We start from the raw sequence: 57,502 nt of genomic DNA, 5'->3' as shown, positions 1-57,502 counted from the left end.
GCGTCGTGTGCAGCTCGCCGGCGATGGCCGGCAAGGCCGTGTTGGCAATCGCCGTATCGAGCGAGGCCATGCCCACACCGATGGCCAGCGCCAGCATGGCCCATACACGGGCGCCGGGCGGCAAGCCGTCCTCGCCCACCATCACGGCTTGCGTTTGCTGCCGCCTAGACTGCTGCATACACTACCTGTTCATCTTGCTGATCCGGACAATACACTAACATGTATGTAAGAAACCTGCAGGAGAGGCCAGCTTACTTCTGGCAGTCGATGACCTTGAAGTCTTTCGAATAGCAGATGCGCAACTCGCCCGAGTGCTTTTCATAGCCGAGCCAACGGCCCTTCAGTTGCGGGTTATGCTGCTTCATCCACTGGAACAGCTCGTTCTTTGGCATGGTGGAATCCGGCAACTTCAAGGCCTGGAACAGTTCGCGTTCCTTTTCGAAATATTCCTTGGCCGTATCGAAATCGCAGGCACCATGCTTTTCCCATTCACCCTGCAGCAAGGCTTCGCCCGGCTGCATGCACATGTAGGGCAGGATGTCGGACGGCGCCAGCTTCGGCAGATTGCCCTTGCAATAGCGCGGGTGCAGTTCCGTCTTGCGCGGCGGCGTCACGGAAATGTCGTCGCAGGTGGCCGGATTGGCCGACTGCGCCCACAAGCCATGTACGATCCAGCCGAACTGGTTGCTCTCGGCGCACTGGAAGGCAGCCTTTTTCGACACTGCGCCACGGCGGCGCTGGCTGTCGCAAAAGCCTGGCGACCACGACAGCGCCAGCATGAAGTAATCGGTGGGCACGTTCGTGCTTTGCTTGTAGCACGTGTTTTTCTCGTCCGACGGCTTGACGTCGTAATCGTAGTAGCTGACGTTGCGGGGAATGGCGCACGTGGCGTCGGCCGCGTGGACGGCGCCGGCAGACAGGCTGAGGAACACGGCGGCCAGCGCGGGCAAGACAGAGCGGATTTTCATCGAGCTTCCTTCAAGATATAAAAACGCCGGCAACTGAGTGCCGGCGCGGTATGGAAATTACACCATCAACTTAGCAAACTTTATGCATCCAGCCGTGCGTATCAGCCGCCGTGCCATGCTGCAAGCCCAGCAGGGCTTCGCGCAGGGCCAGGGTAACGGCGCCATTTTCATTGTTGTTGATGGTCATTTCAAAGCCATTGGCCTTGGCCACGCCCACGGGCGTGATGACGGCGGCCGTACCGCAGGCGAACACTTCGGTCATGCGGCCCGAGGCGATGTCGTCGCGCCATTGCTGGACGGACAATTTACGCTCTTCCGTCACATAGCCGAGGTCTTTCGCCATTTCCAGCAGGCTGCGGCGGGTGATGCCTGGCAGCAAGGTGCCCGTCAGCTCCGGCGTCACGACGGTGACTTTCTCGCCATCCTTATACACGAAGAAGAGGTTCATGCCGCCCATTTCTTCGATGAATTCGCGGTGCACGGCGTCCAGCCACACAACCTGGTCGCAGCCCTTCTCTTGCGCTTGCGACTGGGCCATCAGGCTGGCCGCGTAGTTGCCCGCGCATTTGGCTTCACCGGTGCCGCCCGGCGCGGCGCGCACGAAGTCTTCGCTGATCCACACGGTGACGGGTTTCACGCCTTTCGGGAAGTAGGCGCCGGCTGGCGAGGCGAACAGCACGAACAGGTATTCTTCCGATGGACGCACGCCCAGGTACGGGTCGGTGGCGATCATCAGCGGACGCATGTACAGGCTCTCGCCCGTATTCTTCGGCACCCAGTTGCGGTCTTGCGAAATGAGCGCGTCGCCCGCTTCCAGGAACAGTTCGACAGGGATAGCCGGCATGGCCAGGCGCGCGGCGCTGCGGTTGAAGCGCTCGGCATTCTGTTCCGGACGGAAGGTCTTGATGCTGCCGTCCGGCTGGGCAAACGCTTTATAGCCTTCGAAGATGGCCTGGCCGTAATGCAGGGACGACGCGGACGGGTCCAGCGTCAAAGGGCCGTAGGCTTTCAGTTCGCCCTGCTGCCACTTGCCGTCGCGGTAAGGAATCACCACCATGTGGTCGGTGAAGATGCGGCCGAAGGCGGGATTGACCATGCGCGCGGCGCGCTCGGCGTCGGACAAGGGGTGGGCGGATGGGGTGACGACGAGATTCGGTGTGGAAGTGGTCATGGCAGCAATGGGAACTAGTGAACAGTATCCCTATTGTAGCGCCTATAGCGCCCAATCAGGCAAACGAGGATGGCCCCCGCCACGCGAAAACAGGGTGCCATCATTTGCGAATGATTCTCGTTTGCGTTAATATGTCAGCCTTCCTTCTTCCCCGCCATGTCTGACACCCTGCATGGCGGCGCCATCGAAAGCCGCCATGACCACCTCCTCCCTGCCACAACCCCAGCTGCGCGCCAGCGCCGACGAGGCGCCGGAGACCCGCCAACAGCAGCGCCAGCCTGCCGCCGCCCCGCAACCGCGGCGCTGGCACTGGAGCTGGAAGCAGGTGTGGTTTCAATTGCACTGGTTTATCGGCATCACGGCCGGCACGGTGCTGGTGATCATAGGCCTGAGCGGCGCAACCCTGGCCTTCAAGGATGAATTGCTCGATGTCATAAATCCCGGCGTGCGCCATGTGGCAGTGGAAACGCGCGCGCCGCTGACGCCTGGCCAGCTGGGCACCATTGCCGCTGCCGAACACGGCCAGCGCGTCGCCTCGATCACCATGTATGCGGAGGCGGGCGCGGCGCCACGCCTGTTCTTCGCGCCGAAGAATGGCCAGCGGCGCGGCGAATCCATTTATGTCCACCCGTACACGGGAGCGACCCGGCCGGCACTGACGGGGGCGGGCTTTTTCGAGTGGACGGAATCGCTGCACCGCTGGCTGCTGCTGCCCCGCGATCCGGGCCGGCAAGTAGCGGGCGCGCTGGCCCTGTGCCTGCTGGGCCTGGCATTATCGGGCCTGTATCTGCGCTGGCCTCGCCGTCCGCTGGACTGGCGCACCTGGCTGACCTTCGACCCTGCCCTGAAAGGCCGCTCCTTCCTGTGGAACCTGCACGCCGTGGCCGGCACCTGGTGCCTGGTCGTCTACGTGGCGCTGACCCTGACGGGCATTTACTGGAGCTACGACGTGGTGCGCGACAATATCGACGCCTGGGCCGGCAAGCCGCCAAGGATGGCACAGGCGCAGGCGCCCGGCAAGAAAGGCCAGTCCAAGGAGAAGAAGGAAATACCGGCCGTCGACATCGGCCCGGCCTGGAGCAGCTTCCAGCAGCACGCCCCCGGCTGGACCCTGGCCAGCGTGCGCCTGCCGACACGCGCCGGCGAAGCGGTGCAATTCACGTGGCTGGCCAGCGATGCGCCGCATGAGCGGGCGCGCAGCCGCATGAGCATCCTGCCGGCCGACGGCACGGTGACGGAAAACGAACCGTACAGCCAGCAGGCCCTGGGTTCGCGCCTCGTCAACATCATTTATCCGCTGCACATGGGCACGTATTTTGGCTTGCCGGGCCGCATCATCGTCACCTTGGCCAGCCTGGGCCTGCCCCTGTTCGCCATCACGGGCTGGATGCTGTACCTGGGCCGCCGCAAGGCAAAACAGGCCGTGCGGGCGCAGCGCGCCATGCTGGGCGCCGGTGCGGCGGACCAGGCGAACACGGGATTGCCCACCCTCGTGGCCTACGCCAGCCAGTCGGGCCAGGCCGAGCGCCTGGCCCTGGAAAGCGCGCGCGCCCTGCAGCAGGCGGGCGTGGCCGTCGACGTGCAATCGCTGGACCAGTTTGATCCCGCGCAATTGCGCCAGTACGAACGGGCCCTGATCGTCGCCAGCACCTTTGGCGAAGGAGAGGCGCCGGATGGCACGCGCCGCTTCGTGCGCCTGCTACAAGCCACCTCCGGCACGCCGCTGGCGGGCCTGGAATTCGGCATGCTGGCCCTGGGCGACCGCCATTACAGCGCCTTCTGCGGCTTCGGCCATGCGCTGGCGCAACAATTGCAGGCGCTGGGCGCCACGCCCCTGTTCCCGCTGATCGAAGTGGACAAGCACGACCCCGCCGCCCTGGCCAGCTGGTCCACAGCGCTGGCCCGCTGCAGCGGCAGCGCCATCGATGCCATCGGCATGCAGGAAGAAGCATCATATGCCGAGTGGCGCCTGGCGCGCCGCGTGCTGCTCAACCCGGGCAGCCTGGGCAGCGAACTGCATGAAATCACCTTGACGGGCCCCGCCGATGCCATCTGGGAAGCGGGCGCGCTGGCGGAAATCATCCCATGCAATGCGGACGGCAGCGATGGCGAGGCAGGCAGTGCCCATCACGCGCCGCGCAGCTATTCGCTCGCTTCGCTGCCATCCGATGGCGAACTGCAATTGCTCGTGCGTCAAGAGCGCCATGCGGGCGATGACAACCAGGGCTATGGCGTCTGTTCCGGCTGGCTCACGCGCTTCGCCCCGCTGGACACCCCCATCCGCCTGCGCCTGCAAGCCAATCCCGCCTTCGCGCCCGCCCTGGTCGACGTGCCCTGCATTTACATCGGCAACGGTTCCGGCCTGGCCGGCTTGCGTGCGCATTTGCGCGCGCGCCAGCGGGCGGGACTGGCCCGCAACTGGCTGCTGTTCGGCGAGCGCCAGCAAGCTTTTGACAGTATCTGCGGCGCAGAGTTGCAAGGCTGGCTGGACGCTGGCCACCTGGCGCGCCTGGACCGTGTCTTTTCGCGCGATGGTGAAACACGGCAATACGTGCAGGACCGTCTGCGCGCCAGCGCCGGCGAACTGCGCGACTGGCTGGCGCAAGGGGCCATCGTCTACGTGTGCGGCAGCCTGCAAGGCATGGCGACAGGAATCGATGCTGTACTGCAAGAAGTACTGGGCCAGGAGGGACTCGATGCCCTGCTGGCGGCCGGACGCTACCGTCGCGACGTGTATTGATCTACATCAGCCCGCCCCCGGCGCCGCCCGGCTATGTGGGCAGGCGCACAGTCAGCGCCTGCCATCGGACTACAGTAGCGGCATGGCGGCATGGAGACATATCCGCGCCGCCCCACCCACAGTCTGCGAGGCTAACCATGAAAAACCCCTGGATGAGCATGTACCTGAGCGCCGCCAACCGCATCGCCAACACGGCGCGCGGCCATGCCACGGCCGCCGTCAAGCGCGAAGCGGCGAAAAATACGCGGCAATTGACGCAAGTGTGGTTCGATTCCTTCCTGCCCCCGGCAGGCAAGCCACGGCGCGGGCGCAAGGCGAAATAGCCCCTGGCAGCAGACGAACTGGTGCAGTGCATCACAGCAATAAGTTGAAGTTACGACCAGGTGGGCTAAACTGCAAGCATGGAATAAAGATATGCGTACGCGATTGAAGTGACCGGCAGGCGCCGCAACCCCGCGCCGCCACCGGCTCATCAGGAGACGACCATGTTGACGCTCAAAGTGCTGGCCTGCCTTGCCCTGTCGGCCTTGATGCTCGTGCCCCTCGTGCTGAGGGATACGATGCAAACGTCCGCCGGGCAGCAATTGCAGGTGCCGAATGTCGATGCGCAAGGCATGTGGGCCCACTGGCCTAAACAATAAGACGCGCGGCTGAGAAAACGTCGCTGACTGCGTTGCCGTGCCTCGTCGTACATTCGTACTGCCTTCGGCGCGGCGCCTTGCCAGCGGCGTTTTTCAGCGGCGCTCGGTAGTGGATTGCATCGTTAAAACCGCTTTGTTTTGCGGGTGGGGATTTGTTCTCTCCTCCCATTTATTTTTGCCTTGATTTGCTCCCCCTCTTCGCCGTACTTTTGATCCAGATCATGGATTTCCACCTTTGCTGCGCCCAAACTGGAACAGTCCGCTTCGCACCGTGACGGACTTAACCTGGAGCATCGGCATGGGTAAATCGCATTGGAAGGATGAGATGGCGCTGGGGGTTCCCGTCATCGACGAGGCGCATGAGGCGCTGTTTCAGGAGCTGGCGCGGCTGCAGCAGTTGGGCGACCAGCATTTCAGCGTGGCGTTTCGCGAACTGATCGCGGCCGTCGAACGCGACTTCCGCGAGGAAGAGGATTTGATGGAGCAGATCGCCTTTCCTTCGCTGGCCAACCACCGCGAACAGCATGCGCGCGTGCTCAGCGGCTTGCACCATGCCTGGGCCGCCGTCGATGAAGGCGACCTGGAACAGGGCCGCCATGCGCTGTCGCTGTTGCCGCAATGGCTGATCTTCCACCAGGCTACGATGGACCTGGCCCTGGCGGCGGCGCTGGAAATGGTGCAGCGCCAGCCAAACTGACCTCTACAGCAGCAGCACCGTCGCTTGCTCGGGCATGACGACGCGGTAGTGTCCCGGGTATTTGTCTTCGCCGTCGAAAATCTTGCAATACACGGGTTGGTTGATGTCGTTCACAGCCGACTCGTTCATGGGCAAGGTGGCGATCAGTTGCTCGCCATCCATCAACTGCAAGGCGCTGCCCCGCTCGGCCGCGCAAAACGCCAGCGATTGCACATCGCTGGCGAACGGCCGCTTGTACCATGGCGTGATGGCCCGCACGGCGCGCCTGGCGTCCTGCAAGACTTGCCCCACGCGCGTGACGTTCCAGGCATCGCGCGCCACAGACGGCTGGAGGACGATATTCGCCGTCAGCTCCCCCCTGCCCTTGTTCACCAGGAAAGTGCCGTCCTGCGCGGCGATGTCATCGTTGAGCGGCACGACAAACACCCCGCCGCTGGAGACCTTGATCGGCACAGGCGCGCCATTGCCTTGCAAGGCCACACGCACGTCGTCGATGGTGGCGCTCAGCTTGGCAGGAATCAGGCGCAGGGCCATGACCACGCTGCCGCTCGACACTTGCCACACTTTCCTGGCCGTCAGATAACTTTCGCGGTAAGCCGTGAAACGGATGCGCGGCGCCTTGGCGTCGCTGCTGGCCGTGATCGTCACCATTTGCGGTGGCAAGGCTTCGTCTGCGCTCGCCGCTGGCGCCGGTGCCGATACCGGTGCCGCGGCGGGTATGACAGGCGTGGCAGGCGCAAGGGGTGGCGATACGGCGGCGGGCACGCTGGCGCTCTGCAGCGGCGCGGGAACAGCCGGCGGCGCGTGTTCCTGGGCCTGGCCCAGCGACACGACACACAACCATCCGGCACAAGCGATCCATGTACGCATGCATTTCTTTCAATGAGGAAAATATTTTATCAGCGCCTGCATTATCGCAGAAGGCCCGCCGATGCGCCGCCCCGGGTCTGCCTACACTCCTGTCTGCACTCTTTTGGTGCGCACGCTTGATTATTTGGCAAATATCGCCTATATTGATAATGATTCTTATTCACGAAAGTGACGGGAATCGCGCGCCCTTCTTTTCCACTGCCCGACCGCGCCGGGCCTTGCGGTGGAACTGCTATCCAAGCCAGACCACGGGCCAGCATCACGCCATCCCCCAGCTACTGCGCACCTCGCCAGACGAGATAGGAAAACACACGACTACAATATTCCAGGAAAATGATGCAATCGACTACCGTATTTTCTTCTTCGCACCAGCCCGCCTTGCGCCCCCTCCCCCGCCTGCTGCACATCGCCCTGCTGAGCCTTGCCGCCGGCGTGGTCCTGCCGGCACAGGCTGCCGACGCCGCTGCGGCCGACGTCACCATGCCAGCCGTCACCGTGCTGGGCCAGTCGACGGCTACCACGGAAGGCACGCAGTCGTACACGGCGGGCGAAGCGCGCAGCGCCACGCGCATGGACCTGTCCTTGCGCGAAACGCCGCAATCGGTCAGCGTCATCACGCGCCAGCTGCTTGACGACCTGGGCGCCGTGCGCCTGGACCAGGCGCTGGCACAGACGACGGGCATCCAGGTGGGCCAGAACGATACGGAGCGCACGACCTTTTATGCGCGCGGCTTCGGCATCGACAATATCCAGATCGACGGCATGGCGCGCGGCGGCAATGCGCCATTGCAAGACACGATCCTGTACGACCGCATCGAGGTCGTGCGCGGCGCCACCGGCCTGATGGGCGGCACGGGCGACCCGTCGGCCACCATCAACATGGTACGCAAGCGGCCGACGAAGGAATTCCAGGCCAGCGCCGGCCTGATCATGGGCCGCTGGGATGACCAGCGCGTCGAGGCCGACCTCTCCACGCCGCTGAACGCGGAGGGCAGCGTGCGCGCGCGCACAGCCCTGGCCTGGCAAAAACGCGATTCCTACCTGGACATGTATCACGAGCGCAAGACGGTCGGCATGGTCATCGTCGAGGCGGACGTGCGCCCCGGCACCCTGCTGACGGCCGGTGTCGATTTCCAGGACAACAAGCCCACGGGCGCCACCTGGGGCGCCGTGCCGTACTGGAACGCAGATGGCAGCCTGGCCAATTTGCCGCGCAACACCAGTTTCACGACGCCATGGAGCACCTGGGCCAACAAGCAGCACACGCTGTTCACATCGCTGGACCAGCGCCTGCCCGGCAACTGGAATGTGCACCTGGGCTATGCGCGCACGGAAAGCACGAACCGCACCACCGTCGCCTATGCGGGCGCGGGCCATCCCGACCCGGCTACCGGTGAAGGCATGCGCCTGTGGACGGGCGCCTGGGGCGCAGGCAAGAAGAACAGCGACAATTTCGACGTGTACGCCAGCGGTCCCTTCACCTTGCTGGGACGCAAGCACACGGCCATCGTCGGCTGGAACGGCGGCAACCAGCGCTCGCGCTCGCTGGGCGGCGAAGCGGAAATCAATTACCCGGACTTCATCCCCGATTACCGCAGCTGGACGGGCAACATTCCCCGTCCCGTGTTCCACCCGGACGGCTCGCACACGGAAACCGTGACGCGCCTGGCGGGCGGCTATGTGGCCACGCGTTTGAGCCTGGCCGACCCGCTGCACCTGATCATCGGCGCGCGCAGCAGCACGTACCGCACGGATACGCGCAACTACGATACGCGAGGCGTGCACACGGACAACAGCGACTTCGTGGAAACGCGCAATGAAGTCACGCCGTATGTGGGCGCCGTGTTCGACATCAACAAGCAATTTTCGGCCTACGCCAGCTTCACGCAGCTGTTCAACCCGCAATCGAGCAAGGACCGCAACAACCAGTTCCTGGCGCCGGAAACGGGCGACAATGCGGAACTGGGCATCAAGGGCGAATTCTATGAAGGCAAGCTGAATGCATCGGCCGCCCTGTTCCACACGAAGAAAAAGAACCTGGCGGAACTCGACCGCACGGTGCCGCCCGGCTTCTTGCTGCCCGACGGCGGCCAGGCCATGGTGGCCAATGGCGCCGGCGTGACGGCCAAGGGCGTGGAATTCGACGTCTCAGGCCAGATCACGCCCGCCTGGGAAGCGAGCGGCGGCTATACCTACCTGCACGCGGCCGAGGCCGATGGCCGACGCGCCGCCACCACGCAGCCGCGCCATTTGCTGCGCCTGGCCACCAGCTACCGCTTCGACGGCAGCCTGGCTGGCCTGAAAGCGGGCGCCAGCATGACGGCGCAAAGCGCCACCTACAGTGAATCGTGGTACGGCCGCCCGCCATCGGGCACGATCACGGATATCCCGCAGGCCGGCTATGCACTGGTCAACGCCATGGCCAGCTATACGCTCAGCAAGCATGCCAGCGTGCAGCTGAACGTGAATAACTTGCTCGATAAAAAGTACTACCGCAACGTGGGCTTCTTCGACGGCGTATTCTGGGGCGAACCGCGCAACATCAGCCTGGCCGTGCGCACGGCGTTTTAAGCGGGCTGCAGTGCTTCAACCTGCCGGCGCGCTGCGCCAGTGCGCGGGCGCCGGCAAGGTAAAGCCATCGAGCAAGGGGCCGCCGACCGGCGCCAGCACGGCGGCGGCAACCTGCCCGAACGCATGCTGGCCGGCCGGCAAGTCGGCCGCCACCAGGCGCAGCGCGCCATCGAGTTGCCCGGCGATATAGGCGTCGAACGCCAGCAGGCGGCGAAACAGGTGCTTGCCCTCGCCGCTCCACTGGCCCGCCGCGCGCAAGTGCAGGTCGGCCAGCGCCGGATACAGCTGGCAGGCAACGGTCAGCGCCTCGCCCGGGTGACGGCTGTCGACCAGGTCTTCCAGCGAGGTGGTGATGGCGTAGCGGCGCCGCTGCAAATTGTCCACATCGAGCACGGGCGGCCCGGCGGCGGCGATGGCTTGCGCCAGCGCCAGCAGCTGCGCGTGCTGCGGTCCGGGCGCGGCGATGTTCTCGCCTTCCAGCACCATCCTCGCCAGCGGCACCGTACCGCCCGGCGCATCGATTTCCTTGCAAAAATACGTGAACGTGGCCACGTCATGCGCGAACAGTTCCACCGTGCGCCCTTCGGCCACGATGGTCGAGCGCCAGGCGCAGTCGAGGTGGTCGAACAGCAGCAGCAAGTCGATATCGGAACTGGGCGTCTGCCGGCCCGTGGCGAACGAGCCGCCGATGATGGCCGCCACGGCCGTGGGATATTGCTGCCGCACCAGCCGCGCGGCAATCGCGCGGATATCGTCATAGGTAGGGATCGTCGTCAAAGCACATTCTCCGGGCCGAAAAAGGTTATCCTACACGCGATCGTGCAGACGACATGCACGCTGCCGCCATCCTGCTAAACTGGCGCCATCTGATCAAGGAACAAACATGGAATACGACTGCATCGTGGTGCCCTCGCCCGTGGGCGAGCTGACCCTGGTGGCGCGCGGCGCGGCCCTGACCGCCATCCTGTGGGAAAACGACAAGCCCAACCGCGTGCGTCTGGGCGCGATGCGCGTCGATGACAGTTGCCCCGTGCTGCAGGAAACGGCGCGCCAGCTGGCGGAATATTTCGCCGGCACGCGCCAGCAATTCGACGTGCCGCTCGATTTTGCCGGCACGCCTTTCCAGCAGGAAGTGTGGCGTGCGCTGCTGACGATACCGTACGGCCAGACGCGCAGCTATGGCGAGATCGCGCGCCAGATCGGCCGTCCCGCCGCCGTGCGCGCCGTGGGCGCCGCCAACGGCAAGAATCCCATTTCCATCATCGCCCCCTGCCACCGCGTCATCGGCGCCACGGGCGAGTTGACGGGTTTTGCGGGCGGCCTGCATGCCAAGGAAACCTTGCTGGCCCTGGAAGGCATCGCCCTGTCCAGCGACCGCGAAGCGCTGAAAACGGGCCACGCCCGCCGCCGCGCCGTGCCCATCGATACGGCGCAAGGCTGTTTGTTTTAAGCTGCAGCATCGCTCCCCTTGTGGGATACTCACGCACCCCGCTCAAGCAAACACATCATATGCCCTACCTTGTCATCCTGTTCTTTGTTGTTCTGTATTTGCTGGCCACTTTCTTTTTCCACATTCCCGCCCTGGTCGCCCTCGTGTATGGCGTGCTGAGCCTGAGCTGTTTCGTTGCCTATGCGATCGACAAGTCCGCCGCAAAACAGGGACGCTGGCGCACGCCGGAACGCACCCTGTTGCTGCTGGGACTGCTTTGCGGCTGGCCGGGTGCCGTACTGGCGCAGCAATGGCTGCGCCACAAGTCCAGCAAGCGTTCATTCCGCATCGCGTTCTGGATCACGGTCGCCATCAACATCGGCGCTTTCGTGTATTTCAGCATGCATTACGCGGCGCCCGATATCGGCACCGAGGTGGCGCCGATCGAACTGTAAAACTGCCCGGCTTCTCGCTCGTAGAACACCGTTGTCGAGAAGCAGTTCCACCCGCTAAGATGTAACAGTTATTGCAGCGCATTGTTCATGAAAAGATCGCCTGTCAGAATATCAACATATACGATATTCAACCCCATTCATCTACACGGGAAAGCCCTTTTCAAGCATGCCTACCTTGCAATTCCACAATTCCTTCTTGTCACGCCTTGCTGTGGCGATTTGTTTCGCCATCAGTCTGGCCGGCTGCACCAGCTATCGCTTTATTCCCCCGGACTCCGACGCGGGCCGTCAATGCGTGACGAGCTGCGGGACCAATCAACAAATATGCATCGCAGGCAAAGAGCAAGTTGCGGCGGCCCAGGTACAGGCTTGTGAGATGAGGAATGTCAGTACCGTCTCCATTTGCCTGGCAGTTGCGAAAACAGATGCTGACCGGGAACTGTGCTCGAAGAAACGGCAATATTGTTCCTCCAACGCGGCTGGAACGTGGCAATGCGAGGCAGATTACAGAGCGTGCTATACGCAATGCGGTGGCAGAATCGAGGAGAGTAAATAAAGTATCGAAAGGCTGATGCCGCCGCACAAGACGCCGCCGTGGCTACCGCGCATCACGAGGCGTGGCGGGTTTGATTCAATATTATTACTCGCCCAGCAAGCGCAGCGATTCCAGCCAGTCCGCCTTCCATTCGCGCAGCAATGGTTGCGTGGCGAAGGCCTTCTTCAGGTGCGCCATCGGCACGCGGTGCACATCGTGCAAGCCGAACGCCAACGTCACCGGATGCCACAGGTGGCTGTTCTTGCCGCCGCGCGAATTCTTGCGCACGCGCGCGCCATCGTCGCCAAAGATGCCCACGCCGCTGGCCAACCCCTTGTCCAGGTCGATCTTGCCCACGCCGGCAAAGGCAATCAAAATCTGCTCGCGTCCCAGGCCCTTCAAGGCGCTGGGCAAGACCACCGGCGCCGCTTTGTCAGCTTCGGCCGGGTCCGGCTGTGGGTGCTGGAGTTCCTTGAGCAAACGCAACAGATCGCGCTCCTGGAAGTGCAAGCCATCGACCGGCACGCGCAGTCCCGGCGCCTTCAGCTCGATGGCGATGTTGCCCGAGTCGCGCGTAAAGCGCAGCCACACGTCATCGGCGCCCGAGGCCAGGTGCTCCTTGTCGCCGATGAACACGACAGGCGCCGCATAGCGCGTCACGCCGTCATGGAACAGCTCGGCCCATGCTTCGCTGTAATCGAGCCAGACGTACGGCAAGCCGCCCTGCTCCAGCAAACGCGCCAGGTTCCAAGGCGTGCCCGTCTGTTCAGCCAGCCAGGCACAGGCATCAAAGGCGGTGGCGCGGTACGGCAAGGAAAGGGAGGTCATGGCGGTTCCGTCGATAAAAGTGGAGCGCAGTGTAGCAGACGCCGCCATCATCCCTGTCGGCAGGCGCAGCGGGCGCGCCTTTTTTGCGCGATGTGCTAGGCTGGAAGCATCAGCACGCGCCACGGCCCCCCGGCCGACTGGCGCACCACCACAAGGGGATCATCATGCATTCGAGCACCAACGCCGCCACCGCACCCGCCCCGCCACCGGAGCGCGATTCGCCCACGCCGGCCAATGAAAGCCATGCGGAGGAAGCGCTCGATGAAGCGCTGAAGGAAAGCTTTCCGGCCAGCGACCCGATCGCCATTGCCACCCCAAAACCGGCCGGCAAGACGCCCTCCTGAAGGCATCCCCCCCATCAGCCACCCTTGCGGTGGCTTTTTTTTGCCGAAACTGAATCTGGCCGCCCCACCCGCGCGTACATGGCTATGCCATGACGAATGAAGTTGCCACGCGGGAAGGAAAAGCCATGCAGCATTACAGCAAAAAGACGGATCCCATGGATCAGCGCCTGTATCTGGCCCAGCGCATCGACCGGGCCGGTGCACGCCTGCAACGCTTGCACGACGCGGCCGAACGGGAACGCTGCGCGCAATGGATCACGGCCTGGGCCGTGGCGGCGGGCGCCGATGCGCCGCGCGGCATGAAGTTGCGCATCCGCGGCGAATTCATTTTGCTGTGATAAAAGTAAAAGCCCCGCCCGATGCATGCGCACGGGGCGGGGCCAGTCAAGCCGACACCTTCCTATTTCGGCGTGTCGCGGTACTGCTCGGGCGTCGTGTCGCCATCGGCAATTTCATACCACATCGCGTTGAGCACGGCGAAAGTCGCCGCCAGCGGAAGTCCCAGTATCCAGGCAAAATACCACATAGTTATATCCTTTCGTTGATTCTTAGTAAGCGTGACCGCTCTCGTCTTCAATTGCTTTTCCATCAACCTTACCCCACAGCACTTTATATACCCACGTCGTGTACGCCACGATGAGGGGAATGAAGACGGCCGTGACGACCAGCATGATGAACAGGGTCATGTGGCTGGACGAGGAATCCCACACCGTCAGGCTGGCACGCGGGTCGATCGACGATGGCAGGATGAACGGGAACATGGCCGCGCCCACGCCAAGGATGATGCCGGCGATGCCGGCCGCGCTGGCCAGCAAGGCCGGCACTTCGCGGCGCGCACGCTGGAAGGCAAACGCCAGCAGCGGGCAAAGCAGGCCCAGCGCAGGGGCGATCCAGGTCCACGGATGGGCGGCAAAATTGAGGAACCAGGCGCCCACGTGGACTTCCGCCGTTTTCAGCAGCGGATTCGACGGACCGTCGACCACCACCGTGCTGCTGATGCGGTAGCCATCGACCCACAGCCACAGGGCCACGCCGGCCAGCGCATACAGCACCACTGTCGCGATCGCCGCCACGCTGCCGTAGCGGCGCGCCCGTTCGGCCACGGCGCCGTCCGTTTTCAGCTGCAGCCAGGTGGCGCCGTGCATCACCAGCATGGCGACCGAGACGAGGCCGCACAGCAGGGCGAACGGGTTGAGCAGCGCAAAGAAGCTGCCGTCATAGAAGATGTGCATGTCTGGCGAGAAACGGAACGGCACGCCTTGCAGCACATTGCCGATCGCCACGCCGCAGATCAGGGCCGGCACGAAACCGCCCACGAACAGGGCCGCATCCCAACGGGCGCGCCAGCGCGGATCTTCGCGCTTGCTGCGGAATTTGAAGGCCACGGGACGCACGATCAACGCCACGAGGATGACGAACATGGCCAGATAAAAGCCCGAGAACGAGACGGCGTACAGTTGCGGCCAGGCGGCAAAGATGGCGCCGCCGCCGAGGATCAGCCACACCTGGTTGCCCTCCCACACGGGACCGATACTGTTGATGACGACCCTGCGTTCCAGGTCCGTCTTGCCGACGAAGGGCAGCAGGATGCCCGTGCCCAGGTCGAAGCCGTCCGTGATGGCAAAGCCCACCAGCAGGATGCCGATCAGCAGCCACCAGATCAGGCGCAGTGTTTCGTAAGAAATCATTTCATGCAAAATCATGGTCTGGCCCTCCTTAGGCGCGTTGAGTCTGAATGGCAGCGGGGGCTGGCACGGGGGCCGGCGCCTTCTCTTCCGGCCCCTTGCGGATGGCCTTGAGCATGAGCTTCATTTCGATAATCAACAACACGGTGTAGATGGCGGCAAAGCCGGCAATCGTGATCAGCAAGGTCGTCGCGCCCAGGTTCGACACGGCCACGGCCGTCGGCAGCACGCCCTCGATGACCCACGGCTGGCGGCCCACTTCGGCCACGATCCAGCCCGCCTCAATGGCCACCCATGGCAGCGGGATGGCGAACACGGCCACTTTCAGCAGCCAGCGGTGCTTGTCCAGGGTGCGGCGCGTCGACAGGATGAAGAACGTACCAGTCAACAAGATAAAGAACATGCCCAGGCCCACCATCACGCGGAAGGACCAGAACAGGGGCCCCACGGGCGGCACGGTGTCGAGCGCGGCCTTGCGGATCTGCTCGGGCGTGGCCTGGCGCGGATCGTCGACATAGCGTTTCAGCAGCAGGGCATAGCCCATGGACTGGCCTTTCGACTCGAACATGTCCTTCGCCTCTTGCGGCACGGGGCTGCCCGGCGCCACGCCGCGGATGGTCTGCAGCGCGTCATACGCCTTGATGCCATCCTTGATCAGCAGCTCGCCGCGGTCGACCAGTTGCTCGATGCCAGGGATTTCCGTCGTCAGCGAACGCGTGCCGATCAAGCCCATGACCATCGGGATGTGCACGGCGTAATGCGTTTCGCGCGCTTTCGCGTCAGGGAAGCCGAAGGCCGTGAAGGCGGCCGGGGCCGGCTCCGTGGTCCACATGGCTTCAATCGCGGCCAGCTTCATCTTCTGATGTTCGGACGACAGGTAGCCGCTTTCATCACCGAGCACCACTACCGACAGCGAGGCGGCCAGGCCGAACGAGGCGGCCACCGTCATCGAGCGCTTGGCCAGCTGCACGTGGCGGCCCTTCAGCAGATACCAGGCGGAAATACCCAGCACGAAAATCGCCGCGGCCGTATAGCCGGCCGACACCGTGTGCACGAATTTGGCCTGTGCCACGGGATTCGTCAGCACGGCGCCGAAATCCGTCACTTCCATGCGCATGGTTTGCGGATTGAAGGCCGCGCCGACGGGATTTTGCATCCAGCCGTTGGCGATCAGGATCCACAGGGCCGAGAAGTTCGAACCGATGGCCACCAGCCAGGTCGTGACCAGGTGGCCCCGCTTCGACAGCTTATCCCAGCCGAAGAAGAACAGGCCGACGAAGGTCGCTTCCAGGAAGAAGGCCATCAAGCCCTCGATGGCCAGCGGCGCGCCGAAAATGTCGCCCACATAATGGCTGTAATAGCTCCAGTTCATGCCGAACTGGAATTCCATGACGATGCCCGTCGCCACGCCCATGGCGAAGTTGATGCCGAACAAGACACCCCAGAACTTGGTCATGTCGCGCCAGATGGGGCGGTTCGTCATCACATAAACCGTCTCCATGATGGCGAGGATCACTGACAGGCCGATCGTCAGCGGAACAAATATAAAGTGGTACAGAGCTGTCAGCGCGAACTGCAGTCTGGATAAAGCGACAATATCGAAGTCCATATGATTTCCTTGGTGTTTCCCTACTGTAATTGTAAACTTGGTATCTATCTGATGCGATTCGATTGGTTCCGCTGCCCTCAAGCTGGCCTGCAGTACCGCCTGTCTCCGTTCTTGTTAATCCCCCCGCAAGCCCGCCAGGGCCGCTTCGAAGCCATCCGTGCCGCGTCGCAGCTCTTCGACGATGCGGCCGTCGCGGATGCGCAGCAGCCGGTCCGCCAGCGCCGCTTCGCGCCGCAAGTGGGTTGCGATCAGCAAGCTGCGCCCTTCGCAGCGCGCGCCCAGGCGCTGCAGGACGTCGCTTGCCGTCTGCGCATTCAGCGCTTCCGTCGCTTCGTCGAGCAGCCACAAGGTCGACTCGTGCAGGAACAGCCGCGCCAGCGCCAGGCGCCGCGCCTGGCCGCCCGACAATCCCAAACCGCCCTCGCCCAACATGGTGCCCAAGCCGTCCGCGAAGGCCCGCACTTCGCCGTCCAGGCCGGCTGCCTGCAGCGCCGCCCACAGCTGCGCATCGCTGGCGGTGGGGTCGGCCAGGCGCAGGTTGTCGCGCAAGCTGTCCTGGAACAATTCCGTCTTCTGCGTGAACAGGCAGGCGCGCGGCGCGGCTACCGTGCCCGACAGCGGCGCCAGCTCGCGCGCGGCCAGGGCCAGCAAGGTGGACTTGCCCGCACCGCTGGGACCGATCAAGGCCACGCGCTCGCCGGCGGCGATATGCAGCGATACGTCATGCAAGATGGCCACATGGCTGCCCGCATGGGCGGCGCTGACGCGTTCCAGGCGCAAGCCCGGCGCGGCGTCCACGGGCGGCACCGCTACGTCCTGTCCAGCCAGGCGCGGCGCCAGACGGCGCATGGCCAGCAGCATGCGGCCCGCTTCCAGCGCGCCGCGGCGCAGTCCCGCAAACGGTTCCACGGCCGTCAGGGCGATCAGCAGGGCCAGGGCCGCGGCCGGCACGCTCAGCGCCTGCTGCTCCTGCAGCGCGGCCACGGCCAGCAGCACGCCGGCCAGGGTCGCGCTGCCCGCCACGCCATACGCGGCGCCGGCCGCCGTCTCCAGGCGCAGCAGGGCAAAATCGGCTTGCGCCAGCGAGCGGTCGATCTGCGCCAGCGCGGCGCACTGGGCGTCGATGCGTCCCGCCATCACCAGGTCCGTCTGGCCCGCCACGAGGTCGATGGTGCCCGAACGCAACTTTTCGATGGCGCGCGAACGCACGATGGCGGGACGGCGGGCGCGCTGCGCGACGATCCAGCTGATGCCGCCGCCGGCGGCCAGCAGCCATGCGGCCAGACCCAGGCCCAGCTGCCACTGCATCACGCCCAGCGCCACGCCGGCCAGCAAGGCCGCGCACAAGGCCGTGAAGGCAGGCACCAGCAGGCGCAAGTACAGCGATTCGAGCGCATCGATATCGGCCGTCAGGCGGAACAGCAGCTTGGCGGGCTGGCGCAGCAGGCGGCTGGCCGCTTCCGGGCGCGACCAGCCACGGAACAGCCGCACGCGGATGCTGGCCAGCGCGGCGAACGTGGCGTCGTGCGTGACGAGGCGCTCCGCATAGCGCGAACCCGTGCGGCCGATGGCCAGCAGGCGGATGCCGGCGGACGGGCCGAACACGTCGAACAGGATCGCGGTGGACGCATGCAGGCCGGCGATCGAGGTGGCGGTAATAAACCAGCCGGACAAGCCCAGCAAGGCCATGCCGGCCACCGCCGTCAGGGCCGCCAGCAAGGCGCCGCCGATCAACTTGCCGGGTTGGGCCAGCAGCAACTGGCGCAGGACGGGGTTGCGTATCAGTGAATTTTTCATGCCTGCTGCTCCTGTACCAGGACTCGGGCATCGACCTGCACCGTGCGCTGCAGCCGGCCAGCCAGCACGGGGTCGTGCGTGGCGACGATCATCGTCTTGCCTTTCGCCAGTGCCAGCAAGGCATCCGTCACGCGCGCCGCCGTTTCGCTGTCCAGGTGCGCCGTCGGTTCATCGACCAGCAGCAGGTCGGCATGCGGATGCAGGGCCACGCGGGCCAGGGCCAGGCGCACGGCTTCGCCACCGGACAAGCCCTGGCCGCCATCGCTGAGCATGACGGCCGGCTGCGCCTGCGCCACGGCGGCCAGGTCAGCCAGGTGCAGGGCCTGCGTCACCTGCGCGGCATGCGCGCCAACGCGGCCCAGGGTCACGTTCTGGCTGACGGACGCGGCAAACACGTGCGGGCGCTGCCCCATCCAGGCCATGCGCTGGCGCAAGGTATTGACCGTGCTGTCGGTCAGGCGCACGCCGCCGATGCGGATGTCGCCGCCGCTGGCGGGCAGCAAGCCGGCCAGCAAGGATAGCAAGGTGGTCTTGCCGGCGCCGCTGGCGCCCAGCAGGGCCACGTGTTCGCCGGCACGCACCTTCAAGTCGAAGCCGTCAAACACGGGCGCCTCGCCGGGATGGGCAAAGCGCAATTGCCGGAGCTCCACGGCGGGCGGTGCCGCCACCGCCATGGCGGCGGCGGAGACGGCGGCAGGCAGTACCTGCGCGCCAGGCAGGGGCACGCCCTCGCCCGCCAGGTCGTGCAAGCCGGCCAGGCCCGCTTCGCCGGCTGCCTTGTCATGCCAGACGGCGGCCAGTTCGCGCAAGGGCTCGAAAAACGCGGGCGCCAGCAGCAGGATGAACAAGCCCTGCCCCAGGTTCAGTTCCCGGCCCCAGGTGCCGAAATTGATGCTGCCCAACAAGGAGAAACCGATAAACGCCGCCACCATGGCCACGCCCAGCGCGGAAAACAGTTCCAGCACGGCGGACGACAAAAAGGCGATGCGCAGCACCACCATCGTGCGCCGGCGCACGGATTGCGACGAGGCGTCCAGCCGTTCAGCGGTGGCGTCGACGGCGTCGAGCGCGCGCAAGGTGGCCAGGCCGCGCAGGCGGTCCAGCAGAAAGGCGTTCATGCTGCCCATTTCCACCATCTGTGCGCGGCTGGCCGCTTGCGCGCCCATGCCGACAAGGGCCATGAAGACGGGAATCAGGGGCGCGGCGATGAGCAGGATCAAGGCGGCGATCCACGACAGCGGCGTCACCACGGCGAGGATCACGAGCGGCACGAGCATGACTTTCCAGCGCGCCGGCTTGTAGCGCACCAGATACGGCACGATGGCTTCGGCCTGTTCGGCGATGATGCTGGCCGCCTGGCCCGACTGGGCGCGCTGGCGGTCCAGCGGCGAACGCTGCGCCAGCGCCTGTGCCACTTGCGCGCGCAAGGTCGACAGGTGCTCGCGCGCCGCCGCATACATGCGCCGCGCGCCCCACGCTTCGCAGCCGGCGCGCAGCACACCCAGCAGCAGCACGCCAGCGGCCGGCAGCAGGGCCGCACGCCAGGGCGCACCGCCCTGCATGGCTTGCACGGCCCAGGCCAGCAAGGCCGCTTGTGGCAGCCACAGCAAGGCGGCACCGCCCTGCGCCAGGCTGGCGGCACGGGGAAGAATAAAGCGGGGCAAGGACAAGGGCGTGGTCGGCATCTTCTATACTTCTTGAGTTTTCAGAATTTTCTGTAAATTCGATATTTTGTATAATACTGCGAAACATGACATATATCAATTGACCCTGCGGGTGTGGCGTGAAAAAATTCAGATAATTATGAAAACTCAACATATCCAAATGACGCCGCTGATCCTGACCTTCGTCAGCCATTTCGGCGAGATGGGCAGCCGCTGGGGCTTTAACCGCACGGTGGGGCAAGTGTACGCCTTGTTGTTTGTCGCGGAGCATCCTTTACACGCGGATGAAATCGCGGAACACCTGAGTTTTTCACGCTCGAACGTGAGCATCGGCCTCAAGGAACTGCAGGGCTGGGGCTTGATACGCCAGTCGCGCATTCCCGGTGACCGGCGCGAGTATTTTTCCTCGCTGGGCGATGTGTGGCAAATCTTCCGCGTGGTGGCCGCCGAGCGCCGCCGCCGCGAAGTAGCGCCCACCCTGACGGTGCTGCGCGAATCGCTGCTGGCGCCGGCCACGGAACCCGTGGACCAGTATGCGCAGGAGCGCATGCGCGAAATGTATGAATTGGTCGACCTGGCCAACACCTGGTTCGACGACTTGCAGCGCCTGTCGCCCGAATCGATGGCGCAGCTGATGAAAATGGGCGCCAAGGTGCAAAAACTGCTCAACGCCAAGGATCGCCTGTTTGGCGTCAGCAACAACAGCGACTGACGCCCCCTCCCTTCCCCAAGGCAAGACGCCGCCAGCACAAACTGGCGCCCTTGTCACGCCATTTCCCAACCTCATGGTGGCTATCGCTGGCACTGCCAAACATAGCCATATACGATGTTGTCAAGCCACCCAATAGAATTATTAAAATTGTATTAATTTATATCAAGAGTAAGCTTTCATATGCGTATTCACTACGCGCAGGAAATAGGTAAAAGCAGCTAAAAACGGGCAATGGGATGACTTCCCCGGCATGCAGGGACGCGTCCCGACACTATGAAGCGACTGTCTCAAGCAAAAGGGGATTTTCATGAAAAGCGTAAAGAGCATTGCCATCAAGGCATCCATGCTGGCCGCAATGACTGTACTGGCAAGTGCGGCGCAAGCGGCCACCTGGGTGGATGTGGGTCCGGCCAGCGGTTTCGTCATCGCCGGCAGCACCGTCACCTATTCACCATCGCCGGCACTGCAGGTGAAATATTATGACGATAACCTGGTACCACAGAGTCCCTCGGACATCCAGGGTTATATCAATGGCGTGTTCGGCACCAGCCTGGGCGCCGCCGTCTCGTATTGCGACAACGCCACCTCGGGCTGCACTGCCGGCACCACGGCAGGCTTGAGTGGCGGTGTCAATTCCTATACGAGCGCGGCCGCCTATGACTATCTGGCCATCCACTTCGGCCAGGGCGAACTGGTGTTCCACTGGGCCGCTCCCGTGGCTGCCGGCACCACCTTCACGGTGGAGGGCCTGCCCAAGGATCTGAGCAACTACAGGGCCTTCATTTCCGCCGTGCCGGAACCTGAAACCTATGCCATGCTGCTCGCCGGCCTGGGCCTGCTGGGCTTCCTGGCACGCCGCCGCCAAGGAAAGTAAGCCGCATGAACGGCAGCGGCGCACCAGCGCCCGCTGCCGCCCGCCACACGCGCGGCCTGTTTACGCCGCACTTGCGGCGCCAGGCCCACTGTTTACACTATTTTTAGACTCCCCTCGCTATGCTTGGCGGCATCCACTGCCGACCGACGAGGGAGTCCCCATGCATGAACAACCGTTTCAGCCACGCGCACGCAAGGTGCTCCGCCAGCACCTGCCCGTGCGGGAACGACTGCGCCTGGCCCGACTGGCCAACAGAAAAATCATTTCGGCATGCTCGGCGCTGCTGTGCGCGGCGCCACTGCTGTATTTGCTGAGCGTGGTACTGTTTGCGCAGCCGTGAGCAGCTGCGCGAAAACCGAATGGAGGGAAAGAGGAGCTGCGTTGCGGCAGTTTGCCGCCGCATGATCGTGGCCAGTATGAAACTGGTCCGCCCAGAGGGAATCGAACCCCCATTCACGGTTTAGAAGACCGTTGTCCTATCCGTTGAACGATGGGCGGAGAGGTGCAGTATTTTAATCCATGCGCGCCAGCAATGAAATGCCAGCGCGGAATAGAAAACGGGCTGTCATTTCTGACAGCCCGCTTATGACTTTGGTCGGAGTACAAGGATTCGAACCTTGGACCCCCTGGTCCCAAACCAGGTGCGCTACCGGGCTGCGCCACACTCCGAAGACAAGATAATAACGCCCCTACCCAATTTCGTCAATTGCCATAGACGAATTAGATGGAAATAACTATCGGTTCCTGCCTGTCACGCGGTCACTTTATCGGCGATGCGGCGGGCCATCGACTCGGCCTTCTCCTTGTCTTTCGCTTCCACCATTACGCGGATCAGCGGTTCCGTGCCCGAAGCGCGGATCAGCACGCGGCCCGTGTCGCCCAGCTCGGCCTCGACCAGTTCCTTCTCGGCCACCATGGCGGCATTTTTCTGCCAGTCGAAACCGGGCGCCACGCGCAGGTTGATCAGGGTTTGCGGGAACAACACCAGCTCGGCCAGGCATTGCTGCAGGCTCTGGCCGCTGCGCTTGAGCGCGGACAATACTTGCAGCGCGGAGACGATGCCGTCGCCCGTCGTGTGCTTGTCCAGGCACAGCAAATGGCCGGAACCTTCGCCGCCCAGGATCCAGCCTTTTTCCTTCATGACTTCCAGCACGTAGCGGTCGCCCACCTTGGCGCGCGCAAAGCCGATGCCCTGCTGCTTGAACAGCACTTCCAGCGCCATATTCGTCATCAAGGTGCCGACGGCACCGGCCACGGAGCCTGTCGCCAGGCGGTCCTTGACCATGACGTACAACAACTCATCGCCGTTATACAGACGCCCGGTGGCGTCGCACATGATCAGGCGGTCGGCGTCGCCATCAAGGGCGATACCGAGGTCCGCGCCATGCTCGACGACGGCTTCGGCCATGGCCTTGGTTGCCGTGGCGCCGAAGCCCGCATTGATGTTGAAGCCGTCGGGCTTGTTGCCGATGGCGATGACTTCCGCGCCCAGTTCATGGAAGACGTGCGGCGCGATATGGTAGGCGGCGCCGTGCGCGCAATCAACGACGATCTTCAGGCCGCGCAAGTCCAGCTCGTTCGGGAAGGTGCCCTTGCAAAATTCGATGTAGCGGCCCTGGGCGTCATCGAGGCGCTTGGCGCGGCCCAGCTTGTCCGACGGCACGCAAGCCATGGGTTCGTCGAGCGCCGCTTCGATTTCCAGTTCTACGCTGTCGGGCAGCTTGGTGCCCTGGCCGGAAAAGAACTTGATGCCATTGTCATGATACGGATTGTGCGAAGCGGAAATGACGACACCGGCCGACAGGCGCAGGGCCCGCGTCAAATAGGCGATTGCCGGCGTCGGCATGGGGCCGGCCAGCATCACATCCACGCCGGCGGCCGACAGGCCCGCCTCCAGCGCCGCTTCCAGCATGTAACCGGAAATGCGCGTGTCCTTGCCGATCAGCACCGTCGGACGGGTCTTGCCGCCTTGCGACTTGGCCAGCACCTTGCCGGCAGCATAGCCGAGGCGCATGACGAAATCGGGGGTAATCGGCGCCGTGCCCACCAGGCCACGAATGCCATCGGTACCAAAATATTTACGCGTCATAGTATTTCTCTTTTTGTTGTTTATAATGAATCTTACAGGCTCAGTGCGCCATGCGCCAGACCTTCAGTGCATCGACGGTTTCAGCTACATCATGCACACGGATAATTTCCGCACCTTGTGCTACCGCAGCAAGCGCACCGGCAACACTGCCGGCCAGACGCTGCTCGACGGGGCGTCCCGTGACGGCGCCGATCATCGACTTGCGCGACAGGCCGGCCAGCACGGGCAGGTCCAGTTCGCTGCGCAGCTGGCGCGTGGCGCGCAGCAAGGTATAGTTCTGCTCCACCGTCTTGCCAAAGCCAAAGCCGGGATCGACGCACAGGCGTTCGCGGTCGATGCCGGCCGCCGTCATCGTGTCGATGCGTTCGCGCAGGAAGTCGATGACTTCGCGCACCACGTCTTCGTATTGAGGCTGGTCCTGCATGGTTTGCGGCACGCTTTGCATGTGCATGATGCACAGTGCGCAATCGCTGTCCCGCACGGCGTCGATGGCGCCGGCCGCGCGGAAACCGTTGATGTCGTTGATCATGTCGGCGCCCGCCAGGATGGCTTCGCGCATCACTTCCGGTTTGTACGTGTCGACGGACAGGGGCTTGCCGCAGTCGCGCAAGGCGTACAGCACCGGCATGACGCGCTGCAACTCATCCTGCAGCGGCAGCGGCGGCGCGCCGGGACGGCTCGATTCGCCGCCGATGTCGATGATGTCGACACCGTCGAGTATCATCTGCTCGGCGCGCGAAATGGCAAACTCCAGGTGTTGATACTGGCCCGCATCGGAAAACGAGTCGGGCGTGATGTTCAGGATGCCCATCACCAGCGCTTGCGTGCCCTGCAGGTTGAAGCCGAAACGGCCGAATTGCAAATAGTGTCGCATGTAAATCTTTGTAGTCGTCAGGAAAAAACTGCTGCGGCAACGAAAAAGGGCAAGGATTGCTCCTTACCCTCGTTCTTGCCATACCCTTGCGTGCCACCCGTCAGGGCGGCCCTAATCAGGCTGGTGCCGTCACGTTTGGCGAGATGCCGCCCGTGCCGCTGTCACCGCCCGCATTGCGGCGTGGCGGGATGACTTTCGGTGGACGCGGCTCCAGGCCGGCCATGATGTCGTTGATTTGCTCTGCATCAATGGTTTCCCATTCCAGCAAGGCTTTGGTCATCATTTCGACCTTGTCGCGGTTGCTTTCCAGCAAGGTGCGCGCCAAAGCATATTGCTTGTCGAGAATGTTGCGGATTTCAGCATCGACCTTTTGCTGGGTCGCTTCCGAGATCGTCTTGGTGGCGCCACCAAAGAAACCTTCGTTTTCGCTGTCTTCGTAGACCATCACGCCCATGCTGTCGGACATGCCGAAGCGGGTCACCATGGAACGGGCCAGCTTGGTGGCACGCGAGAAGTCGTTCGACGCACCGGTGGACATTTGTCCCACGAAAATCTCTTCGGCGATACGGCCGCCGAACAGGATGGAAATTTCTTCCAGCATCTTGTCCTTGTAGGCGGACAAGTTGTCGTGTTCCGGCAGCTGCCAGGTCAGGCCCAGGGCCCAGCCGCGCGGCATGATCGTGACTTTATGCACGGGATCAGCCTTCGGCAGCAACTTGGCAACGACGGCATGACCGGACTCATGGTAAGCCGTATTGCGACGCTCTTCCTCGCGGATGATCATCGATTTGCGCTCAGGGCCCATGTAGATCTTGTCTTTCGCGTCTTCGAAGTCAGCCATTTCCACCAGGCGCTTGCTGCGGCGTGCGGCGAACAGGGCTGCCTCGTTGACCAGGTTGGCCAGGTCCGCGCCCGAGAAACCAGGGGTGCCGCGGGCCAGGATATCGGCTTTCACGTCGGTACCGATAGGTACTTTGCGCATGTGCACGTTCAAGATCTGCTCGCGGCCGCGGATATCGGGCAAGCCGACGGACACCTGGCGGTCGAAACGGCCTGGACGCAGCAAGGCTTTGTCGAGTACGTCGGCGCGGTTGGTGGCGGCCACGACGATCACGCCGGAGTTCGCTTCAAAACCGTCCATCTCGACCAGCAACTGGTTCAAGGTCTGTTCGCGCTCGTCATTGCCGCCGCCCATGCCGGCACCGCGGTGACGGCCGACAGCGTCGATCTCGTCGATGAAGATGATGCACGGCGAGTGTTTCTTGGCGTTTTCAAACATGTCGCGTACGCGGCTGGCGCCCACGCCGACGAACATTTCCACGAAGTCGGAACCGGAAATCGAGAAGAACGGCACCTTGGCTTCGCCGGCGATGGCGCGCGCCAGCAGGGTTTTACCCGTGCCCGGAGGACCGACCATCAGCACGCCGCGGGGAATGCGGCCGCCCAGTTTCTGGAATTTGCTCGGATCCTTGAGGAAGTCGACCACTTCGTTGACTTCTTCTTTCGCTTCATCGCAACCGGCGACATCGGCGAAGGTGACGGTGTTGCTGGCTTCATCCATCATGCGCGCCTTCGACTTGCCGAACGAGAATGCCCCGCCCTTGCCGCCGCCTTGCATCTGACGCATGAAGAAGACCCAGACGCCGATCAACAGCAGCATGGGGAACCAGGAAACAAAAATAGTTTGCAGGAAAGACGCTTCCTCGGGCGGACGCACATCGAAATGCACGCCATTGTCGCGCAGGTCGCCGATCAGGCCCTTGTCGAGGCTGGTGGCGGTGGTACGCACCTTGGTGTCGTCCATCAGCTTGGCGGTGATCGACGAACCTTCGATCACGACATCCTTGACGCGCTTGGCTTTGACTTCATCCAGCAAATCGGAATAAGCGATGGCCTTGCTGCCGCCTGTGGCGCCATGACTGTCGAATTGCTTGAACAGCATGAACAACAGCAGCAATACGACTACCCAGATGGCAGATTTGGAAAACATGTTATTCACGAAGACTCCTTGGATGCAGTGCGCATCTCTTTACCTATAGCTAGAAACACGATTTTACTCGCAATAAGCGGGCCGTGCCAAAGCCCGCCGATCCGTGCGCGCGAAAAAATCGCGTTCACGCAAAAAAATGCAGTATAAACAATTTAGGCTTTTATGCCATCAGACGCTACTGCACTTCTCGTTCCCATGTGCGGATTCCCGCTTAAATATCAAGGGCGGAATCATCTTCTTCCACGGCATTTTTCAGCGGATTCTTGATTCCACGGCCCATCAGGAAGATTTCCGACGATTTATCGCGGCTGGCCTTGGGCTTTTTCTGCACCACGACCTTGAATTCAGCGCGGAATTTCTCCACGATCTGGCTGAAACCCATGTCTTTAAAGCATTTCACCAGCAGCACGCCAGACGGCTTCAGGTGCAATTGCGAAAATTCGATGGCCAGGTCGATCAAGTGCTCCATGCGCGCGGCATCCGCCGTGGCGATGCCCGACAGGTTGGGCGCCATGTCCGACAGGACCAGGTCGACCTTGCGGCCCTGCAACACCACTTCCAGCTGGCGCAGCACGCGCGCTTCGCGGAAGTCGCCCTGGATGAAGTGGAAATCGGCGATCGGCTCCATTTCCAGCATGTCCAGGCCAATCAGGGTACCATTGACCCCGCCGCCGTCCTTGCCGGCCAGCTTGCGCCGCGTGTACTGGGCCCAGCTGCCGGGAGTGCAACCAAGGTCGACAATCACCTGGCCAGGTTTGATCAGTTTCTCGTCTTCATCGATTTCTTTGAGCTTGTATGCTGCCCGGGCGCGGTAGCCCTCTTTTTGCGCCAACTTCACATAAGGATCATTTATGTGGTCGTGCAACCAGTTTTTGTTTAATTTCTTCTTTGCCATTCGCGTAGAATACTGCTTTTAAGGGAATTACTAAATATTATTATGCTAAAACTTACACCCGTAGAGCGCAGCGCACTGCGCGCCGAAGCACACGCGCTGAAGCCTATCGTCATTATTGGCGAAGCGGGCTTGACACCTGCTGTCCTCAAAGAGATCGACCTTGGCCTGGATTCGCACGGTCTGATTAAAGTCCGCGTGTTCGGCGACGACCGCGAAGCGCGCGTCGGAATGTACGATACGATTTGCGGCAATCTCGGCGCCGCCCCGGTACAACATATTGGCAAACTGCTGGTAATCTACCGTCCGAAAAAAGAAGTGGTTAAGGAGAAGGTCAGCGCCGGCAAAGGCATGCGCGAAGTGACCATCGTCAAGGCCAGCGCCAGCGGCACCAAGCGCCCGAGCGTGACGAAAGTCATGATCAAGGGCAATGAGCGCGTTACCGAAGGCGGTTCCATCAAGCGTGCCAAGCCACGTCAGAAAAGCGCCAAGAAAAGCGCACTGGGCAGCAAGTAAGCCTGTTCACCCGGCAACCGCAAGGCGGCCGGGCTTGAAACAAGAAGCGGAGCACGGGATATTCCCTGCTCCGCTTTTTTATTGCTATTACGATATTCACACGCCGGCGATTGTCGGATTACGCGTGGCCTGCGGCCTCGCTAATCCGACCTACGTATGTCATGTAGGTCGGATTAGCGCGTAGCGCATAATCCGACAACACCCGAGGCGATTACTGCTGCTTCCAGATCAGCACGCCCGCCAGCAAGCTCTGCACGGCAAAGATCACGGTCGACACGCCATGCAGCATGCCGAAGCGGCTGCGCATGGCCTCGTCCATGATGCCGGAGGAACCCTGCGCTTGCGCCTTGAGTTCGGCCATCAGGGGCGAGATGCCGAAATGGCTGAGCAGCGCGCACACCAGCATCGACAGCACCAGCGCTGCCAAGAGGCGCCGGCGCTTGAGTTCCAGCGCGCCGGGAGCCCATTGCAGCAAGGCCAGCAGTACCAGCGCACAGGCGATCGACAGCCAGGCCTCGGCGCGGAACATGCTGCCGGCAATATTGCCTGCCAGTACACGATCGCTCAGGGTGCCAAACAGGGTCGGCGCCACGATGAAGCCGATGGTCCACAGGCTGCCGGCCCACAGGGTGGCAACGAGGATGCGCACGCGGCCCAGCATCAGATGTACAGTACTTCCAGGATTTCGTATTCGCGCGGGCCGGACGGCGCCTGCACTTCCACCACGTCGCCGGCGTACTTGCCGATCAGCGCGCGGGCGATCGGGGACGTCACGGAAACCTTGTTCATTTTCAGGTCGGCTTCATCGAGGCCGACGATCTGGTACGTGACTTTCTGGCCCGATTCCAGGTCTTCCAGGTTCACGGTCGAGGCAAACACCACGCGGCCTTCCGCGTCAAGCGCGGTCGGGTCGATGATTTGCGCTGCACCCAGCTTGCCTTCGAGTTCGGCGATGCGGCCTTCGACGAAGGCCTGGCGTTCCTTGGCGGCATCGTACTCGGCGTTTTCCGACAAATCTCCGTGCGAACGCGCTTCGGCGATCGCATCGATGACGATGCGGCGTTCCTTGGTCTTCAAATGATGCAGCTCTTCCTTCAAGAGTTCTGCGCCGTATTTGGTCAATGGGACTGAGGTCATGTTATCTCTACTATCTGCTAGTTATCGGTGCCGTTGTCCGTGTTTTGCCACGGTTAACGGACTTACCAAGTGAAAACCACAGAGGCCGCGCGCTGCTCTGCACGGAACTCTGTGGTTGATAAGCATGCAGTGTACCGCCTAACGGCGGCCACTGCAAACGCACTTAGTTCAAGGTCTTGTGCAGACCTTGCAAATCGTACACACGCAGCTCATCCAGGTGGCGGATGCCTTCGACGGCCGCTTCCGCGCCCGCGATGGTGGTGTAGGTCGTCACGCGCGATGCCAGGGCCGAGGTGCGGATGGCCCGCGAATCGACGATGGCGCTGCGCTTTTCTTCCACGGTGTTGATCACCAGCACGATTTCATGGTTCTTGATCATGTCGACCACGTGCGGACGGCCTTCGATCACCTTGTTCACTGGCGTGACGGCGATGCCGGCAGCAGCGATCACGGCGGCGGTACCCTTGGTGGCGACCACGGTGAAGCCGGACTCGACCAGGTCACGCGCCACTTGCACGGCACGCGGCTTGTCCGACGCTTTCACGCTGATGAAGACCTTGCCCGATTTTGGCAGGTTCACGCCGGCGCCCAGTTGCGATTTCACAAACGCTTCGCCGAACGTCAGGCCCACACCCATGACTTCGCCCGTCGATTTCATTTCAGGGCCCAGGATGGTGTCCACGCCAGGGAACTTGACGAACGGGAACACGGCTTCCTTGACGCTGAAGTACGGCGGCACGACTTCCTGCGTGATGCCTTGCGATGCCAGCGACTGGCCCACCATGCAGCGCGCGGCAATCTTCGCCAGTTGCAAACCCGTGGCTTTCGAGACGAAAGGCACGGTGCGCGAAGCGCGTGGATTGACTTCCAGCACGAAGACGACGTCTTTCATTTCGCCATCGATCTCTTGCTTCTGGATCGCGAACTGCACGTTCATCAGGCCAACCACGTTCAAGCCCTTGGCCATCAGCGCCGTCTGGCGTTTCAGTTCTTCAATGGTTTCCGGTGCCAGCGAGTATGGTGGCAAGGAGCAAGCCGAGTCGCCCGAGTGGACGCCAGCCTGTTCGATGTGTTCCATCACGCCGCCGATAAACGTCGTTTCGCCGTCGGAGATGCAATCGACGTCGCACTCGATGGCGTCGTTCAGGAAGCGGTCCAGCAGCACCGGCGAATCGTGCGAAACCTTCACGGCTTCGCGCATGTAGCGCTCGAGGTCGCGTTGCTCGTGGACGATTTCCATGGCGCGGCCACCCAGCACGTACGAAGGACGCACGACCAGCGGGTAGCCGATTTCCTGCGCCAGCGCCAGGGCGTCGGCTTCCGTGCGCGCGGTGCGGTTAGGCGGCTGGCGCAGTTCCAGCTTGTGCAGCATTTGCTGGAAACGCTCGCGGTCTTCGGCCGCATCGATCATGTCGGGCGAGGTGCCGATGATCGGTACGCCATTCGCTTCCAGGTCCAGCGCCAGTTTCAATGGCGTCTGGCCGCCGTACTGCACGATCACGCCCACCGGTTTTTCGATGGCGACGATTTCCAGCACGTCTTCCAAGGTCAAGGATTCGAAGTACAGGCGGTCCGAGGTATCGTAGTCGGTCGAAACCGTTTCTGGGTTGCAATTGACCATGATGGTTTCGTAGCCGTCTTCGCGCATGGCGAGGGCAGCGTGGACGCAGCAATAGTCAAACTCGATACCCTGGCCGATACGGTTCGGGCCACCGCCCAGCACCATGATCTTTTTCTTGTCGGTCGGGTTCGATTCGCACTCTTCGTCGTACGTGGAATACATGTACGCCGTGTCGGTCGAAAATTCCGCTGCGCAGGTATCGACGCGCTTGTAGACGGGACGGATGTTGAGCGCATGGCGCTGCTGGCGCACGGCCGTGTCGGTCGTCTGCAGCAGGAAGCCCAGGCGGCGGTCCGAGAAGCCCTTCTGTTTCAACTTGTACAGGGTGTTCTTGTCCAGGTTTTCCAGCTTCTGCGTGTCCAGCCACAGTTCCAGGTCGACGATTTCCTTGATCTGGATCAGGAACCACGGGTCGATCTTGGTGAGTTGGTGCACTTCTTCCAGGGTGAAACCCTGGGCAAACGCGTCGCCCACGTACCAGATGCGCTCAGGACCAGGCTCGCCCAGTTCTTCTTCGATCTTTTCGCGGTCCTTGGTCTTTTCGTTCATGCCATCCACGCCCACTTCCAGGCCGCGCAAGGCTTTCTGGAACGATTCCTGGAAGGTACGGCCAATCGCCATCACTTCGCCGACGGATTTCATCTGCGTCGTCAGGTGGTGGTCGGCGGTCGGGAATTTCTCGAACGTGAAACGGGGGATCTTCGTGACGACATAATCGATCGACGGTTCGAACGAGGCCGGCGTGGCGCCGCCCGTGATTTCATTGCGCAGCTCGTCCAGGGTGAAACCGACGGCCAGCTTGGCGGCGATCTTGGCGATCGGGAAACCCGTCGCTTTCGATGCCAGGGCCGACGAACGCGATACGCGCGGGTTCATCTCGATGACGATCATGCGGCCATCGACGGGGTTGATCGAGAATTGCACGTTCGAGCCGCCGGTGTCGACGCCGATCTCGCGCAGCACTGCCAGGGAGGCATTGCGCATGATCTGGTATTCCTTGTCCGTCAGCGTTTGCGCAGGCGCCACCGTGATGGAGTCGCCCGTGTGCACGCCCATGGGGTCCAGGTTTTCGATCGAGCAGATGATGATGCAGTTGTCCGCCTTGTCGCGCACCACTTCCATCTCGTACTCTTTCCAGCCCAGCAACGATTCTTCGATCAGCAGCTCTTTCGTCGGCGATGCTTCCAGGCCGCGCTTGCAGATGGTTTCGAATTCTTCTTCGTTGTAGGCGATGCCGCCGCCGGAACCGCCCATGGTGAACGATGGACGGATGATGGTCGGGAAGCCCAGCGTGCGCTGCACGGCCCACGATTCTTCCATCGAGTGCGCCACGCCGGAACGGGCCGAACCGAGGCCGATCTTGGTCATTGCGTCCTTGAACTTGGAACGGTCTTCCGCCTTGTCGATGGCTTCCGGCGATGCGCCGATCAGTTCGACGTTGTATTTTGCCAGCACGCCATTGTTGAACAGGTCCAGCGCGCAGTTCAGCGCCGTCTGGCCGCCCATCGTCGGCAGGATCGCGTCAGGACGCTCCTTGGCGATGATGCGTTCAACGACCGACCAGGTGATCGGTTCGATATAGGTCACGTCGGCCATTTCCGGATCCGTCATGATGGTCGCAGGATTGCTGTTGACCAGGATGACTTTGTAGCCCTCTTCGCGCAGGGCCTTGCACGCTTGCGCGCCGGAATAATCGAATTCGCAGGCCTGGCCGATCACGATCGGGCCAGCGCCAATAATCAGAATACTTTTGATATCTAAACGTTTAGGCATTTTTCTTTTTCTCCTCCGCAGCCATCAGGTTGATGAAGCGGTCAAACAGGTAAGCAACATCCATCGGGCCCGGCGACGCTTCAGGGTGGCCCTGGAAGCAGAAGGCCGGCTTGTCCGTGCGGGCAAAGCCCTGCAGGGAACCGTCGAACAGCGATTCATGGGTCACGCGGCAATTCGCGGGCAAGGTTGTCGCGTCGACTGCGAAACCGTGGTTTTGCGAGGTAATCAAGACCTGTTTCGTTTCCAGGTCTTGCACCGGGTGGTTGGCGCCGTGGTGGCCGAACTTCATCTTCAGCGTCTTCGCGCCGGAAGCGATCGCCATGATCTGGTGACCGAGGCAGATGCCGAAGGTCGGGATACCCTTCTCGATCAGCTCTTTCGTCGCGGCAATCGCGTAGTCGCATGGTTCCGGATCGCCGGGACCGTTCGACAGGAAGATGCCGTCCGGATTCAGCGCCAGGGCGTCGGCGGCCGTCGCTTGCGCGGGCAGCACGGTGACTTTGCAGCCGCGTGCCGTCAGCATGCGCAGGATGTTGCGCTTGACGCCGTAGTCGAAGGCGACCACGTGGTATTTCGCGTCCGCGTCGGCCAGCTGGCCATAGCCTTCGCCCAGCGTCCATTCCGTTTCGCGGTATTCATAGGCGTCCTTGCTCGACACCACCTTGGCCAGGTCCATGCCGGCCAGGCCGGGGAAGGAGCGGGCCAGTTCCAGCGCTTGCGCGGCGGATGGCTCATTGCCTTGCGTGCCGACGAGGATGGCGCCGCCCTGCGCACCTTTTTCACGCAGGATGCGCGTGAGCTTGCGTGTATCGATGCCTGCGATGGCGACGATATTTTCAGCTTTGAGGTAGTCGGACAGGGAAAGGGTGGAACGGAAATTGGATGCCAGCAAAGGCAGATCGCGGATGATGAGGCCAGCGGCGTGTACCTTGGAAGATTCGACATCTTCCGGATTGACACCCGTATTGCCGATATGCGGATAGGTCAGGGTGACCATCTGGCGGCAATAGCTTGGGTCGGTAAGGATTTCCTGATACCCGGTCATGGAGGTATTGAAAACAACCTCGCCCGTGGTATGACCGGCGGCACCGATCGAAAAACCTTTAAAGATCGTTCCATCAGCAAGCGCTAATATGGCTGGAACGGCAGGGCCAGAAAAAAATGGCGGCAAGGGCAACTCCTGATAAAGTTACCGTAGCTGCGCCACGTCAGACCGACCGCCTAGTTACCCGAGCCAGATGCACTCAGGGTGTTTCAACGGTCATTTTGAATGAGGGGATGGGTAGTCGCTACGGTATATGTGTGATTGGCTAAACCTTTGAATTATAACCAAAAGGAAGCTTTTCCACAAGGAAGAAAATTCAGAATCGGCGGCATTTTTTTGCATGGCAACATAAAAACTGCGCCCCATGAAAAAAGCCGCCCGGCTTGCGCGGGGCGGCTGGTTCTGCAATTGCGGCTACTACTTAGGCGGTGAGCGCAGCAATGCCTGCTTTGGCGATTTGCGCATCTTCCGCAGACTTGACGCCCGAGACGCCGACGGCGCCCACGTAGTGACCGTCGAACACGATGGGCACGCCGCCTTCGAGCAAGCCGTCGATTTCCGGTGCGCTCAGGAACGACACGCGGCCGCCATTGATCATCTCTTCATAGATGCGCGATTCGCGGCGGCCCAGTGCGGCCGTCTTGGCTTTCGATGGGGCGATGTGCGACGAGATCGGCGCCACGCCATCCATGCGCTGCAGCCACAGCAGGTGGCCGCCGTCGTCGACGATGGCGATCGTGACCGCCCAGTTATTCTTGACCGCTTCCGCTTCGGCGGCGGCAGCGATTTTCTTTACGTCGTCCAGGGTCAAAATCGGTTTCGATTGCATGGTGCATCCTTGTTATGTTGAATCAAAATTGTATACGAAATGCGCGACGGCGCTACCCCCTACTGCTCGCGCTTGGCTTTCAGCTTTTGCTTGAGCTGCGCCATGACGGCAAAGGTCGCCTGCTCGCCCGCCAGGATCGCCTGATTGCGGCTGTTGAAATCGTTGCCCTTCATGGTGCCCAGGCTGGGCTGGATCACCACGTCCGCATCCTTGAGCTCGAACTGGTTGATGCGCTGGCCCATGATGGCGAAGGTCTGCATCAGCACTTCCATCGAGCTGATGGCCTTCTGGGTATCCGTTTGCGACGAGATATTCACGGCGATGATGAAATCGGCGCCCATGTCGCGCGCGAAGCGCACGGGTACGGGAGCGACGAGGCCGCCATCAACATAGGTGTGGCCGGCAATCGTCACCGGCTGGAACACGCCGGGCACGGCCGACGAGGCGCGCACGGCCATGCCGGTGTTACCGCGCTGGAACAGGATCGGCTGGCCATTTTTCAAATCGGTCGCCACCACGCCGAAGGGAATCTTCAGCTTTTCCAGCGGCACGCCGCCCACGGCCTTGTTGACATAGCTTTGCAGCGCTTCGCCTTTCAGCACGCCGGAGGACTTGCCGAACAGGGGCAAGGCCCAGTCGGAAATGGCCGCCTCGTCCATGTCGAACGCCATCTTTTGCAAGGCAAAGCCGGAGTTACCCGCCGCATACATGGCGCCCACCACGCTGCCGGCGCTGGTGCCGGTGACGATATCGGCGACGATGCCCTGCGATTCGAGCGCCTTGATCACGCCAATATGCGCGAAACCGCGCGCCGCGCCGCCGCCCAGCGCCAGGCCGATCTTGATCTTGCGCGGCGTGACGACAATGGGCTCGGGTGGCGTCAATACTTGAACGGGTTTCGGGGCGGTGGTATCGCAGCCGGCCAGCGCAAAGGCGGCTAGGGCAAGCAAGGTCAGGCGTTTAGGGAACATGGTGGAGAGGGGGAACCGCGCGCGGCAGTGGCAATAAAGGAGAGCCGATTGTAGCGCAAGCGGGGCTGCCTGCACTGAAGGCCGTCTTAAATGTTTATGCTGACAATGTTCGTGCGCGCCGCCCCATCCAGCGGACCACTGCTAGACTGGCGCCTGGTTTTTACTTTCCTCCAATCAATATGTCAGAACACCAATTTGCCGACAGCCGCGCCCTGAGCGACCCATTTGCGCAACAGCTATCGCAGCAGCAGCCCGACGGCGCCCTCGCCTGGCTGACCGCCATCCTCGCCACGCAGGCGCCCGCGCTGCGCTCGTCGAACGCCATCTTGCTGGCCTACACAGGCAATCCAGCCGCCCTCGCCTGGATCGACGCCAATGTCGGCTCGCCCGTGGCGGGACAATGGGGCGTGGCGGCAGCGCTGCTGGGCACGCCCTGGCCCCGCATCGCCGGCTGGCTCGGGCAAGGCGGCCCACACCGGCTGATGGCGCTCGATACCCTGCTCGCGTACCGCAAGCCGGCCGTCAACATGTCGCCGCTGGAACAGATCGCCGCCCCCGTGCTGCCGCAAGCCCCCGCGCGCGCCGACCTCGACGCCGCGCTGGCCGCCTGCCTGGCCGCCTCCGCGACGCCGCGCGTCCAGGCGGCCGTCAACTCGATCCAGCAGCATGCGGATGACATCCTGCGCGGCGGCCCACGCGGCGTAGCCGTGGCCGACTTGCCGCGCCTGTATCTCGACCCTGAGCCATTCAAGGACGCCCCCGCCATCCTGGAACGCCACGAAACGGTGGTCGGCGGCATGCGGGAAAACCTGCAGAACTTGCTCAAGGGAATACTGTGAGCAGGCAAGCCCTTGTCACGATCGACTTGAGCGATATCAACTCGCCGCGCCAGCTGCATGCGGCGCTGGCCGCCGCGCTGGGTTTTCCTTCCTTCTACGGCATGAACTGGGATGCGTTCTGGGACGCCGTCACTGGCCTGGTGGACATGCCGCAACAACTGGAGCTGCGCGGCTGGCCAGCCTTCGCCGCACGGCTGCCGCACGATGCGGCCATCCTGCAGCGCATCCTGGCGCGCATGGCGCAGGAAATGCCGGACCTGGCCGCGCAAGTGCATTACGCTTGACACAACGTGACGCCAGGAAACGCTTGACAGCCCGCCCCAACCTCCCTTACATTAAGTGCATGTCCTCCTTCAAACATCCATCCCCTTCCCTGCTGTCGCTATCGCGACTACACCTAGCACGCGCATAAGTTTGCCGCATTGCTTCGCCTGGCCACACGCCGGCGTGTTTCAAAAACCCTGGAAGGTTTGATGATGTTTGCACCATCCCCATTCGTACACGTAGTTCCCCCTGCGACCGCCCCCGCTGGCATCGTCGCTGCACCGCTATCGCTACCGATCGCTTGCCTGGCCTAGTGTTGCGTGGCCGCCCGGCAAGCTTGCGCCACAACCATTGATTTCCCCCTATCTTCAGGAGTACCCGATCATGATGTTGCAAAACCCAGCTTCCAAATACCGCGCCTTTCCTCCCGTCAAATTGACCGACCGTCAATGGCCGAACCAGATCATCAGCAAACCGCCTATCTGGATGAGCACCGACTTGCGCGACGGCAACCAGTCGCTGATCGAGCCGATGAGCGCGGAAAAGAAGCTGCGGTTCTTCGACATGCTGATCGCCATCGGCCTCAAGGAAATCGAAGTGGGCTTCCCATCGGCATCGCAAACGGATTTCGATTTCGTACGCAAGCTCGTCGATGAAGGCCGCATCCCGGACGACGTCACCATCATCGTGCTGACCCAGTCGCGCGAAGAGCTGATCCGCCGTACGGTGGAATCCGTCGTCGGCGCCAAGCGCGCCATCGTCCACCTGTACAACTCCGTGGCGCCCGTGTTCCGCAAAGTCGTGTTCGGCATGTCGCGCGAGGAAATCACGAATATCGCCACCACCGGCACCACCCTGGTAAAACAGCTGGTGGCGCAGCATCCGGAAACGGAATGGGGTTTCGAATACACGCCGGAATCGTTTTCCACCACGGAACTCGATTTCTCCAAGCATATCTGCGACGCCGTCAGCGCCATCTGGAAGCCGACGCCGGCCAACAAGATGATCATCAATTTGCCATCGACCGTGGAATGCAGCACGCCCAACGTGTACGCGGACCAGATCGAATGGATGTCGCGCAAACTGGCGCGCCGCGATTCCATCATCATCAGCGTGCATCCGCATAACGACCGCGGCACGGCCGTCGCGTCGGCCGAGCTGGCCGTGATGGCGGGCGCCGACCGCGTGGAAGGCTGCTTGTTCGGCAATGGCGAGCGCACGGGCAACGTCGACCTGGTGACTTTGGCGATGAACCTGTACACGCAGGGCGTGCATCCGGGCCTCGATTTCTCCGACATCGATACCGTGCGCAAGTGCGTGGAAGAGTGCAACCAGCTGCCCGTCCACCCGCGCCACCCGTATGCGGGCGACCTGGTATTTACGGCATTCTCCGGCTCGCACCAGGATGCGATCAAGAAAGGTTTCGCCAAGCAACAACCGGACAGCATCTGGGAAGTGCCGTACTTGCCGATCGACCCGGCCGATCTGGGCCGCAGCTATGACGCCGTGATCCGCGTCAACAGCCAGTCCGGCAAGGGCGGCATGGCGTACTTGCTGGAACAGGAATACGGCCTGGTCTTGCCGCGCCGCCTGCAGATCGAATTCTCGCGCGCCGTGCAAGCCGTGGCCGACGCCACGGGCCGCGAAATCGCCGCGCAGGATATCCATGAAATCTTCCAGAAGGAATACCTGGAGCAGACGGCGCCGTACGCCTACGCTTCGCACCGCATGGTGGAAGACACGAGCAGCGACGAATCCGTGCAGATCGACATCAGCCTGTCGCACCGTCAGACGCCATTGGCCCTGCAAGGCGGCGGCAACGGCCCCATCGATGCCTTCGTCAACGCCCTCGGTCTCGACATCAAGCTGATGGACTACCATGAGCACTCGATCGGCTCCGGCGCCAACGCGCAAGCGGCTTGCTACGTGGAGTTGCGCCTCGACAATGGCCCGACCCTGTTCGGCGCCGCCATCGACAGCAATATCGTCACCGCCTCGTTCAAGGCTGTCTTGTCGGCCGTGAACCGCCGCATCAAGCAGACGGACGCTGAAAAAACAACAGAGGCCGACGTGGCTGCCAACGCCGCCTGAGCACGGCCAGGGCATCCCTCATAGGGAGAAAAAGCGGTACGGCTTGATCGCCGTGCCGCTTTTTCATTTCTATTGGGCAATTAGTAGTGCAAATCAGGTATCACCGACCGTATAATCGTTGCATAACAAGACCACCGGAGACAGATCATTAGCTACCGAGGGAATCAGTATGAAATTGACGGATATGAAGATAGGCGTGCGCCTGGGCGCCGGTTTTGGCGTGGTGCTGTTACTGATGGCAGTGCTGGTAGGCACGGGCCTTTTCCGGCTCGACAAGATCGGCGCGCTCAGCGAAGCCATCATCGAGAAAGACTGGGCCAAGGCCGACGCCATCGCCACCATCCGCAGCACCACGCGTTCGAACGCGGCACTGGTGCTGGAACTGTTCATCCATGAAGATCCGGCCCGCGCCAACGCCATCCACGGCGAAATCGACGCCAACAAGGCCACCATCACCGATGCGCTGGTCGTGCTCGACCGCCTGATCGTGCTGCCTGAAGGCAAGGAACTGCTGGCTACCCTGAAGCAGCAGCGCAAGGCCTATGTTGTCTCGTTCAGCCAGGCCGACAAGCTGCTGGTGGCGGGACAGCGCGCGGAAGCGGCCAAGCACGTGCGCGACGATACCCTGCCCGCCCTGAATCAGTTGCAAAAGACGGTGAACCGCCTGAATGAAATCCAGCGCGGCGTGGTCGTGCATGGCGGCCAGCAAATCCAGCAGAATATTTCCGCAGCGAATGTGCTGATGGCCAGCCTGGGCACGGCCGCGCTGCTGCTGGGCGTGCTCTTTGCCTGGCGGGTCACGCGCTCGATCACTACGCCCATCGCCTATGCCTTGCGCGTGGCGCAAGCCGTGGCCGCAGGCGACCTGAGCAGCAAAATCGTGGCCGAAGGCAAGGATGAAGCGGGCCAGCTGCTGCAGGCGCTGCGCGACATGAACGCCAACCTGGCCACCCTCGTGGGGCAGGTACGCGGCGGCACGGGCACGATAGCCGTGGCGTCGAGCCAGATCGCCAGCGGCAATGCCGACCTGTCGGCCCGCACGGAAGCGCAAGCCAGCGCGCTGGAAGAGACGGCCTCGTCGATGATCGAACTGACGGGCACCGTGCGCAGCAACAGCGACAATGCGCGCCAGGCCGACAGCCTGGCGCGCTCGGCATCGGCCATCGCCCAGCGCGGCGGCTCGGCCATGGCGGAAGTGATCGGCACCATGGATGCCATCAATGCATCGTCGCGCAAGATCGTCGACATCATCGCCGTGATCGACGGCATCGCCTTCCAGACGAATATCCTGGCACTGAACGCGGCGGTGGAAGCGGCGCGCGCAGGTGAACAGGGACGCGGCTTTGCCGTGGTGGCGTCCGAAGTGCGTAACCTGGCGCAACGCTCGGCGGCGGCGGCGAAAGAAATCAAGGAACTGATCGCCGACTCCGTCAGCCGGGTCGGCCAGGGCGCGCAACTGGTCAGCCAGGCGGGCGCCACGATGGATGAAGTAGTGGCCAGCGTGGGCCGGGTCAGCGCCATCGTCGGTGAAATCAGCGTCGCCAACCACGAGCAGAGCGAAGGCATCGAGCAAATCAATGCGGCCATCATGCAGATGGACCAGACGACGCAGCAAAACGCGGCCCTCGTCGAGGAAGCGGCCGCGGCGGCGGCGGCCATGCATGAACAGGCGGGCGAACTGGAAACCCTCGTCAGCCAGTTCAAGCTGGAACAGAACACTGCCGCCAAGGCGCCGCCCCGCCCTGACGCACCCGCCGTCCCGCGACTGCACTAAGTTATTCCACCTGGCGCGCCAGGCGGATGCCGGAAAATTGCCAGCGCGCGCCGGCCGGGAAGAAATTGCGGTAGCTGGCGCGCGCATGGCCGGCCGGCGTGGCGCACGATGAACCGCGCAGCACATACTGGTTCAGCATGAACTTGCCGTTGTATTCGCCGAGCGCCCCGGGCGCCGTGCGGTAGCCGGGATACGGCGCGTAGCTGCTGCTGGTCCACTGCCAGCAGTGGCCGAACATTTGCCGCAGTCCTGTTCCCGGTGCGCCGGCGGCCGGATGCAGCTGGCCAACTTGCAGCGCGACGCCTTGCGCCGCCACTTCCCATTCCGCTTCCGTCGGCAGGCGCGCGCCGGCCCAGTGCGCATAGGCGTCCGCCTCGAACAGGGACAGATGCGTGGCCGGCGCCTGCAGGTCGAGCCGATGCAAACCATATAGAGTGAATTCCTGCCATTGCCCCGCCTCGTCGCGCTGCCAGTACAACGGGCATTCCAGCTGCCCGCTGCGCACCCAGTCCCAGCCTTCGGCCAGCCACCAATGCGCCGTACGGTAGCCGCCCGCCTCGATGAAGGCCAGGTAGTCGCCATTCGTCACCAGGGCGCTGGCCAGTTCGAACGGCGCCACATATTGCGGATGACGCGGCAACTCATTGTCGAAGCAAAAACCGTCGCCCGCATGGCCGATCTGCGCCAGGCCGCCGTCGAAGGCGAGCCAGGCAGTGGGCTGCGCGGCTTGCTGCACTGATGGCGCCGCGCTATCCATGCGATCCAGGTAGGCAGGAAACAGGGCGCTCTGCGCCAGCAGGTGCTTGACGTCCGTCAACAGCAATTCCTGGTGCTGCTGCTCGTGTTCGAGCCCCAGCGCCAGCAGCATGGTCAGCCGTTCGCGCTCCTCGCGCGCCAGTTCGCCCGCCAGCAGGCGGCCGATGCGCGCATCGACATCCATCCGGTAGGCACGCACGACGTCCATGCCGGGGCGCGTCAGCAAGCCACGCTGGGCGCGCGGGTGCTTCTCGCCCACGCCGTTGTAATAGGAATTGAACAGCACGCGGAAGGCCGGGTGGAATGGCGCGAACGCCGCTTCCATGCTTTCCAGAATAAACGTTTCGAAAAACCAGGTGGTATGCGCGAGATGCCATTTCACGGGACTGGCGTCCGGCATCGACTGGGCGCCGCAATCCTCGTCGGACAGGGGTTCGGCCAGCCGCAGCGAGTGCTGGCGCACTGAGTGGTAATGATCGATCAGCATCTTTTCCTTAGTCCCTGATGACACGCGCATAAATGACGGCAAACCACTGCTGCGGGTCCGTCCAGACTTGCACTGTGGAAAACCCTGCCTGCTCCAGCAAGCCGACGAAGGTGGCGCGCGTGTATTTATAGCTGTCTTCAGTATGGATGCGCTCGCCTTTCGCGAAGCGCCGCTGGCCGCCTTTCCAATGGACAAACTGCTCGCTGCGCGCTTCCAGGTGCATTTCGACGCGGCGCTCGTCGGCATTGAAAAAGCCGTGGTGCTGCCACGCGCGCACGTCGAAATCGGCGCCGATCAGCCCGTTCACGTGGCGCAGCATGTTCAGGTTGAAGGCGGCCGTGACGCCCAGCGCATCGTCATAGGCGGCGTCGAGGATGGCATCGTCCTTGATCAGATCGACGCCGATCAGCAGGCCGCCATCGCCGTCCGCATTCGCGCGCAGGCGGCGAAAAAAGGCGGTTGCTTGCTCGGGCGCAAAATTACCGATCGACGAGCCGGGATAGAAGAACAATCGCCGTGCCTCGCGCACGCTGTCGGGCAAGTCCAGGCGGCTGGAAAAATCCAGGCCCAGGCCCGTCATCTCGATGTGCGGAAAGCGCTGCTGCAGCCGGCTCAGCGATTCGCTGAGGAAATCGTAGGAAATATCCACGGCCACGTATTGGGCCGGGTGCAGCAGGGGGAACAGGCTGGCGGCCTTGGCGCAATTGCCCGCGCCCAGGTCGATCAGGGTGCTGCCCGGCCCCACGGCGTGGGCGATCTCGGCGCCATGGCGGGCGAAGATGGCCGCTTCCGTGCGCGTCGGATAGTACTCGGGCAAGGCGCAGATGGCTTCGAACAGTTTGGAGCCGAGCGCGTCGTACAGGTACTTGGGCGACGTCCAGGCATCGCGCGCCAGCAGGCCGCTGCTGATCTCGGCTATCGTGGCAGGAGTGGCGCTGGCCGCGCTGGCGTGGCTGGCGGGACGGAAATCGGACTGCTGTTGCGCAAGTGGCATGGTCATGGGCTGGCGTCGTCAATGTTAGGTTCACGAAGGGCTTGCACGGTCAGCCACCGGGCGCACCGCCCCTGCCGCAGCGGTTTGCGGGCGCCTCTGCCGATGACTTTTTCTCATCATAGCGGAATCCGCGCAAGCCAGCGGTGCGGCAGGTAACTTAAGGTCGATGCGCGCCGTCTGCCGCAGGAACCACACAAAAGTGGTATTACCAAGCAAAAAGCATAAGCCTGTCGTATACTACACATTGCCGGCCAAACAATCCGCGCCCCTTTGCAGTTCCCAGGCCCCCCTCTCCCCCGCGTGCCTCCCTTTACGATAGCCGTTAACACCATGCTCGAATTGCGCCATCTGTCGAAGTCCTATGCCAATGCCCGTCCCGTGCTGGCCAACATTTCCTGCCGCTTCAAGGCCGGGGAATTCATCGCCATCATGGGTGACTCGGGCGTGGGCAAGTCGACCTTGCTGAACCTGATCGCCGGCCTCGATACGCCCGACGCGGGTGCCGAAGCGCACCCTATCCTGGTGGACGGCATTGCCATGTCCAGCCTCGATGACGCCGCCGCCACCCGGCTGCGTCGCGCCCGCATGGGCTTTATTTTCCAGGCCTTCCACGTCTTGCCGCATCTGACCCTGCTGCAAAACGTGGCCCTGCCGCTGCTGCTCAACGGACTGCCCCAGGAGCGTGCCGCCAGCATGCTCGAGGCGGTCGGCCTGGGCGGGCGCGGCGGCGACTTTCCGCAGCAATTGTCCGGCGGCGAAATGCAGCGCGTGGCCATTGCCCGCGCACTCGTCCACAAGCCGGCACTGGTGCTGGCCGACGAGCCCACCGGCAACCTCGACCCGGACACGGCGCACAGCATCCTGCAATTGCTGCGCGCCGAAATCAAGGCCAACGGCAGTTGCGCGATCATGGTCACGCATTCGCTGGCCGCCGCCGAAATGGCGGACCGGACCATGATTCTGACGAAAAGCGGACTACAAAATACAACAATCGTCAACCAAACTGATCAAACAATCAGTTAATTTAACTGACCATCTGTCACAAGTTTTGTTATCGTAGTATTATTTAAACACTTGCCTGGTTATCAATGTTGTAACGCGAATGTTGTACTACGTCACCCAGACAGCCGTACTGCGATGACGAACTATAGCCGGGACCGCGTCAAAGTGGTCTCGTCCCTTGCATAACCTGAAGGAGGAGTAAATGAACGTTCGGCAAAAGAAGCTGGAAATGATTGAGGCGATGAACCGGGCGCGTGCGCTCGAACCATCGAGTTTTGTGCCCAACAAGCTGCTCGATACCCTGATCGAGAAGATGAACCTGAAAAATGATGCGGAACTGTGCCGTGTACTGGAAGTCCAGCCCCCCATCATCAGCAAGATTCGTCACGGCAAACTGTCGGTCGGTGCAACGATTTTATTGCGCATGCATGAAAAATCGGACATCACCATCCGCGAACTGAAGGAACTGTCCGCCACGCCAGTCCATTGATATAACCACTGTTGTAATGCCATGCCAGGCACCCAGGTTCCCGGCGCCATGAACTTTTGCCATGAAATTCGCGTAGTTCGCTCACCGCACAACATCCGAGCACGATAGCGAAGAGACCCAGCCCAAACCATGCTGACCGTTTCTCTGCCCTCCCGCCCCAGTTCCACACCCTCCCCGCCTTCACCCTGCATTGCCCCGCCAGCCAGCATTTCCACTCACACTTGATCTGACACAACACGCATAGTCCGCGCAGGCATCAAGGTCGGCTTTTAACCAGCGATCCCAACCGCATGTCCAGCGCCCCTCTTGCGCCGCCCGTGCTGCGCCTGACGCTCACGCGCGATCCCCTCGCCAATGCCGGCGACTGCCCCGCCGCGCCCGGCTGGCATGGCCAGACCCATGTGCTATCCAGCGCGCGCGGCATCGGCAGCTGCCGCATCGCCCTCGATATCGGCCCGTCCGACGTGGTGCAACTGCTGCTGTGCGACGGCAGTTCGCTGCTGGCGGGCAGCCTGGACCTGCCACGCTACCTGGGACCGGCCACGGCAGCGCGCGACGGCGCGCCCGCCAGCATCGAAGTGGGGCTGGCCTTGCGTCCGCAGGCGGCGCGCCAGCCGCCCGGCGCCAGCCGCGACGGCCTGGGCGCCTGGATGCTGCGGGCCGTGCGCGTGTACCGCTGCGGCGCCGCCGCCATGACGGCGCTGGCGGCGGCGGGCGCCTTCCAGGACCGCCAGCTGGAACAGCGCCTGGGTCTGTACCGCTGCGGCATCGAGGCCGGCAACATGACGGCCGTCGCCAGCCTGCCCGCCGGACCGGAACCTGTGCTGCTGCTGTTGCACGGCACGGCCTCGTCGACCCAGCGCAGCTTTGGCGGCCTGTGGCGCAACGGCCTGGCGCCGCAACTGGCGGCGCAGTACGGCAACCGCATCTATGGCTTTGAGCACCGCAGCCTCAGCGACAGCCCCATCCAGAATGCGCTGGCCCTCGTGCGCCAGTTGCCGCACGGCGCCGTGCTGCACCTGCTGGCCCATTCGCGCGGCGGCCTGGTGGGCGAGTTGCTGGCGCGGGCGCAGCGCATCGACAGCCGCGGCGCCGTCGACCTGGCCGGCGACGGCCTGGAGCGGCTGAGCGAAAACACGGTGGGTGGCGAAGCGTTCAACAGCCACGATATCGACCACTTCACGGCGCAGGCACGGCTGGGCGGCCGCGGCGGCTACGACGAGGATGCGGCGCGCCTGCGCGAACTGAGCGTGGAACTGAAGAAACGCGCCATCCGCATCGCCCGCTTCGTGCGCGTGGCCTGCCCGGCGCGCGGCACCACCTTGATGTCGGGCCGGCTGGACCGCTGGGCCAGCGTGATGTTCAACCTGCTGCTGCAGGACGACGCTCCCGATGGCGCCGTGGCATTCCTGCTGGCCGTGGTGCAGCAGCGCTGCGACGCGCGCATCCTGCCTGGCCTGGAAGCGATGATGCCCGACTCGCCCCTGGTGGCGCTGCTCAACGCGCCCGACGTGCGCGTGGCCAGCCCGCTGTATGTGCTGGCCGGCGCCTGCAGCGGCGATGGCTTGCTGGGCTGGCTGGGCGACTGCCTGGGCGAACAGCTGTACGGCGGGCAGAACGACCTGGTGGTCAATTGCGCCTCGATGGCCGGCGGCGCCACGCGCAGCACGCCGGTGCGGCAACTGCTGCTGCGCGGGCCGCAGACGCACCACCTGAACTACTTCGAGCGCGCGCCGTCCAGCCTGGCCACCGTGCAGGCGCTCACGGGCGACGAAACCGGCTACCAGCCGCTGGCCGGCCTGGAACATGGCGCGCTGGGGCGCGGCGGCGAAGTGCCGAAACGGCGCGCGCACGCGCCCATCGTGCTGCTGCTGCCCGACATGCTGGGCAGCCACCTGCAAGTGGGCAGCAACCGCATCTGGTTCGACCCCGTCAACCTGGTCGAAGGGCGCATCGAACGCCTGGCCGTGGGCCAGCCGCACATCGTCAGCGCCGGCTGGATCGAATCCTGCTATGAACCGTTTGCCCGCTTCCTCGCGCAAAGCCAGGAAGTGCGGCCCTTTGCCTATGACTGGCGCCTCTCGCTGCAGCATTCCGGCAGCGCCTTCCTGCCCGTGCTCGACGAGGCCATGGGCGACGCCGAACAGCGCGGCCAGCCGCTGCGCATCGTGGCCCACGGCATGGGCGGGCTGGTGGCGCGCCTGGCCCTGAAAGACCGCTGGCAGCGCTTCGGCGCCCTGCCCGGCAGCCGCCTGCTGCAGGTGGGCACGGCCAACCGTGGCACGCAGGCGATGGTGCAAGTGCTGCTGGGACGCGACCGGCTGGTGCAGATGCTGGCGTGCTGGATAGGCTGGAAGCACACGCGGCGCCAGTTTCTCGGCTTCGTGCGCGCCTTTCCCGGCGTGCTGGAAATGCTGCCGTGGCCCCAGGCGGGGAGCGGCATCGATTATTTCGACGCCGCCGCCTGGGCCCAGCTGGCCGCCGGCGATGGGCAAGCGGGCCTGCCCGGCGGCTGGCAGGCGCCCGAGGCGCCAGCGCTGGCCGCGGCGCGCGCCACCGTGGCCCTGCTGCAAGCGGCCCCGCTCGACGCCCGCCATTGCAGCTACCTGGCCGGCTGCGCCGACACGCCAGTGGCGCTGCGCCTGCGCGACGGCGGCATCGAGACCGCCTGGTCGCCGGACGGCGATGGCCGCACGGCCTGGCAAGGCGCGGTGCCGGACGGCGTAGCGGCCTGCTACCTGCCGGTGGCGCATGGCGACCTGCTGCTGCAAAAGGACTACTACCCGGCCATCACGCAACTGCTCGACAGCGGCCAGGGGACCTCCCTGCCGCGGCACCCGCCGCACGCGCCTGGCGGCGTCCCGCCCCGCTTCCATCCGTATGTGCCCGATGCTACGCCGCTGTACCCGCAGCCGCAGGAATTGCTCGACGCGGCCATCGGCGCCGCCGGCCCCGCCAGCGCACCGGAGAGCCGCGCGCCACAGCTGAGCCTATCCGTCATCCACGGCAGCATGGCCTCGGCCGACGCACCCGTCATGAGCGGCTGCTACGCGTCCGAATCGCTGCGCGGCAGCATGAGCTTCCTGGACCGCCTGCTGGCCGGCAAGCTGCAGGAAATCCACGCGCTGGGGCGCTTTCCGCAGCGCCCCGACTCCGCCCTGGTGGTGCTGCAGCCCGATGCGGCGCGCCGGCCCGGCGGCGCCATCGTCATCGGCCTGGGCGCGCTGGGCGAGCTGACGCCGGGCGAACTGGCGCGCGCCTTTGCCGGCGGCCTGCTCGAATACGCGTGCGTCTGCCTGCAGGTGCGCGCAGCCGGCCATGTAGCCGCGCCGCCGATGGGCGAACACGGCTTGCGCGTGGCCAGCCTGCTGTCCGGCTCCGGCTATGGCGGCTTGAGCATCGCCCTGTGCGCCCGCGCCCTGCTCGACGGCGCGCGCAGCGCCAACCGGCGCCTGGAAGACGCGGGCATGGCTTGCCGCATCGGCCACATCGCCATCTACGAACAGTCGGAGGCGCGCGCCATCGCCGCCGCCATGGCCATCGAGCAGATCATGGCCGAGGCGCGCTACCAGGGCAGCTTCACCTTCGAACAGCGCATCCGCCACAGCCCGGGCGGCTACAGGCGCATCCTGCCCAGCCTGAGCGGCGACAATGGCTGGCGCCGCGTGCAGATCGTCGCCGCGGATCTCTCCGGCGCCCTGCGCTTCACCGTGCTGACGGACCGCGCCCACAACAGCGTCGACGAGGAACCGAACCAGCGGCAAGCCGTCGATGGCCTGATCATGGACGCCACCGACAACACCACCGACCAGCCGGGCCTGTCGCGCGCCCTGTACGAACTGATGCTGCCCAATGGCCTGAAGGCGGCCATCCCCGAGATGCGCGGCCTGATCCTGGCCGTCGACCAGAGCGCCGCCATCTATCCGTGGGAGCTGATGCGCGACGAGGCGGGCAGCGAGGAAAGCCCGCTGTCGACGCGCATCGGCATGGTGCGCCAGCTGGCCAGCCTGCGCGAGCAGCCGTCCGCCGTCAGCCCGCCCAGCAACAGCGTGCTGGTGATCGGCGATACCGATTCCGGCCTGCCCGAGCTGCCCGCCGCGCAGGCCGAGGCGCAGGACGTGGCGCGCATGTTCGGCGCGTACGGCTACCAGGTGCGCGAGCTGCTGCGCCCGCAGGCGCAGCGCGTGCTGGTGCATCTGTTCGATGAGCGCTATTTCGCCATTCACCTGGCCGGCCACGGCGAAGTGGCCGGCCCCGGCATCGCCCATACAGGGCTGGTGCTGGGGCCGAAGACCCGCCTGACGGCGGCGCAGGTAGGTAAATTGAAGCGCGTGCCGCAATTCGTCTTCATCAATTGCTGCCACCTGGGCGACATGCGCCCCGACGCCATCGCGCCATGGTCGAAACTGGCCGCCAGCCTGGCCACGGCCTTCATTGAAATGGGCTCGCAGGCGGTGATCGCTGCCGGCTGGCGCATCGACGACCAGGCGGCCAGCATCTTCGCGCACAGCTTTTATCACGCCATGCTGAGCGGCGAATACTTCGGCGACGCCGTGCGCCTGGCGCGAGAAGCGGCGTACCTGCAGTTCCCGGCCTCGAACACCTGGGGCGCCTACCAGGCGTATGGCGACGACCGCTACCGCTTTCCGAACACCCAGAGCCGGCCCTGGCAAGCGCCTGACTACCACTACCACGGCCACCTGCTGGCCGACCTGGAAACCCTGCACGCGCGCCTGGCGGGCGCCGATCCTGCGCGCCGCGCGGCCATCGAGGAAAAGCTGGGCAGCATCGAGGAAGCCGTGCGCGCGCGCTTCTTCGGTTGCGCCGACATCCGCGAAAACATGGCCGCCACGCGGGCCGGCCTCGGTGGCCTGGAAAACACCCTGCGCGCCATCGAACACTACCGGGCGGCGCACAGCGCGGCCGACGGCAAGGTGGGCTTGCGCGCGCTGGCGCACTGGGCGGAACTGGAGATACGCCAGGGCGCCGCCCTGTGCGGCCTCGATGCGGGCGCCGGCATCGAAGTGCCTGCCGTGCCTGATATGCCACAGGGCCGGCAGTTGCTGCAGGACGGAAAACAGCATATCGACCTGCTGGTGGCGCTGGCGCCCACGGCGCAGCGCCTGGCGCTGCTGGGACGCTACTGGGCCTTGCAGGCGCGCCTGGCCTGCGGCGCAGGAAGCTCCGGCGCGCCGGCCCTGCGCGACATGACGGATGCCTGCCTGGCCGCGCTGGAAGAAGCACGGCGGCGCAGCGGCGTGGCCGACTGCGACCTCATTTTCCAGGTGCTGGCGGGCGCCCTGCTGCTGAAAGCCCATGCCGACGACAGCGCCTGGCGCGCGCTCGATCCGCAGCTGGGCGACTTGCTGCACGACGCCATCGCCTATGCGCGCCAGCGCCACGCGGACGAACACCGCGCCATCGATGCCGGCGCCCCCGTGCGCGCCGCCCTGCTGGCGGCCCTGTGGCAGGTGCCGGACGGCCAGCCTTTCGACGCGCCCGCGCGCGCCGCCTTCATGGCGCTATATCACGACGCCGTGCGGCGCCACGGCAGCATCGGCGAACCCGAAGCGATCACGGCGCCGCTGCGCTTCCTGCTCGAACTGCTGCCGCCCGACAGCGCGGACACCGGCTTGCGCAGCGCCGTGCAGGCGCTGGCCAGCCAGCTGCAGTCCTCGCTTCCCGCCCTTAGCCAGGCACCACGCCATAATGGCGCGCATAGCGCTCGTCCAGATTCGCCAGCGGCATCATCATGAACATGTCGGCGCTTTCGAAATCAGGGTCCCAGGCCGGTTCGCCGCAAATCCAGGCGCCCGAACGCAGGTAGCCCTTGATCAGCGGCGGCACCTGCGGTTTGTGCGCCGCTTCCACCTGGTGGATGGGGAAAGGCAGGTGCGGCGTGACGCGGTACTCGCTTGGGGCCATGTGCTTTTCGGCCAGCGCCTGGTACACGGCGACGGCGTTATGGCCGCCATCGGCCAGGCTGATGCTGGCGCAGCCGACCAGGTAGTCGCAGCGCTCGCGTCGCATGTATTCGGCCAGACCCGACCACAGCAGCATGATCACGCTGCCGCCCCGGTATTTCGGGTGGATGCAGGCGCGGCCCGCTTCGACCATGCGTCCGCGCAGGTTCTTCAGGCGGCTCAGGTCGAACTCGTTTTCCGAATACAGCCGGCCGATCTTGGCCGCCTTGGCCGCGCTCAGCACGCGGTAGGTGCCCACCACTTTCAGGGTATCGGCGTCGCGCACGATCAGGTGGTCGCAGTGCGCGTCGAATTCATCGCTGTCGAGGCCATCGGCATTGGCCAGCGAACTCAATCCCATGGTTTCGATAAACACCTTGTAGCGCAAACGCTGGACTTCGCGCACTTCCGCCGCTGTCGTGGCCTGGCTCAGCACCAGTTGGACCGGCCGGGCCTTGGCTTCGTTTGATGCGATTATGTTCTGCATGGTTTCATCCCCCTGTGATCAAGACGACTCCAGCGTACTTGTCTAATATGTCAGGAAAATGACAGCCGAATGTCATTTCCATGACGCAAGTCAATGTCATTCGGGGATCGTGCATAATTACCACACTCGCCCAGCCGAAAGACATGATGAAAGACCAGGACCCACCACACATCACGCCCTACTCCAAGCCGGCAGCCGGCTGGGATGCCTTGAAACACGTGGCCATCAGCCTGCGCCAGGAGCGGGTCGCGCCCGGCAATCTGAAAGCGCTGCTGGCGCAAAACCAGCCGGACGGTTTCGATTGCCCCGGCTGCGCCTGGCCCGACCGCGACCACGCTTCCACGTTTGCCTTTTGCGAGAACGGCGCCAAGGCCGTCGCCGCCGAAGCGACCAGCCGCCGCGCCGGCCCGGAACTGTTTGCCAGCCATACCGTCACCCAGCTGCTGCAACAGTCGGACTACGCGCTCGAACAGCATGGCCGCCTGACCGAACCGATGGTGTACGACGCTGCCAGCGACCGCTACGTGCCGATTTCCTGGGATGACGCCTACGCCCTCGTGGGTCGCCACCTGCGCGCCCTGCCCGATCCGGACCAGGCCGCGTTCTACACGTCGGGGCGCGCCAGCAACGAAGCGGCCTTCCTGTACCAGCTGATGGCGCGCCTGTACGGCACCAACAACTTCCCCGACTGCTCCAACATGTGCCACGAGGCCACCAGCCGCGGCTTGCCGGCCACGGTGGGCATCGGCAAGGGCACGGTGACCCTGGCCGATTTCGAACTGGCCGACACCATCCTCATCTTCGGCCAGAATCCCGCCACCAACCACCCGCGCATGCTGGGCGAACTGCGCGACTGCGCGCGCCGCGGCGGCAGCATCGTTTCCATCAATCCCCTGCGCGAACGGGGCTTGCAGCGCTTCATGGATCCGCAAAGCGCGCTGGAAATGGCGACCTTGGGCAGCACGCGCCTGGCCGGCCTGTTCGTGCAGCCGACCCTGGGCGGCGACTTCGCCCTGATCAAGGCCGTCGCCAAGCGCGTCGTCGAGCATGACGATGCGGCGCTGGCGGCAGGCAGGCCCGCCGTCGTCGATCACGCTTTCATCGCGGAACACTGCAGCGGCTTTGACGCCTTCCGCGCCGACCTGCGGGCCGAAAGCTGGGACTTGCTGCTGAAAGAATCGGGCGTGGCGCGCGCGCAGATCGAGGCATTGACGGACATCTTCGTCAAGGGCCAGCGCATCATCGCCACCTGGGGCATGGGACTGACGCAGCACAAGCACAGCGTGGCGGCCATCCGCATGCTGTCGAACCTGATGATGCTGCGCGGCCAGATCGGCAAGCCGGGCGCCGGGCTGTGCCCCGTGCGCGGCCACTCGAACGTGCAGGGCGACCGCACGGTGGGTATCGAGGAAAAGCCGACCAAGGCCTTCCTCGACCGCCTGGGCCAGGTGTATGGATTCGAGCCGCCGCGCGCGCATGGCCACGACGTAGTGGCCAGCATCGAAGCCATGCAGCGCGGCGAGCTAAAGGTGTTCATCGCGCTGGGCGGCAATTTTGCCGCGGCCACGCCGGACACGCCACTCACTTTTGCCGCCCTGCGCCAGTGCGCGCTGACGGTGCAGGTGGCCACCAAACTCAATCGCAGCCACCTGGTCATCGGCAAGGAAGCGCTGCTGCTGCCCACCCTGGGGCGCACGGAGATCGACCTGCAGCACGGCGTGGCGCAGGGCGTGACGGTGGAAGACTCGATGAGCATGGTGCATATCTCGTACGGCCGCAATGCGCCCGCTTCGCCGCAGCTGCGCTCGGAAGTGGCCATCGTGGCCGGCATGGCCGAAGCGACCGTGGGGAGCAGCCTGGTGGACTGGCGCGCGTATGCGGCAGACTATGCGCGCATCCGCGACGATATCGAGAAGGTATTCGATGACTTTTACGACTACAACGCCAGGGTGGCGCAGCCGGGCGGCTTTCATCTGACGGTGGCGTCGCGCGAACGCGTGTGGAAGACGGCCAGCGGCAAGGCCAGCTTCCTCGTCGCTCCGCTGGACCTCGACACGCCGCTGCACCGCGCCCGCGCGCGGCATGGCGAGCGCCTGATGGTGTTGATGAGCACGCGCTCGCACGACCAGTACAACACCACCATCTACGGCATGGATGACCGCTACCGCGGCGTGTACGGCACGCGCAAGGTCGTCTTCGCCAACGCGGAAGATATCGCCATGCTGGGCTTTGCCGATGGCGACCTGGTGGACTTGATCGGCGCCTGGGACGATGGCGTGGCGCGCCGCGCCGACGGCTTCCGGCTCGTGGCCTACGACATCCCGCGCGGCTGCCTGGGCGCGTATTACCCGGAGACGAACGCGCTGGTGCCGCTGGCCAGCACGGCCGACGGCGCCGGCACGCCCACGTCGAAGTCCGTCCCCGTGCTGCTGCAGCGCAGTGCTGCCTAAATACTGATACCGGGGGTGTAGTCGACGTACGCATCCTGGCGGCAGAAACCCACCAGCTTCATGCCCGCCTGCGTGGCGATGGAAATGGCCAGCGAACTGGGCGCGGAGATCGTCGCCAGCAACGGTATCTGCATGCGCGCCGCCTTGCGCGCCAGCTCGTAGCTGCCGCGGCTGGACAGGAAGACGAAGCCGCGCCGCATGTCCGCCCCGCTCAGTGCCAAATGGCCGATCAGTTTATCCAGGCCATTGTGGCGGCCGACATCCTCGAATACGTGCGCGATATCGCCATCGGGCGTGCACCACGCGGCTGCGTGCACGCCGCCCGTTTCCCGCATCAGCGCCTGGTGTTCTCGCAAGCCGCTTGATGCGCGCGCCAGCGCGGCCGGCAGGTCGACGTGGATCAGCGCCGGCGGCAGCGCTGCGGGCCGCAAATCGAGCATGTCGATGCTGTCGATGCCGCACACGCCGCAGCCCGTGCGGCCCGTGAGTTGGCGGCGCCGATCCTTCAGGCGCACGAAATCTTCCTGGGCGATGCTCAAAGCCACTTCGGCGGAATCAGGACGCAGGAACACTTCGCAGTCGAAGATGGCGCCAGCGGAAGCGACCACGCCTTCCGTCAGCGCGAAGCCGTAGGCAAACGCTTCCAGGTCGCGCGGGGTGGCCATCATGACGACGTGGGAAATGCCATTGAAGACCAGCGCGACGGGAATTTCCTCGGCGACGTGGTCGATGGCTGGGGTAGAAATGCCCGCCTGGTGGCGGACAATGGCGCGCTCGACAAAGCCGGCGCGTTCGATCTCTGTATCTTCTGACATGGCAACCATGGGGGAACTAGCACAGGCCCCATGGTAAACCAGAACGGGCAGACAGGGGGCGGCCCCTGCCCGCGCCATCAATCCTTCTTCGGACGGCCCGTTTTCAGCTGCGGCAAGCCGGCCAGCACGTTTTGCAGGGTGGCCAGGTCGATCTGGCTGATCAGCGCCACGCCGATGCGCAGCAATTCGCTTTTCTTGATCTCGAAACCGGCCTTCAGGCAGGCTTTCTTCACCTGGCCCAGGACTTCGTATTCCGCTTCCGGCATGGTGAAGCTGTCGCGCACCAGTTTCGGCTTGCGGGCTTTTTCCTTGACGGCGGCGACTTTGGCGACCGGCGCTTTTTTCGCTGGCGCAGGCTTGGCGGCCGCCTTGGCTACCGGTTTGGCGGCGGCTTTCGCGGCCGGCTTGGCGACGGTCTTCACCGCAGGCTTGGCGACAGCTTTCACGGCTGGCTTGGCTGCCGGTTTGACGGCGGCTTTGACGACGGCTTTGGCCGCAGGCTTGGCAACGGCGGCCTTCGCTGCCGGTTTGGCGGCTGGCGCCTTGGCCACGGCTGGCTTGACCGCCGCTGGCTTGGCTGCCGCCGGCTTGACGGCGGCTTTTGCCACTGGCTTGACGGCTGCTTTCGCAGCTGGTTTAGCAGCCGGTGCCGCCTTGGCCGCAGCCGCATTGATCGAGGCGCTGGTAGGGAACATCGATACGGGCGCGCTGTCGGCTTTTTTCGCTGGGACGGTTTTGGTCATGGATTTTCCAATCTAATAAATAATATAAACAATATATACTGTTTTTTAAAATCTTGCTTGCTGCACATCAAGTCATGCGCACGGCATGACCTTCTAGGCACTGGCGCGGATGGTGAAATCGACCCCGACCTCATCCCAGAATTCCTGCTCCTTCTCGATCCAGAACGACACGGTGGGATGGTGTGCGACCCAGCCGCGCTTGATGTCGAGTTCGATGCGGTTCTTCATGCGCAGGCGCAGTTCGCTGAAATCGGCTTCGATGCGCGCATGCATGAGCAAGATCGACAGGCGCAGCGCCAGCACGGCCTTGGCAAAATCGGGGTCGGACAGCACTTCGCCGATCTTGCGCAAGTTGCCCTTCTGCGCCAGGATCAGCCGGCTCATGGTCTTCTGTTCGCGCGTGGTAAAACCGGGCAAGTCCGCGTTCTCCACGATGTAGGAAGCGTGCTTGTGGTAGCCCGTCTGCGACACGGCCAGGCCCACTTCGTGCAGCAGGCTGCTCCAGCGCAGGGATTTCACCAGGGCGTCGGACGTGGGCTTGAGCTGCGCATACATGGCCAGCGCCTGCTCGGCCACCCGGCCGGCGCGCTGCTGGTCGATATGGAATTTCTCCATGCAGCCCTGCACCGACTGTTCGCGGCGGTCGCGCTTGGTCGAGCGCAGGTACAGATCCCACATCACGCCCATGCGCAGACCCGCCTCGATCGGCGTCATGGCGGGAATGGCCAGTTCGCGGAACAGGCCGATCAAGATGGCCAGGCCGCCGACGATGGTACTGGCGCGGTCGGGGCGCAAGCCGGGCATGTCGATGCGGCTGGTGTGACCGAGTTCGATGAAGCGGCGCGCCAGCGCATCGAGGCTGGCGCTCGTGAGCAAGCCGTCGCCCAGCTTGTTGCGGGCGATGATGTCGGCGATGGTGCGGATGGTGCCGGAAGAGCCGTAGGCCGTCTTCCAGTGCTGCGGACGGTACGGCGGCGCGGCATCCTCGAAATGGCTGCGCGCCGACAGGATGGCCGCCTCGAACGACGGCGCGTCGATGCGCCCGCCGATGAAGAACGACAAGCTTTGCTTGACCGTGCCCAGGCTGAACGACTCGACCCGTTCGATATCGTTGCCGCGCCCGAGTATCAGTTCGGTCGAGCCGCCGCCGATATCCATCACCAGCCGGCGTTCGCCGGGAATGGCCAGCGCATTGGCCACGCCCATGTAGATCAAGCGCCCCTCTTCCTCGCCCGAGATGATCTCGATCGGATGGCCGATGGCTTGTTCGGCCAGCGGCAGGAAGACGGCGCCGTTGCGCGCCACGCGCATGGCCGACGTGGCCACCACGCGCACGGCATCGAGTTCGAAGCCGGCGAGGATGGCGCGAAAGCGCTGCAGGCAAGCCAGGGCGCCCTGCATGGCCGCCTCGGTCAGGTCGCCATTGGCGTCCAGGCCGGCGGCCAGGCGTATCGGGTCGCGCACGCTCTTGACCACGCGGATCGTGTCGCCATCATGCTTGCCGACGTGTAAACGAAAACTGTTGGACCCCAGGTCCACCGCTGCATACATACTGGCCTCTTGTCTTGTCATTGCAATGCCAACTGAAAAAGTTGGCAAACTCAGTTGCTAAACTATATAAATCATTTAAACGATTTAAAAATCCTACCACACTACCCTCATCGTATGACAGCGGCGTGACAGGATTGTGACAAAACGGCGACCAGCCGCGGTGCTTATGGGACGATAGTGGTAAACAGATAGACCGCGAAAATCACCAGGTGCACCGTGCCCTGCATGACCGTGGTGCGGCCCGTGCCCAGCGACAGGGTGGCCACCATCAGCGACAGCAGCAACAGCACCGTCGACTTGATGTCGAGTCCCAGGGTAATCGTCAGGCCCGTGGCCAGCGACACCACCACCACGGCGGGAATCGTCAGGCCGATGCTGGCCAGCGCGGAACCGAGCGCCAGGTTCAAGCTCGTTTGCAGGCGATTCGCGCGCGCGGCGCGCACGGCGGCCAAGCCTTCGGGCAGCAGCACGATGGCGGCGATGACGATGCCGACCAGGGTTTTCGGCGCGCCCATGGCGGCGATCGCCGTCTCCAGCGCGGGCGCCAGCGACTTGGCCAGCAGCACCACGGCGCCCAGGCACACCAGCAGCGCCCCGGCGCTGACCCAGGCGACGGTGGCCGTGGGCGGCGCCGCATGCACCTCTTCATCGCCGACGGCTTCCTTGGGCAGGAAGTAATCGCGGTGGCGCACCGTCTGCACCAGCACGAAGGTGCCGTACAGGACCAGGGAAATGACGGCGATGAAGATCAACTGGCTGGAATTGTAGAAGGGACCGGCGGCGCTCGAGGTATAGTTCGGCAGCACCAGGGTCAAAACGGCAATCGCCGCCAGGGTGGCCAGCGAGGCGCTCACGCCCAGCAGACCGAAGGTCTGCTCCTTGTGGCGCCCGGCGCCCAGCAGCAGGCAGATGCCGACGATGCCGTTCAGGATGATCATGATGGCGGCAAACACGGTGTCGCGCGCCAGCCCTGTCGTTTCCGGTCCGCCGGCCAGCATCAGCGAGACGATCAGCGCCACCTCGATCAGGGTCACGGCCAGCGCCAGCACCAGCGTGCCGTACGGTTCGCCGATGCGGTGCGCCACCACTTCCGCGTGGTACACGGCGGCCAGCACGCTGCCGATCAGGCCCGCCACCAGCAAAATCTGGTAGGCGCCGCCGACATTGAAGGTGGAACCGAACAGGAACAGCCAGCCGGCAACGGGGGCGGCAAGCGGCCATACAGGCAGGGATTTGAGCATTTTCATTATGGGCCTGGCAAGAGTAAGAAAGAGGAACTGCGGTGCGGACGGCACAGGGCAGCCTGGCGTGCGCTCGATAGCATAACTTGCTTAGCTTAAATGAAAGTTAGGGAATGCACACGTTCGGGTAGCGGCGCCCCGCGCCTTGCTCACCGTTCGAGCCCCTTGCTGTGATGCACCTGCTTGCTACCAGTAACTATAGTCCCTTTGGTAACATGCCGTTGCAAT

At 63.7% G+C, this 57,502-nt stretch carries 49 protein-coding genes and 2 tRNA genes (1 of these 51 only partly in view); 21 read left to right on the top strand and 30 right to left on the bottom strand.

From position 1 onward, the window contains the following. From U0004_RS12260 to U0004_RS12250, 3 genes are all read right to left on the bottom strand, one after another. Positions 1–178: the 5' end (the start) of an MFS transporter gene (locus tag U0004_RS12260; protein ID WP_070258977.1), read on the bottom strand. The gene continues 1,238 nt to the left of window position 1, outside the view; 178 of the gene's 1,416 nt are visible here — the first part of the coding sequence; the start codon lies at positions 176–178; its stop codon lies off the left edge, out of view. Between the two features lie 73 nt (positions 179–251). Next, positions 252–968 carry a ribonuclease T2 family protein gene (locus tag U0004_RS12255; RefSeq protein WP_217495267.1) on the bottom strand — a complete coding sequence of 239 codons (717 nt, stop codon included), beginning with the start codon at positions 966–968 and terminating at the stop codon, positions 252–254. Between the two features lie 70 nt (positions 969–1,038). Further along, complete coding sequence (locus tag U0004_RS12250) at positions 1,039–2,139, bottom strand: branched-chain amino acid aminotransferase (protein ID WP_070258979.1); 1,101 nt, start codon at positions 2,137–2,139, stop codon at positions 1,039–1,041. A 196-nt stretch (positions 2,140–2,335) separates the two neighbouring features. Here U0004_RS12250 and U0004_RS12245 point away from each other — a divergent pair, with 196 nt between their 5' ends. The 4 genes from U0004_RS12245 to U0004_RS12230 all read left to right on the top strand — a co-directional run bounded on the left by U0004_RS12245 (position 2,336) and on the right by U0004_RS12230 (position 6,217). Next, complete coding sequence (locus U0004_RS12245) at positions 2,336–4,879, top strand: PepSY domain-containing protein (protein WP_081345841.1); 2,544 nt, start codon at positions 2,336–2,338, stop codon at positions 4,877–4,879. A 137-nt stretch (positions 4,880–5,016) separates the two neighbouring features. Continuing rightward, positions 5,017–5,202 carry a hypothetical protein gene (locus tag U0004_RS12240; protein WP_099387374.1) on the top strand — a complete coding sequence of 62 codons (186 nt, stop codon included), beginning with the start codon at positions 5,017–5,019 and terminating at the stop codon, positions 5,200–5,202. A 162-nt stretch (positions 5,203–5,364) separates the two neighbouring features. Then, complete coding sequence (locus tag U0004_RS12235) at positions 5,365–5,520, top strand: hypothetical protein (protein ID WP_161789600.1); 156 nt, start codon at positions 5,365–5,367, stop codon at positions 5,518–5,520. Between the two features lie 298 nt (positions 5,521–5,818). Then, the gene (locus U0004_RS12230) at positions 5,819–6,217 is read left to right on the top strand and encodes a bacteriohemerythrin (RefSeq protein ID WP_034786005.1); all 399 of its coding nucleotides are present in this window, start codon (positions 5,819–5,821) and stop codon (positions 6,215–6,217) included. Between the two features lie 3 nt (positions 6,218–6,220). Here the strand turns inward: U0004_RS12230 and U0004_RS12225 are convergent, their stop codons facing one another. Beyond that, the gene (locus U0004_RS12225) at positions 6,221–7,087 is read right to left on the bottom strand and encodes a hypothetical protein (protein WP_139144249.1); all 867 of its coding nucleotides are present in this window, start codon (positions 7,085–7,087) and stop codon (positions 6,221–6,223) included. Positions 7,088–7,423: 336 nt separating this feature from the next. On the opposite strand from U0004_RS12225, the gene U0004_RS12220 reads away from it, so the two are divergent. Beyond that, on the top strand, positions 7,424–9,658 hold the full coding sequence (locus tag U0004_RS12220; RefSeq protein WP_167468651.1) for a TonB-dependent siderophore receptor: 2,235 nt from the start codon (positions 7,424–7,426) through the stop codon (positions 9,656–9,658). Positions 9,659–9,673: 15 nt separating this feature from the next. On the opposite strand, the gene U0004_RS12215 is transcribed toward U0004_RS12220, so the two are convergent. After that, on the bottom strand, positions 9,674–10,435 hold the full coding sequence (locus U0004_RS12215; RefSeq protein ID WP_070258984.1) for a nucleotidyltransferase domain-containing protein: 762 nt from the start codon (positions 10,433–10,435) through the stop codon (positions 9,674–9,676). Positions 10,436–10,541: 106 nt separating this feature from the next. On the opposite strand from U0004_RS12215, the gene U0004_RS12210 reads away from it, so the two are divergent. Further along, positions 10,542–11,108: a methylated-DNA--[protein]-cysteine S-methyltransferase gene (locus U0004_RS12210; protein WP_071653300.1), complete on the top strand. Its 567-nt coding sequence runs from the start codon at positions 10,542–10,544 to the stop codon at positions 11,106–11,108. Positions 11,109–11,167: 59 nt separating this feature from the next. After that, positions 11,168–11,542, top strand: coding sequence for a DUF1294 domain-containing protein (locus U0004_RS12205; protein WP_070258986.1), 375 nt, complete (start codon positions 11,168–11,170; stop codon positions 11,540–11,542). Positions 11,543–12,182: 640 nt separating this feature from the next. On the opposite strand, the gene U0004_RS12200 is transcribed toward U0004_RS12205, so the two are convergent. Beyond that, positions 12,183–12,905, bottom strand: coding sequence for a hypothetical protein (locus U0004_RS12200; RefSeq protein WP_070258988.1), 723 nt, complete (start codon positions 12,903–12,905; stop codon positions 12,183–12,185). 164 nt (positions 12,906–13,069) lie between these two features. Here U0004_RS12200 and U0004_RS12195 point away from each other — a divergent pair, with 164 nt between their 5' ends. Both U0004_RS12195 and U0004_RS12190 read left to right on the top strand, forming a co-directional pair. Beyond that, a complete protein-coding gene (locus tag U0004_RS12195; protein WP_034786014.1) occupies positions 13,070–13,249 on the top strand; it encodes a hypothetical protein in 180 nt (59 codons plus the stop codon). An 89-nt stretch (positions 13,250–13,338) separates the two neighbouring features. Then, a complete protein-coding gene (locus U0004_RS12190; protein ID WP_139144250.1) occupies positions 13,339–13,587 on the top strand; it encodes a hypothetical protein in 249 nt (82 codons plus the stop codon). A gap of 62 nt (positions 13,588–13,649) precedes the next feature. Here the strand turns inward: U0004_RS12190 and cydX are convergent, their stop codons facing one another. From cydX to cydD, 5 genes are all read right to left on the bottom strand, one after another. Then, the gene (cydX, locus tag U0004_RS12185) at positions 13,650–13,775 is read right to left on the bottom strand and encodes a cytochrome bd-I oxidase subunit CydX (protein WP_070258990.1); all 126 of its coding nucleotides are present in this window, start codon (positions 13,773–13,775) and stop codon (positions 13,650–13,652) included. A gap of 22 nt (positions 13,776–13,797) precedes the next feature. Next, a complete protein-coding gene (gene cydB / locus U0004_RS12180) occupies positions 13,798–14,952 on the bottom strand; it encodes a cytochrome d ubiquinol oxidase subunit II (protein ID WP_070258992.1) in 1,155 nt (384 codons plus the stop codon). A gap of 13 nt (positions 14,953–14,965) precedes the next feature. After that, positions 14,966–16,543 carry a cytochrome ubiquinol oxidase subunit I gene (locus U0004_RS12175; protein WP_070258994.1) on the bottom strand — a complete coding sequence of 526 codons (1,578 nt, stop codon included), beginning with the start codon at positions 16,541–16,543 and terminating at the stop codon, positions 14,966–14,968. Positions 16,544–16,657: 114 nt separating this feature from the next. Further along, the gene (locus tag U0004_RS12170) at positions 16,658–18,340 is read right to left on the bottom strand and encodes an amino acid ABC transporter ATP-binding/permease protein (protein WP_070258996.1); all 1,683 of its coding nucleotides are present in this window, start codon (positions 18,338–18,340) and stop codon (positions 16,658–16,660) included. Further along, positions 18,337–20,025: a thiol reductant ABC exporter subunit CydD gene (cydD, locus tag U0004_RS12165; protein WP_070258998.1), complete on the bottom strand. Its 1,689-nt coding sequence runs from the start codon at positions 20,023–20,025 to the stop codon at positions 18,337–18,339. The genes U0004_RS12170 and cydD overlap by 4 nt, the downstream gene beginning before the upstream one ends. A gap of 139 nt (positions 20,026–20,164) precedes the next feature. On the opposite strand from cydD, the gene U0004_RS12160 reads away from it, so the two are divergent. The 3 genes from U0004_RS12160 to U0004_RS12150 all read left to right on the top strand — a co-directional run bounded on the left by U0004_RS12160 (position 20,165) and on the right by U0004_RS12150 (position 21,930). Beyond that, positions 20,165–20,716 carry a GbsR/MarR family transcriptional regulator gene (locus U0004_RS12160; RefSeq protein WP_170909696.1) on the top strand — a complete coding sequence of 184 codons (552 nt, stop codon included), beginning with the start codon at positions 20,165–20,167 and terminating at the stop codon, positions 20,714–20,716. 307 nt (positions 20,717–21,023) lie between these two features. Next, positions 21,024–21,590, top strand: coding sequence for a PEP-CTERM sorting domain-containing protein (locus U0004_RS12155; protein WP_070259000.1), 567 nt, complete (start codon positions 21,024–21,026; stop codon positions 21,588–21,590). A gap of 160 nt (positions 21,591–21,750) precedes the next feature. Next, entirely contained in the window at positions 21,751–21,930 is a 180-nt protein-coding gene (locus U0004_RS12150) for a hypothetical protein (RefSeq protein ID WP_034786023.1), read from the top strand. Positions 21,931–22,013: 83 nt separating this feature from the next. Here U0004_RS12150 and U0004_RS12145 read toward each other — a convergent pair. From U0004_RS12145 to U0004_RS12120, 6 genes are all read right to left on the bottom strand, one after another. Next, positions 22,014–22,088, bottom strand: a tRNA-Arg gene (locus U0004_RS12145). 94 nt (positions 22,089–22,182) lie between these two features. Further along, positions 22,183–22,259 (bottom strand) — tRNA-Pro (locus tag U0004_RS12140). 82 nt (positions 22,260–22,341) lie between these two features. Beyond that, entirely contained in the window at positions 22,342–23,679 is a 1,338-nt protein-coding gene (gene glmM, locus U0004_RS12135; RefSeq protein ID WP_070259002.1) for a phosphoglucosamine mutase, read from the bottom strand. A gap of 40 nt (positions 23,680–23,719) precedes the next feature. Then, positions 23,720–24,553 (bottom strand): dihydropteroate synthase, encoded by an 834-nt coding sequence (gene folP, locus U0004_RS12130; protein ID WP_070259004.1) that lies wholly within the window; start codon positions 24,551–24,553, stop codon positions 23,720–23,722. Between the two features lie 115 nt (positions 24,554–24,668). Continuing rightward, positions 24,669–26,552, bottom strand: a complete 1,884-nt coding sequence (gene ftsH, locus U0004_RS12125; RefSeq protein WP_034786027.1) for an ATP-dependent zinc metalloprotease FtsH — start codon at positions 26,550–26,552, stop codon at positions 24,669–24,671. A 202-nt stretch (positions 26,553–26,754) separates the two neighbouring features. Next, the gene (locus U0004_RS12120; protein WP_034757436.1) at positions 26,755–27,438 is read right to left on the bottom strand and encodes an RlmE family RNA methyltransferase; all 684 of its coding nucleotides are present in this window, start codon (positions 27,436–27,438) and stop codon (positions 26,755–26,757) included. Between the two features lie 42 nt (positions 27,439–27,480). Between U0004_RS12120 and U0004_RS12115 the strand changes: the two genes are divergently transcribed. Beyond that, on the top strand, positions 27,481–27,951 hold the full coding sequence (locus tag U0004_RS12115) for a YhbY family RNA-binding protein (protein ID WP_010397237.1): 471 nt from the start codon (positions 27,481–27,483) through the stop codon (positions 27,949–27,951). Between the two features lie 211 nt (positions 27,952–28,162). Here U0004_RS12115 and U0004_RS12110 read toward each other — a convergent pair whose 3' ends face one another. The 6 genes from U0004_RS12110 to U0004_RS12085 all read right to left on the bottom strand — a co-directional run bounded on the left by U0004_RS12110 (position 28,163) and on the right by U0004_RS12085 (position 35,327). Continuing rightward, entirely contained in the window at positions 28,163–28,612 is a 450-nt protein-coding gene (locus U0004_RS12110) for a DUF4149 domain-containing protein (protein WP_174718098.1), read from the bottom strand. Then, the gene (gene greA, locus U0004_RS12105; RefSeq protein WP_034757428.1) at positions 28,612–29,088 is read right to left on the bottom strand and encodes a transcription elongation factor GreA; all 477 of its coding nucleotides are present in this window, start codon (positions 29,086–29,088) and stop codon (positions 28,612–28,614) included. The genes U0004_RS12110 and greA overlap by 1 nt, the downstream gene beginning before the upstream one ends. A gap of 163 nt (positions 29,089–29,251) precedes the next feature. Further along, entirely contained in the window at positions 29,252–32,482 is a 3,231-nt protein-coding gene (gene carB, locus U0004_RS12100) for a carbamoyl-phosphate synthase large subunit (RefSeq protein WP_034786033.1), read from the bottom strand. Next, entirely contained in the window at positions 32,475–33,653 is a 1,179-nt protein-coding gene (gene carA / locus U0004_RS12095) for a glutamine-hydrolyzing carbamoyl-phosphate synthase small subunit (protein ID WP_070259008.1), read from the bottom strand. The genes carB and carA overlap by 8 nt, the downstream gene beginning before the upstream one ends. A gap of 295 nt (positions 33,654–33,948) precedes the next feature. Then, positions 33,949–34,356 (bottom strand): GlcG/HbpS family heme-binding protein, encoded by a 408-nt coding sequence (locus U0004_RS12090; protein WP_034786036.1) that lies wholly within the window; start codon positions 34,354–34,356, stop codon positions 33,949–33,951. Positions 34,357–34,415: 59 nt separating this feature from the next. After that, the gene (locus U0004_RS12085; RefSeq protein ID WP_034786038.1) at positions 34,416–35,327 is read right to left on the bottom strand and encodes a patatin-like phospholipase family protein; all 912 of its coding nucleotides are present in this window, start codon (positions 35,325–35,327) and stop codon (positions 34,416–34,418) included. A 179-nt stretch (positions 35,328–35,506) separates the two neighbouring features. Between U0004_RS12085 and U0004_RS12080 the strand changes: the two genes are divergently transcribed. From U0004_RS12080 to U0004_RS12065, 4 genes are all read left to right on the top strand, one after another. Further along, positions 35,507–36,166 carry a hypothetical protein gene (locus U0004_RS12080; protein ID WP_081345825.1) on the top strand — a complete coding sequence of 220 codons (660 nt, stop codon included), beginning with the start codon at positions 35,507–35,509 and terminating at the stop codon, positions 36,164–36,166. After that, on the top strand, positions 36,163–36,450 hold the full coding sequence (locus U0004_RS12075) for a barstar family protein (RefSeq protein ID WP_070259010.1): 288 nt from the start codon (positions 36,163–36,165) through the stop codon (positions 36,448–36,450). Before U0004_RS12080 ends, U0004_RS12075 begins: the two co-directional genes overlap by 4 nt. A gap of 364 nt (positions 36,451–36,814) precedes the next feature. Next, positions 36,815–38,521, top strand: a complete 1,707-nt coding sequence (gene leuA / locus U0004_RS12070; RefSeq protein ID WP_070259012.1) for a 2-isopropylmalate synthase — start codon at positions 36,815–36,817, stop codon at positions 38,519–38,521. Positions 38,522–38,690: 169 nt separating this feature from the next. Further along, positions 38,691–40,295 carry a methyl-accepting chemotaxis protein gene (locus U0004_RS12065; RefSeq protein ID WP_070259014.1) on the top strand — a complete coding sequence of 535 codons (1,605 nt, stop codon included), beginning with the start codon at positions 38,691–38,693 and terminating at the stop codon, positions 40,293–40,295. Position 40,296: 1 nt separating this feature from the next. Here the strand turns inward: U0004_RS12065 and egtB are convergent, their stop codons facing one another. Both egtB and egtD read right to left on the bottom strand, forming a co-directional pair. Next, positions 40,297–41,538 (bottom strand): ergothioneine biosynthesis protein EgtB, encoded by a 1,242-nt coding sequence (gene egtB, locus U0004_RS12060; protein ID WP_115057460.1) that lies wholly within the window; start codon positions 41,536–41,538, stop codon positions 40,297–40,299. A gap of 7 nt (positions 41,539–41,545) precedes the next feature. Then, positions 41,546–42,538: an L-histidine N(alpha)-methyltransferase gene (gene egtD, locus U0004_RS12055; protein WP_081345827.1), complete on the bottom strand. Its 993-nt coding sequence runs from the start codon at positions 42,536–42,538 to the stop codon at positions 41,546–41,548. Between the two features lie 324 nt (positions 42,539–42,862). Between egtD and U0004_RS12050 the strand changes: the two genes are divergently transcribed. The 3 genes from U0004_RS12050 to U0004_RS12040 all read left to right on the top strand — a co-directional run bounded on the left by U0004_RS12050 (position 42,863) and on the right by U0004_RS12040 (position 49,780). Next, positions 42,863–43,555, top strand: a complete 693-nt coding sequence (locus U0004_RS12050; RefSeq protein ID WP_034786044.1) for an ABC transporter ATP-binding protein — start codon at positions 42,863–42,865, stop codon at positions 43,553–43,555. 181 nt (positions 43,556–43,736) lie between these two features. Continuing rightward, positions 43,737–44,024, top strand: a complete 288-nt coding sequence (locus U0004_RS12045) for a hypothetical protein (RefSeq protein ID WP_034786045.1) — start codon at positions 43,737–43,739, stop codon at positions 44,022–44,024. Positions 44,025–44,314: 290 nt separating this feature from the next. Then, entirely contained in the window at positions 44,315–49,780 is a 5,466-nt protein-coding gene (locus U0004_RS12040) for a CHAT domain-containing protein (RefSeq protein WP_115057459.1), read from the top strand. Here U0004_RS12040 and U0004_RS12035 read toward each other — a convergent pair. After that, positions 49,713–50,474, bottom strand: a complete 762-nt coding sequence (locus tag U0004_RS12035) for a GNAT family N-acetyltransferase (RefSeq protein ID WP_070259024.1) — start codon at positions 50,472–50,474, stop codon at positions 49,713–49,715. The genes U0004_RS12040 and U0004_RS12035 overlap by 68 nt on opposite strands. A gap of 143 nt (positions 50,475–50,617) precedes the next feature. On the opposite strand from U0004_RS12035, the gene U0004_RS12030 reads away from it, so the two are divergent. Next, complete coding sequence (locus tag U0004_RS12030; protein ID WP_070259026.1) at positions 50,618–52,924, top strand: FdhF/YdeP family oxidoreductase; 2,307 nt, start codon at positions 50,618–50,620, stop codon at positions 52,922–52,924. Here the strand turns inward: U0004_RS12030 and fdhD are convergent. From fdhD to U0004_RS12010, 4 genes are all read right to left on the bottom strand, one after another. Further along, positions 52,921–53,748: a formate dehydrogenase accessory sulfurtransferase FdhD gene (fdhD, locus tag U0004_RS12025; RefSeq protein WP_081345828.1), complete on the bottom strand. Its 828-nt coding sequence runs from the start codon at positions 53,746–53,748 to the stop codon at positions 52,921–52,923. The two genes, U0004_RS12030 and fdhD, sit on opposite strands and share 4 nt — an antisense overlap. A 68-nt stretch (positions 53,749–53,816) precedes the next feature. Next, complete coding sequence (locus tag U0004_RS12020) at positions 53,817–54,482, bottom strand: hypothetical protein (protein WP_081345829.1); 666 nt, start codon at positions 54,480–54,482, stop codon at positions 53,817–53,819. A gap of 93 nt (positions 54,483–54,575) precedes the next feature. Continuing rightward, positions 54,576–56,033: a Ppx/GppA phosphatase family protein gene (locus U0004_RS12015; RefSeq protein WP_070259030.1), complete on the bottom strand. Its 1,458-nt coding sequence runs from the start codon at positions 56,031–56,033 to the stop codon at positions 54,576–54,578. A gap of 164 nt (positions 56,034–56,197) precedes the next feature. Then, positions 56,198–57,280: a calcium:cation antiporter gene (locus U0004_RS12010; protein WP_070259032.1), complete on the bottom strand. Its 1,083-nt coding sequence runs from the start codon at positions 57,278–57,280 to the stop codon at positions 56,198–56,200. Between the last annotated feature and the right edge of the window lie 222 nt (positions 57,281–57,502).

Origin of the sequence: Janthinobacterium lividum (assembly GCF_034424625.1) — a bacterium.
GTDB lineage: Bacteria > Pseudomonadota > Gammaproteobacteria > Burkholderiales > Burkholderiaceae_D > Janthinobacterium > Janthinobacterium lividum.
This window is presented reverse-complemented; position numbering and strand designations above follow the sequence as displayed.

Excerpts from the sequence above, each read along its gene's own strand:
- U0004_RS12255 (WP_217495267.1), bottom strand. The coding sequence starts at position 968 with ATGAAAATCCGCTCTGTCTTGCCCGCGCTGGCCGCCGTGTTCCTCAGC.
- U0004_RS12250 (WP_070258979.1), bottom strand. The coding sequence starts at position 2,139 with ATGACCACTTCCACACCGAATCTCGTCGTCACCCCATCCGCCCACCCC.
- U0004_RS12245 (WP_081345841.1), top strand. The coding sequence starts at position 2,336 with ATGACCACCTCCTCCCTGCCACAACCCCAGCTGCGCGCCAGCGCCGAC.
- U0004_RS12240 (WP_099387374.1), top strand. The coding sequence starts at position 5,017 with ATGAAAAACCCCTGGATGAGCATGTACCTGAGCGCCGCCAACCGCATC.
- U0004_RS12235 (WP_161789600.1), top strand. The coding sequence starts at position 5,365 with ATGTTGACGCTCAAAGTGCTGGCCTGCCTTGCCCTGTCGGCCTTGATG.
- U0004_RS12230 (WP_034786005.1), top strand. The coding sequence starts at position 5,819 with ATGGGTAAATCGCATTGGAAGGATGAGATGGCGCTGGGGGTTCCCGTC.
- U0004_RS12225 (WP_139144249.1), bottom strand. The coding sequence starts at position 7,087 with ATGCGTACATGGATCGCTTGTGCCGGATGGTTGTGTGTCGTGTCGCTG.
- U0004_RS12220 (WP_167468651.1), top strand. The coding sequence starts at position 7,424 with ATGCAATCGACTACCGTATTTTCTTCTTCGCACCAGCCCGCCTTGCGC.
- U0004_RS12210 (WP_071653300.1), top strand. The coding sequence starts at position 10,542 with ATGGAATACGACTGCATCGTGGTGCCCTCGCCCGTGGGCGAGCTGACC.
- U0004_RS12205 (WP_070258986.1), top strand. The coding sequence starts at position 11,168 with ATGCCCTACCTTGTCATCCTGTTCTTTGTTGTTCTGTATTTGCTGGCC.
- U0004_RS12200 (WP_070258988.1), bottom strand. The coding sequence starts at position 12,905 with ATGACCTCCCTTTCCTTGCCGTACCGCGCCACCGCCTTTGATGCCTGT.
- U0004_RS12195 (WP_034786014.1), top strand. The coding sequence starts at position 13,070 with ATGCATTCGAGCACCAACGCCGCCACCGCACCCGCCCCGCCACCGGAG.
- U0004_RS12190 (WP_139144250.1), top strand. The coding sequence starts at position 13,339 with ATGACGAATGAAGTTGCCACGCGGGAAGGAAAAGCCATGCAGCATTAC.
- cydX (WP_070258990.1), bottom strand. The coding sequence starts at position 13,775 with ATGTGGTATTTTGCCTGGATACTGGGACTTCCGCTGGCGGCGACTTTC.
- cydB (WP_070258992.1), bottom strand. The coding sequence starts at position 14,952 with ATGATTTTGCATGAAATGATTTCTTACGAAACACTGCGCCTGATCTGG.
- U0004_RS12175 (WP_070258994.1), bottom strand. The coding sequence starts at position 16,543 with ATGGACTTCGATATTGTCGCTTTATCCAGACTGCAGTTCGCGCTGACA.
- U0004_RS12170 (WP_070258996.1), bottom strand. The coding sequence starts at position 18,340 with ATGAAAAATTCACTGATACGCAACCCCGTCCTGCGCCAGTTGCTGCTG.
- cydD (WP_070258998.1), bottom strand. The coding sequence starts at position 20,025 with ATGCCGACCACGCCCTTGTCCTTGCCCCGCTTTATTCTTCCCCGTGCC.
- U0004_RS12160 (WP_170909696.1), top strand. The coding sequence starts at position 20,165 with ATGACGCCGCTGATCCTGACCTTCGTCAGCCATTTCGGCGAGATGGGC.
- U0004_RS12155 (WP_070259000.1), top strand. The coding sequence starts at position 21,024 with ATGAAAAGCGTAAAGAGCATTGCCATCAAGGCATCCATGCTGGCCGCA.
- U0004_RS12150 (WP_034786023.1), top strand. The coding sequence starts at position 21,751 with ATGCATGAACAACCGTTTCAGCCACGCGCACGCAAGGTGCTCCGCCAG.
- glmM (WP_070259002.1), bottom strand. The coding sequence starts at position 23,679 with ATGACGCGTAAATATTTTGGTACCGATGGCATTCGTGGCCTGGTGGGC.
- folP (WP_070259004.1), bottom strand. The coding sequence starts at position 24,553 with ATGCGACACTATTTGCAATTCGGCCGTTTCGGCTTCAACCTGCAGGGC.
- U0004_RS12120 (WP_034757436.1), bottom strand. The coding sequence starts at position 27,438 with ATGGCAAAGAAGAAATTAAACAAAAACTGGTTGCACGACCACATAAAT.
- U0004_RS12115 (WP_010397237.1), top strand. The coding sequence starts at position 27,481 with ATGCTAAAACTTACACCCGTAGAGCGCAGCGCACTGCGCGCCGAAGCA.
- U0004_RS12110 (WP_174718098.1), bottom strand. The coding sequence starts at position 28,612 with ATGCTGGGCCGCGTGCGCATCCTCGTTGCCACCCTGTGGGCCGGCAGC.
- greA (WP_034757428.1), bottom strand. The coding sequence starts at position 29,088 with ATGACCTCAGTCCCATTGACCAAATACGGCGCAGAACTCTTGAAGGAA.
- carB (WP_034786033.1), bottom strand. The coding sequence starts at position 32,482 with ATGCCTAAACGTTTAGATATCAAAAGTATTCTGATTATTGGCGCTGGC.
- U0004_RS12090 (WP_034786036.1), bottom strand. The coding sequence starts at position 34,356 with ATGCAATCGAAACCGATTTTGACCCTGGACGACGTAAAGAAAATCGCT.
- U0004_RS12085 (WP_034786038.1), bottom strand. The coding sequence starts at position 35,327 with ATGTTCCCTAAACGCCTGACCTTGCTTGCCCTAGCCGCCTTTGCGCTG.
- U0004_RS12080 (WP_081345825.1), top strand. The coding sequence starts at position 35,507 with ATGTCAGAACACCAATTTGCCGACAGCCGCGCCCTGAGCGACCCATTT.
- leuA (WP_070259012.1), top strand. The coding sequence starts at position 36,815 with ATGATGTTGCAAAACCCAGCTTCCAAATACCGCGCCTTTCCTCCCGTC.
- U0004_RS12065 (WP_070259014.1), top strand. The coding sequence starts at position 38,691 with ATGAAATTGACGGATATGAAGATAGGCGTGCGCCTGGGCGCCGGTTTT.
- egtB (WP_115057460.1), bottom strand. The coding sequence starts at position 41,538 with ATGCTGATCGATCATTACCACTCAGTGCGCCAGCACTCGCTGCGGCTG.
- egtD (WP_081345827.1), bottom strand. The coding sequence starts at position 42,538 with ATGACCATGCCACTTGCGCAACAGCAGTCCGATTTCCGTCCCGCCAGC.
- U0004_RS12050 (WP_034786044.1), top strand. The coding sequence starts at position 42,863 with ATGCTCGAATTGCGCCATCTGTCGAAGTCCTATGCCAATGCCCGTCCC.
- U0004_RS12045 (WP_034786045.1), top strand. The coding sequence starts at position 43,737 with ATGAACGTTCGGCAAAAGAAGCTGGAAATGATTGAGGCGATGAACCGG.
- U0004_RS12040 (WP_115057459.1), top strand. The coding sequence starts at position 44,315 with ATGTCCAGCGCCCCTCTTGCGCCGCCCGTGCTGCGCCTGACGCTCACG.
- U0004_RS12035 (WP_070259024.1), bottom strand. The coding sequence starts at position 50,474 with ATGCAGAACATAATCGCATCAAACGAAGCCAAGGCCCGGCCGGTCCAA.
- U0004_RS12030 (WP_070259026.1), top strand. The coding sequence starts at position 50,618 with ATGATGAAAGACCAGGACCCACCACACATCACGCCCTACTCCAAGCCG.
- fdhD (WP_081345828.1), bottom strand. The coding sequence starts at position 53,748 with ATGGTTGCCATGTCAGAAGATACAGAGATCGAACGCGCCGGCTTTGTC.
- U0004_RS12020 (WP_081345829.1), bottom strand. The coding sequence starts at position 54,482 with ATGACCAAAACCGTCCCAGCGAAAAAAGCCGACAGCGCGCCCGTATCG.
- U0004_RS12015 (WP_070259030.1), bottom strand. The coding sequence starts at position 56,033 with ATGTATGCAGCGGTGGACCTGGGGTCCAACAGTTTTCGTTTACACGTC.
- U0004_RS12010 (WP_070259032.1), bottom strand. The coding sequence starts at position 57,280 with ATGAAAATGCTCAAATCCCTGCCTGTATGGCCGCTTGCCGCCCCCGTT.